Below are 41,142 nucleotides of genomic sequence, written 5' to 3'. Positions count from 1 at the left end.
TAGGTAATCGGAACGAATTAACTCCCAAAAATCTCTAGGGCAGGTCGATAACCTAGTAGGTGCTAACCGTATGATTTCGGGAGAGGGATAGAGTCAGAAGCCAACGCCGATCCGTAATGGATTGGATCTGCTGACAGACTCACGGTAACTTCAAAGAAATTGATTAAGTAGCAATGAATAAGGCTAAAGCACAGGAAAACCTGATGATGGAATGGAAGGACGTAAATTGGCGCAAAGCTGAGATACGAGTCTTTAAGTTGCATGCATAGAATATTTCGAGCGAGTAAACGTGGTGATGTTAAAGCAGTACGCAAGCTTCAAAAAACGTTGATTAGGTCATGGTCAGCAAGATTACTTGCGGTAAGGAAGGTTACTCAGGATAACCAAGGGAAAAAGACGGCAGGAGTGGATGGTGTCAAATCATTGTCCCCAAAAGCCCGTATGAACCTAGCAAACAACTTGAGAATTACTGGGAAAGTACGCCCGACACGGAGGGTAATGATTCCAAAACCAAACAGTGACGAGAAAAGACCCCTAGGAATACCGACAATTTATGACCGTGCCTTGCAGACGCTAGTAAAACAAGCGTTAGAACCAGAATGGGAGGCCAAATTCGAGCCAAACAGTTATGGTTTTAGACCAGGACGCTCATGCCACGATGGTATCGGAGCCATATTTAATAGTATCCGGTACAAAGCCAAATATGTGCTTGACGCGGATATATCAAAATGTTTCGACCGTATCAACCACCAAGCTCTGCTTAAGAAGGTCAATACATACCCCATCCTTAACCGGATTCTAAAACAATGGTTAAAAGCAGGATACATTGACCAGGGAGATAATTTCTTCCCTACTAATAAGGGTACACCACAGGGAGGAACAATTTCACCTCTATTGGCAAACATTGCCTTACATGGTATGGAAGAACGGATTAAGGAATTTGCAAGAACCCTTAAAGGTGGCAAAAAAGCAAACCAGGATAAAATGAACCTAATCCGTTACGCCGATGACTTTGTGATAATTCATGAGGACTTAGGTGTGATTAAATCCTGCCAACAAATAATTGAAGAGTGGCTAAGTGACATGGGATTGGAATTAAAACCGGAAAAAACAAGATTAACCCATACTCTCAGAACACACGAGAAGGAAACTGGGTTTGAGTTTCTAGGATTCCACATACAACAGTACAAAGTAGGAAACTACAGAAGTGCAAAGAATCCGCACAAAGAAATTCTAGGTTTTAATACACTAATCACCCCCTCCAAAAAGTGCATCAAGGCTCATCTAAATAAAATCGGGGAAGTAATAGACACCCATAAGACTGCCCCACAAGCTGCCCTCATAAGCAAGCTGAACCCAATTTACGCGGGTGGTCAAACTATTACTCGACCGTAGTTAGCAAGGAAACATTTTCAAGATTAGATTACCTTGTGTATCAAAAACTAAGAGCGTGGGCAAAAGGTCGGGGAAAAGGTAGCATCAATAAGGACAAATACTGGAGAACGGCAGGAGACCAAAATTGGTGTTTCAGCACCGAAGATGGTCTAACTCTAAGAACACATTCAGAAACTCCCATTATTAGACATATCAAAGTCAAGGGAGAAGTTAGTCCGTACAATGGTGACTGGAAATATTGGTGCAAGCGTAAAGGGGAATATCCTGAAACACCCACAAGGGTAGCCAAATTAATGAAACGGCAAAAGGGAAAATGTCCCCACTGTGGTCTGTATTTCACAGATACAGACATTGTAGAAGTTGACCATATAGTGCCTAAAAATCTAGGTGGAAAAGACACCTACGATAACTTACAACTTTTACACAAACACTGCCATGACACTAAGACTGCATCAGATGGCTCCCTCCACAAGAGCCGAAATGAAAAGGTCTGAACGTAACCATAACAAGGATGGAGTTATTGAGGAGCCGTGTGAGGTGAAAGTCTCACGCACGGTTCTGAAGGAGAGGTAGGAGTGGAAACGCTCCTATCGACTCTAACAAATTCCTCAATTCTCCTAATCATTCGTCACTGTGCAACGCCAAAAATCGGATTATTATCAACACAGGGGGAGGACATCACCTCTGTCAAAACAGCGGTCAGGGTTTCCCAGGCTGAAGAATCCCGCGTCGTCCCGTAAGGGCAACGTCGGGAGTATGTCAATAAACAAAGGCAGCTCTGCTGAGGGCAAAGGACAGAAGGAACAATTGGATGGGGTGTTATACCCTTGTTCCCTTCGGTCACGGGCAGATATCAGGAGTCAGAATTCCCTTCTGTCTAAGGGCCTTCTGTCCTCTGCCTTTCCTGATAAAAAAACTCCCACCATATATCAGGTAGGGATCAAGGACAGTTAAACGCTATTCTATGTATTATCTCAGAAATCAACTATTATTGATTGTTATATCTGTGACAATTTCTTAAACTTTCATCTTGACTTCTCCCCGACGTTGCGTATGGCGCGACAACGCGGGATTCCTAAACCTCGCGGACTAGGATTTTCTGCTTCTAACGCACCTGCCTCGAAGGCCGAACTTCTTTCTGGTCTTACGGTCGCTCTACAGACTGACACTGCTAGCCCAGCAGCCTTGTTTAATACTAACACACTAATTGGCAAAACCACAAAATTGATTGGTTTTCCCATACAACGCTTCCCCTCGGGAGAGCGTGGGTCTTCAACCAACGTTGAGATAAAAATAAAGCCATTCCCATACGACTCCTGACTCGGTCCTCCTGACTCGGTCCTCCTGACTCCAAAGAAATACCCTAGCTATTTGTAGCAAACATTTATCAATTTGGTATAAGGTCTTTCGAGTTTAATTGGTTATGCTATAATTTAAGTCTATAAAGTAAAATTCCTAGCCCTAAACTTGCTTCAGAAATAATTAGTAAAATTACGAAAGACTGCCAAGTTTTAAAGCCACAAAATTGAGTATCAAGTCTGACCAATATTCCCGCAGATATTAACACTAAAGCATCAACAGAAATAGTAATCCACCTAATGAAAACTACAAATAAGAAAGCACAAAAAATCACAGAAATAAAGGTCGTAATATCAGATTGAAACCAGGGTTCAATTATTCGTTTAAAATTAGGTAGAGGAACAGTTAAAATAATATCTAATAAAAAAATAGCAGCTATAACAGTTAGATATAATAACTGAGAAGCTTGGGTATTAGCTAATCTCCAGCCTAAGATACTGTAACTAATTAAAAGTAGGATTAAAGAAAGTAAAGGTATTAGTTTCACATTAAATTTATAAGTTAGTAGAGATGGCTTGCACTGGACAGGTAGGAATACATTGTTCGCATACGATACAACGAGACCTAATAAAATTGAGACGAAAGGTATCAGGTTGTAAAGTCAAAGCTTCTGTAGGGCAAACACCAGTACATAAACCACAGTCTATACAGCTATCTTCATCAATTAAAATTTCCCTACTAGCCAAACATACATCTATATTTTTTAGTCTCATCCATTCGATAGCAGCATCTAATTCATCAATATCTCCCGATAATTCCAGCACTAATTTACCAACTTGATTTGGTGCTACTTGAGCACGAATAATATTAGCAGCAACATTAAAATCTTTTGCCAACCTATAGGTAATTGGCATATGAATTGAACGTTGTGGAAATGTTAGAGTTACTCGTTTTTTCATGGTTCTTTCTCCTAATTAGGGTTTGCGCTCAAAAGTCTTTTTGTGGAGGTAGGGAGTAGGAACCCACTCCTCGCCCCTCCCCCTCCCTGGAGGGGAAAAAGGGAGTAGGGAGTAGTTAGGAGTTAAGAGAGATAGGATTTACAGAGGAGTTGGCCACAAAAAGAGTAAAAGTGATTTTTCTATCATCATAGAGCCAAAAATGCTCAATTTTTGAACCTCAGTAGCCTAAAAGTTAGCACATGCCTGATACCTCAAAACCCTAAAACCAATATCATTCAATGCTTCTATATTTAATCAGCAAGCCCTAATTAAAATAGTTATACCAATTTAAAAAAAGAATGCTACGAAAAGGTAGATATCGATCAGATCTGCTTAAAAATAGCTGCTCCAGTTCATTTTAGATAGTTATTTCTATCATTGTTCCCTTTTTTTCAATATTTACCCCTTCTTCCTTCTTCCCTTTTCCTTCTTTCGTAGGGAAGTTGCATGCAACCTCCCTACCATTTGTAACAAACATTTATCACCCTTGGTATTAGACTGTTTGTAAAAGTCAAAATCACAGCGTTTTTCATTTAAGTAAACTACAAAATTCTTTTTGCTTAGGGAGTAGGGAGTAGGCAGTAGAAAAATGCTTGAATTGCTGTAGTCTATCTATCTATGTGAAAACCGCTATAAATCTTTTTTTCTTGGTAATTTTTGATGCTTTTATTTCTGATTCACTATAGACCTCTTGCAAAAGTTTTAATTAAATCAATTCAATATATGAAATATTTTATTTCATCTGCCTTGTTTTCATCCCCCCGGTTCAAACAGCTATACCTTATAAGGAACTTCTGAAACCCTGTAGATGGGGGGGTGGGGAGATGGGGAGAAAAAAGCCTCTAATTAGGGTTTGCGCTCAAAAGTCTTTTAGTAAGGGTAGGAGACAGGAGACAGGAGACAGGAGACAGGAGAAATGGGAATATAGAGGAGGTAGAAGTAAGAATTGTCCCTTGATTTTTCTACCATAGTCAGCCCAAAATACTAGCATGCATGAGCTTTTTGCACCGAAAAGCTGGCACTTTTTTAAACCCCAAAAAGGCTAATACCTTTATTTATCAATACTTTGAGAATTAATCAGCAAGCCCTAATTAAATACGTTTACTCTCGCGAAATACCCATTGAATTGCTAGCACATAACTTCTATCTTTTGTCAAGTTTTATGTTAAGAAAGATCTTTATAAAGCATAGGTTCAAACACGGGGGCCTTCAACGTGGCTTTTCGGTCAAATAAAATACATCAGATTAAAATCCGACGAGTCGCCTTTGATCCATTGCTTAAAAGACTATGGCTTTCATGCTCCCGTGTTATTTAGGTAATAATTCTTTAATTTTTTGACAATGAGCGTAAACCCATCTGACCCTACAAATACTTCCCCTTTTACAACGCGCCTGAGAAATTTCATTGTTGCGTTGGTAGCGATCGCTTTATCGGTCACCATTTTTATAGGATTACGAACGGAGACTGCTTCGGTTTCTTTAAGTGAAATGGCTGAAGCTGCAACACCTCTGAATGTGGCCTTGACAAATGGTAAGCCAAGTCTAGTTGAATTTTATGCTAATTGGTGTACTACTTGTCAAGCTATGGCTCCTGAATTGGAGGAAATTAAACAACAGTATACTGAAAATGCCAACTTTGTGATGTTGAATGTGGATAATAGCAAGTGGTTACCAGAGTTGGTTAAATATCGAGTAGATGGTATTCCCCACTTTGTATATTTGGATCGAGAGGGTTCTGAAGTTGGCCAGACTATCGGAGAAATACCAAAATCTGTGATGACAGCAAATATAGAAGCTTTAATTGCTGGGAATTTCTTACCATACGATGGTACTGTTGGTCAAGGGTCTAAATTTGAAACATCAGTAGCACCAATTAAAGCAAGTCAAGCTGATCCGAGAGTTCACGGTAGTCAAGTGCAATAGTTGTCGATTAAGCTTGTAGATATATAGAATTACTTGCTTTTTTAGTTACTTAGCAATTAACTGTATAGCAATTCTATTCTAATGCTGGTGAGGTACAAAGTTTAGGTAACAGCAAATAAACCATTTCACGGAAGTCAATTCAGTTAGCCTGTTGAGATAGGAACTGTGTTATAAGTACTTCTTGGAATAGGGAGGCAAGAAGTGGATAATTTTCTTTTTTTATCCCCTTAAAAGTAAGATTGTACAGGCTGAAGACTTTTACTAACAATAATTTCAAACAATTATTTCTATATTTCATATATTGAGGTATGAAACTGTTTGTAAAATATTTAAAATGAAATGGTATCACGAGAAAAATTGTACCTCACTCAGCTGAAAAATACCATAGTTTATTTCTTAGGAGGTAAGCATTCAGCTATTAGCAGTCAGCCATCAGCAACAAGACTCTCTCCTTAAAGGAGGTGTTTAAATTAACAACTGACTTTAAGGGCAAGGGAGGCAACTTTTGTAGTAAGACAGTTAAATATTGCTTTTCTCCTAAACTAAAAGCAATAGCTGATAGCTGATAGCTGATAGCTGATGGCTGAATGCTTACCTTAGGAGATATAATTTAGTCAATTAGTCAATTTTTTTAACTCCCCCGGCGGGGAGCGTCGTATGGGAAAGCCGGGAACCGATGTGTGTAGCTAGTCTTGATTTTTGATATAATAGCCAATGTAGAATAAAGGTCGATACTACAATGCTACTGAAATACAAGTACAAGTTAAAACCACATAAAAGACAAGGGGTGATTATATCTAACTGGTTAGAAATGGCTAGGAAGCAGTACAATTACCGTTTAGCCGAACGGTTGAATTGGTTTGAATCAACGCGCACACCAGTAAATGCCTGTGATCTAAATGTTTCAGTAGTACCAGTAGACCGAATTTATCATGCATATCCCCGAATTTAGAATACAAACACGTATGGGGCAGAAAGAAAGATAGTGATGGCAATCCAGTAACGAAAAAAGGTGATAAGCATCCTAATATCATAAATGGTTATGTAGCTGGGGAAACAGTACAGTTAGCAGACCTGGCACAAACAAAAAAACTATTCCCTGAGTATCAGTCTATCCACTCCCAGGTTTTGCAGGATGTTATTCAGCGTGTACAAACTACTATAGATAACTTGTGCCTTACCTGACAAAAACGGTAAAACCAGTGGGAGGCCGAAATTCAAAGGAAAGCATTACTATAATTCATTCAGTTACCCTCAGTTATCAAATACCAACCCATACCAAAAATGCCAACGGTCGTTTTTGTATAAATTTACCAAAGATTGGTTTAGTCCCCTTTGTTGACAATCGCCCAATACCAGTAGGGTTCAAGGTCAAGACAGGTACAGTAATTCGTGAGGCAGACGGATTGTACATTAGCTTCACCATAGAAGATAAGACTGTGCCTTATGAGGTTGCAGAAATTCAACCCACCGAAGATAACTCATGCATGTATTGATTTAGGGTTGTTGCACTATGCTGTGACTAGCGACGGTGAGTTTATAGAAGTCCCTAAGTTTTTTAGGCTCTGTGAACATAGATTATCTAAACTTCAGGTGAGATTGGCTAAGAAACAGAAACATTCAAAATCTTGGAAAATTCTCAAACGTAAAATAGCAAAACTGCACCAACTTATAGCTAGACAACGACTGGACTGGCAATTCAAACTGGCTTACCATCTGTTTTCAGATATTAGTGTGATTTTCGCGCGAAGATTTGCAGCTCTCAAATTTACTTCGACGTTGCAAAGCGAAATTAGCTGACAATGGTCAGTTCTTACCAAACGGCCAATCTGCAAAGTCACGACTGAATAAGTCTTTACAAGATGTAGCTTTTGGTCAATTCATCCAAGTTTTAGAGTATGTGGCTTGGAAACTGGGTAAACGAGTTATCATGCGTAGACCCAAAAGGTACGTCTCAATATTGTTGGGAGTGCTTGAGAAAAGTTTCTAAAAGCTTATCTGAGCGCTGGCATTCTTGTAGTAATTGTGGTCAAGAATTAGACCGTGATTATAACTCACCCACCCCTCTAGCTCCCCTCCCGGGAGGGGATGGAGGTGGGTTGGATTGCTATCAACACAGAAGGAGGGCATCACTTCTGTTAAAACTGCGGTCAGGGCCTCTCTGACTGAAGAATCCCGCGCTCTCCCGTAGGGGAGCGTCGGGAGTATGTCAATAAGCTGTCTTTTTTTTATACAAGTAACAGAGGTATGATGTTAATTTTTATCTGATAATTTACTCATCAATACTGTTAATATTAACCGCAAACAATGCAAGTTAAATCAGTTACAGCAGATTGCAAATAAATTGAGGTTAATTCCTTAATTAGCTAAATTAACTGAAACCCCTTGTAGATTAGCATTGTAGTTACTTTTAAGTCAGTTTTCCAGGGCCTGTGCTATAGGTTAATTAAGCGATATAGCTGCCGCTAGGCTCCGCCAACGCAAGACTTTTGGAAGAGGAGCGAATAACTCAGCCCTAACCTAAACTCACCAAAAAAGACAAATAATCCAAATCAATTATTAGACACCCAAAGCGTATATTAATCTTGGGTTCTGAGTTTCAAGTTTTCCTTCCTTCTGAGTAAATTATTTGAAGACCCTACAATTTAGTCTAAACTCCAGTTAAAACCAACGAATATGAGTACCTAACGCTTCTTGGGAATTGCTATATGATAAAACTCACCTAATTTGTAAAATAAATCACTTATGAATAAATCATCTATCAATTCTAAAGAATTACAAAAACTTTTAATATTTTATTCTGCAGCAGGAATATTTGCTATTAGTGTTCTGGTTGCAATAGTCAGTATATTTCCTCTTTATAAGCAGCTTAAAAGAAACGAAGAAAGCAATTTACAATCAGCTTTAAGAACTCGAACTTTAGCAGTAGAAGAATTTCTTTCAAAAGCCAAAGGTATTGCAAAACAAATTGCTAGTCGTACCCAAGCAAGACTAGAATTAGAAGCTTATAACCGCAATCCAAATAATCGTGCTTCTGGTGTTTCTAGAATTACACCCTATCTGAGGGATGCTTTAAATCAGAGCGAAGATGTAGTAGGTATTAGTCGCTTCGATAAAAATAATCAATTGATAGTTCAACTTGGTTTACCTATCCCTCAAAAATTTTGGAATTTTTCCACTCATAACTCTCAAAATTCTCACATTAGCAATCCAATTCGCCTCAATAATCAATCTTATATAATTGTTAGTCAAGCAATTTTTAACTCTAATCAACAACAACAGGGAACAGATTTAATTTTATTTAAAACGGAGGATTTAGAAAAAATAATCACAGATTATACAGGACTAGGTCAAACAGGAGAAATTTTTTTAGGAACCTTTCAAAGCCAACAAGTAAAATTATTTTTATCGTCCAGAAATAAAACTAAAACTTTATCAGAACCAATTTTGAGAGCGCTGGAAAAAACAGTAGTTCTTCAAGAATCAGGACTTAAATTTATCAAACCTAAATTTTGGACTTATGGACAAATAATTGCCTTTGAACCCCTCTCAAAGGTGGATTGGGGACTTATTATTAACATCGATCGTCAGGAATTGTATGCTTCTGTTCATCGTCAGCTTATTACCATTGCAATTCTAATTATTATTTTAAGTTTTCTAGGAGCAGGTGGTATGGTTTTACTATTGCGTCCATTAGCGGGTCAAGTAATTATTCAAACCGACGAACTTGAAGAACAACTTCACAAAAAAAATCGCACTTTACACGAGTTAAATAATACTCAAGAAAAACTACTTTTAGAAATTAAAGAACGTAAACAAGCGGAAAACTTACTACAAGAATCAGAAGCTAGATTAAGAGAACAAAAACAAGAACTTCAGCTAACATTAAAAGAACTTCAGCTAACTCAAGCTCAGATGATTCAAAGTGAAAAAATGTCTAGTTTGGGTCAAATGCTTGCCGGAGTTGCCCATGAAATTAATAATCCGGTTAACTTTATTCATGGAAATATTGTTTATGCAAAAGATTATATTCAAGATTTGCTAAATTTAGTTCAACTCTATCAAGATTATTATCCTCATCCCAATCAAGAAATTGAAGCAGAAATTGAAAGGATCGAATTAAATTTTCTTCAAGAAGACCTCAAAAAAATCCTTAAGTCTATGGAAGTGGGAACAGAGCGCATTCAGGAAATTGTCAAATCATTGCGTATCTTTTCTCGCTGTGATGAAGCCGAAATTAAAAAAGTTGATGTACATGAAGGAATTGAGAGTACTTTAATGATTTTACAGAGTCACTTCAAAGCTAAATCTAAATCTGAATATTCAGAGATTAAAATCATTAAAGAATATGGTCAACTACCTTTGATAGACTGTTATCCTGGACAACTTAATCAAGTATTTATGAATATTCTTAGTAATGCAATTTATGCGATTAAAGATGATCAAAATTCTCGAAAAATTGAATTTAATTCTGGCTGTATTTGGATTAAAACTCAAAGAGTATCGGACAATTTAGTACAAGTTTGTATTACTGATAATGGAGGAGGAATTAGTGAAGAAGTTCTCTCTCATTTATTCGATCCTTTTTTTACAACAAAACCAGTTGGTAAAGGGACTGGGTTAGGACTTTCAATTAGTTATCAAATTATTGTTGAAAAACACAAAGGAAAACTAGAATGTCATTCTCAAAAGGAAAAATATACAGAATTTATCATTACTATCCCGATAAATTTGAGTTAAAAAATTTCCCTCCATTCCCGATTTGAAAAAAGAATGTTACGAATAGTAGGAGCGATAAAACCTACATTCCGCACGATAAAACGTAGCATAAAAATATAAGTCATGCATTAAGAAGTAAGAAGTAAGAAGTAAGAAGTAAGAAGTAAGAAGTCATGCATTAAGAAGTAAGAAGTAAGAAGTAAGAAGTAAATTATAGTGGTTAATCCCACATTTTGCACTTCAATTTGTAATACAAAAAGTAGCATAAAGATCCCGGCCTTACTAAGTATTTATACTGTATAGTACCAATCTTAAAAAAGAATGCTACAAAAATGTAGATATTGATCGGATATGCTTAAAAATAGCTGCTCCAGTTCATTTGAGATAGTTATCTCTATCTTTTTTCCCTTTTTTTTCAATATTTACCCCTTCTTCCTTCTTCCCTCTTCCTTCTTTCCTAGGGACGTTGCATGCAACGTCCCTACCATTTGTAACAAACATTTATCATGCTTGGTATAAATTATCTTTAATTAGGGTTTGCTGATTAAATATCAAATGATTACCAGATAAAGGTTTTAGCCTTTTTAGGTATTGAAAAAGTACATGGTTTTCAGCTCTTCATGCTCATGCATGGAGCGCATTAAAGAGCGCATAGTTGGGCAAAAAAATTCTCCCCTACTCCCCTACTCCCCTCGTGCCGGAGGCAAATTTAAACATTAAAGGGCTAGCAAAGACTCGTTTGAGTAAATCAATTAATGATGCTGGCTGGGGACAATTTCTAACTATTTTAACTGTCAAAGCCGTTAGCGCAGCTCCTCCGCAGGAGGCAAATGCTGGAGGTGAAAACTATAGCAGTGAACCCCAAAAATACCAGCCAAAATTGCTCAAACTGTGGAAAAAAAGTTCCCAAAAAATTAAACATACGAACTCATTCTTGTCCGCATTGCGGTATTGCGATTGATCGTGATGTGAATGCAGCAATAAATATCAAAAATAGGGCGGTAGGGCATTCCGTCCTTAAAGCACGCGCTTGTCCGACGGGGTACCGGGACTGCGAAACGAGAAGCCCACACTATACCGCAAGGTTAGTGTGGGAGTATGTCACTTATCCTAATTAATAATATAGTCAAAAATGCCTAATAAATTTTGACCTTTAACTTTATAACTTTATTTAAACTTTTGACTTTTGACTTTTGACTTTTGACTTTATTTAAACTTTTGACTTAAACCCATGCTTCCCCTCCTAAAAAAAATCGGAGAAATTATCGCTAACTGGTGGTCTGAGTTTACCCTCCAGACCAAACTCATGGCAGTTGTCACCCTCATGGTGTCTTTGCTAATGAGTAGTTTTTCTTTCTGGGCGGTAAATACTATTCAACAGGATGCTCGTCTCAATGATACTCGCTATGGCCGAGACCTGGGACTATTATTGGCTGCAAATGTCGCTCCCCTAGTGGCAGAAGGCAAACGCAACGAAGTAGCGCGTTTTTCTCGACTTTTCTACAGCAGCACCTCTAGTGTACGTTATATGCTCTACGCTGATGAGGAAGGAAAAATTTTCCTTGGTCTGCCTTTCTCAGAATCAGAGGTAAAAACGTCCCTGACTCTACGCCGTCGCATTCAACTACCAGAAGATTTTATGGCCAATGTAGAGCCAGGAAATTTGTCTGTCCTACCGATGGTGCGACAACATTTAACTCCGAATGGAGAATTAACAGATGTTTTTGTGCCTTTAATTCAAGATGGTAAATATTTAGGAGTTTTGGCAATAGGAATTAATCCTAATCCTACTGCTGTTATTTCTTCAAATCTTACTAGAGATGTTACTTTGGCAGTGTTTGTTTCGATTTGGGCAATGGTAATTTTAGGGGCAGTATTTAATGCTTTGATTATTACTAAACCAATTAAGGAATTATCAGAAGGTGTGAGAAATATTGCTCAGGGAAATTTTAAGCAAAGGATAGATTTACCATTTGGAGGTGAGTTAGGGGAACTGATTTTTAGCTTTAATGAAATGGCAGAGCAGTTAGAAAATTATAAGAAGCAAAATATTGAAGAATTAAGAGCAGAAAAAGCTAAGTTAGAGACTTTGGTTTCGACTATTGCTGATGGTGCTTTATTGTTGGATGCTAATCTACAACTTATGTTAGTTAATTCTACTGCTAGGCGAATTTTTAGTTGGGAAGGAAAAGATGTTGTGGGTGAAAATGTTATTGATTATTTGCCTGCAGCTGTACAAATGGAAATTAGTAGACCGCTTTATCAAATAGCTGGAGGAGAGATAGAAGGTGGGGAATATTGCTGCACTTTGGATGAACCAAATAAACGTATAATTAGAGTTTTATTAACAACGGTTTTGTTACATAGGGCACCAGGCAAAGAGTCTCTTTGTCAAAGTTGTATTTATGACGTAGATGAGACTTGTAATTCTACTGAACGTCCTGAAGTTATTGAATGTACTCTTTATGAGCATCAATTAGAAAAAGGTTTAAATTCTCAGTACCGAGATAGTCTGAAAGGAATTGCGATGACTGTGCAGGATATTACTCGCGAAGTAGAGTTAAATGAGGCAAAAAGTCAGTTTATTAGTAATGTATCTCACGAGTTAAGAACTCCTCTATTTAATATTAAATCTTTCATCGAAACTTTGCACGAATATGGGGAAGATTTAAGTGAAATAGAAAGAAGGGAATTTCTGGAAACTGCTAATCATGAAACAGATCGTTTGACTCGTTTGGTTAATGATGTTTTAGACCTGAGTCGTCTAGAATCTTGTCATATTTATCATCTAGATGCTGTTGATATTTCTCAACCTATAGAACAAACTTTAAGAACTTATCAACTTAATGCTAAAGATAAGGAAATAGAGTTAAATTATGAGATAGAACCTAACTTGCCTTCTGTAGTTGGTCATTACGATTTATTGTTACAAGTATTTGCTAATTTAGTCGGCAATGCTATGAAATTTACTGAAGCAGGGGGGAAAATAATTATTCGAGCATATATATTAGAATCTGACTCAGAAGCTTGCAATATTGAAGCTCAACAAATTGAAGAGGGGGGATGGATAGTTTCTCCTCCTCCTCCTCGGCCAATAGATTTACATTTACCCTCGGAACCAAGTTGTCAAAAGTTTGTTAGAGTTGAAATTTCAGATACAGGAAGTGGCATTGAACCTGAAGACCAAGAGGCTATTTTTGAGAGGTTTTTCCGAGTAGAAAATCGAGTTCATACTTTGGAAGGAACTGGTTTGGGTTTGTCTATCGTGAGGAATATTATGGATAAGCATCATAGTAAGGTTCAGTTAGTTAGTGAGTTAGGTGTGGGTACAACTTTCTGGTTTGATTTACCAGTATTTGAGCAAAGTATAGTATCAGAAGAAAGTCATTTATTAGATGTAACTCAACTTTAGAAGAAGGAAGAATTCAAAAGTCAAAAGTCAAAAGTTAAAAGTTAAAGGAAGAATTCAAAAGTTAAAAGTTAAAATATTACGTTGTCTGAGTTTTAAACTTTGGATATTTTCGGATATTTTCCAACCTTGATTTTCACTGCTATACCAGTTTTTGACCCAGATATAGTATCAGAAAAAAATTAATTATTTAGATGTAACTCAACTCCAGAGTTAGGTAACAGGAATCAGGGTTGAAATATTTTTATCTATTGAGTAATACCAAGCGTGATAAATGTTTGCTACAAATAATTTTCTAGGTGTTAGGTGGTAGGTGGTAGGTGGTAGGTTTTAGGTACGAGGTGCTAGGTTTTAGGTTTTAGGTGGATTATTAGTTATTTACTAGCCAGTTTATTTGTAACATTCTTTTTTCAATTTGGTATAATAACTAAAAAATTATTCAAGATTACTATATATATTGGGTACAATTTTCTAGTTTGATTTACCGAATAATTAAGGTTTAAAGCCTCTCCTTTAAAGGAGAAACAAGAAAAAATTTTCATGATTAGTCAATCCTCTTCTTTTCAAGAAGAGGTCTTTATTAATTATTAATTATTAATTATTGAACAGTTTTTGAGCTAAATATATAGTTATTTCACTTGAGATTGAGACAAGGATTTCTGGCTTTGAAAGAGTTTCACCTAAAAAAGTGTTTCATTCTTATTTTAAATGACTATAGTATCAGAAAAAAGTTAATTATTTAGATGTAACTCAACTCCAGAGTTAGGTAACAGGAATCAGGGTTGAAATATTTTTATCTATTGAGTAATAACTGAAAAATTATTCAAGATTACTATATATATTGGGTACAATTTTCTAGTTTGATTTACCGAATAATTAAGGTTTAAAGCCTCTTCTTTAAAGGAGAAACAAGAAAAAAAATTCATGATTAGTCAATCCTCTTCTTTTCAAGGAGAGGCCATTATTAATTATTAATTATTAATTATTAATTCTTGAACAGTTTTTGAGCCAGATATATTATCAGAATAAAATTAATTATAAAGAAATTATCAAACTGATAAGAACTAAGCTTAACAATAACCACCAGATAGTATTTCTTTGAAGCCAAAATTTGACAATTCCAAACCAACTAATATGATTAAAATTAGTAGGAGGTACAAGGGGTTCAGATTGGTCATGATAAAGAGTACAATTTTTAGCATAGGGACGTTTAGGAAAATTACAGGTATCATCAAAATGGTAGATACAGCTATTACACAAATATTCTTCTGTTTGAGTGTGATAAATAGGAATTCCTGGATGACCAAAAGCTTTAAGAGAAACTCCACAATACGGACAAGCGATCGCCTGACTATCAATTTTTTGATGACAACGAGGACAATTTGACATTTTGATTATGCTAGATATATTGAATTCAACAACTTTTTTCATCTACAGTTTAAATTTGTAGCTTAATTCTAAGTTAGTTGCTTCTTGATACCTAAAAATATGGAAATAGGAAAAAAATATGAATAATACTGAAAATCTACTTAAACAACTTTTAATGATCGGCATTGGTACAACTTCCCTAGTGGCCGAAAAAATACAGGAAGTCACTAACCAATGGGTTAAAGATGGTACTATCAACCCAGACCAAGCTAAAACTTTTGTTGATGATATAATGCAGCAACTTAGGTCAGAGCAAGGAAGCTGGGAAACTCAGATGCAGCGACAAATGCGGAATGTCATGCAGGATATAGGTGTTCCTCGTCAATCGGAATTGGACGAACTCCGGGGTCGTTTGGACCGTTTGGAGCGTCAGATCCGAGATTTAGAAAATCGTAATTGGCGTTAGATGAATTTAGAATTTAGAATTGAGAATTGAGAATTGAGAATTCAGAATTTAGATTTGCAGCAGTGATTAAGTTTGAGAGGGGTGAGTTAGAATTGAGAATTGAGAATTGAGAATTGAGAATTGAGAATTGAGAATTCAGAATTTAGATTTGCAGCAGTGATTAAATTTGATAGGTGTGAGAATGTGCTAACTTCCCTGACGACTGCTATGTCATTTAACAATATCTGGAATCTTAGTTAAAGTTAAACTTTCATATTAATTTTTGGTTTTTGACTTAATTATATGGAAGATTGATTTTAGTATCAAATATTATAGTTATTAACTTTTCAGTTGTTACGTTCTGTTTTTTCTGTTTGATTTTTTTTTCAAAAATACAAATTAGAGAAAATGGGAGGTTGTTTAGAGTGTTTATAAAGTCAGTTACGAGATTGGAAAAATTACAACTGACGTTAGTGTAGCTGCAAAATATAGTGGTTATAATTTAAACTTCAACTGAGAATTTTTGACTTTTAACTTAAATTAGGAGGATTAATTTTGCGAGGAATTATTATTAGTCTGGCAGTAGTAATATTCTGTGGTTTAGTTTTGATTGTTGCTCAAATCACAGGTTCGGAAAAAGGGGCAGTTGCTTCTCAAAATACACAAAGTACTATAAATTCTACTGAAGTTCAAGAACAAGTGGCAGAAAATATTATGACTGAAAATAACGAAGAAACTATTACTACTGAATCTGGTCTTCAGTATGTGGTCTTGAAAGAAGGAGATGGCGCTACTCCTCAAAAAGGTCAAACAGTTGTGGTTCACTATACTGGAACTTTAACGGATGGTTCTAAGTTTGATAGTTCTCGCGATCGCAATCAACCTTTCCAATTTCCAGTTGGTGTAGGTCGAGTTATTAAAGGTTGGGATGAAGGGGTCGCTAGTATGAAAGTTGGTGAACGTCGTAAGTTTATTATTCCACCAGAATTAGGGTATGGCGCTAGTGGTGCTGGTGGGGTTATACCTCCTAATGCTACTCTGATTTTTGATGTGGAATTATTGAGAATTGCTGGATAAATTCAGCATTCAGCTATCAGCAATTATAATTTTTAGTAGGGAATAGAGACTTTTTCTCTGTTCCCTTTTATATGTTATTTAATTCCTTAAAACTATATGTCAAATCTTACAGTTAAAGACTTAGAAATATTGCAAGGTACTCTTGATAAATTAGATTTAGATTATCAATTAGAATTAGACGAAGGAAAAATATTAGTCATGGGTCCGTCGGATATTATTTCTAGTGAAATTGGCATTCGTTTAGCAGCTTCTCTTTATGCTTGGGTTAATCCACGTCGTCTCGGACGTTTGTTTGATTCTAGTGGTGCTTTTATTCTTCCGGATACTAATTTAAAGGTTCCTGATGTTTCTTTTGTTCGTGCCCAACGTTTGAAAAAAAGTGTTCGTTATTTTGGGGAGTTGGTGCCAGATTTAGTAGTAGAAATTAAGTCTCAAAGTGACAGAATTAAACCTTTAAAAAAGAAAATAAAGAAGTATTTAGAATTGGGAGCGGAAGTAGGAATATTGATAGATCCTGACAAGGAAATAGTTATAGTTTATCGTCCTAATGGTGAAGAAATTGAGTTAAAAAATGGAGATATTTTGACTATTCCTGAATTATTTGGTGAGTGGGAATTACCTATTATTGAACTTTGGCCTCCTGTGTTTGATTAGTAAGCATTTCCTGCGGACTGCTGCGCAAACAGCTATCAGCTATCAGCTCTCAGCTTTTTTTTAGTAATTATAATCTAGTTGATAACACAGTTCCGATCTAGAAGGCAAGCTAAAAACTAAGAGTTGAATACTAATACTTATATTATATTAAATTCAGATAATTACTACACTCAAGTCATTGCGACTGGAACGGAGTGGAAGGAAGCAATCTCAGGGGTGGGTGGAGATTGCTTCCTATCGTCGCAATGACGACTGTTCAACCTGGTTTTATATTAGGCATTTTGCTACAAATTTTCTACAATGATAATTTTTAAATCTATTATCAAAATAATTGGGTATAAAACCTTGTATTTTAATCAGTTATTAGTTAAATATTTTTTCTGGTTTTATCAAAATAACAAAGTAAGAATTTAATTTATGAATTCTAACTTCTGACTTCTAACTTTAACTTGATATGCCTAAATCTAATTTATCTTACACTCAACTTTTTCGACACAAATTTAACCGACTGGTTTCGATTAGTTTGTTTCTACTAACTTTAACTATTGTATTGTCTTGGAGTTGGATATTACCTAGTTATACTCAAACACCTACACCTAATATTAAAAGTCGGGAAGTTATCATTCAAAAAATTAAAGAATCTGCTAAACGTCATGTTGAAAATGAGCAGAAAATGGATAGTCAATTAATAATTGAAATTTATGGTGAAAATTCTGTTGGTTTAACTAAACTAGAAATTACTGAAATTTACGAGGTAGAATACGAAAAAGTCAAGGATGAAATAGATAGTAATTTCTGGAAAAAAATAAAAGATGATTTCTTTTATGGGTTGCCTTGGTTTGCTGCTATAGCATTTTTTATTCTGTTCCTTTTTAAGGAAGCTATACAAGGTTGGGGAACTGATTTTATTAAGACTATTGGCAACTGGTTATACAATCAAATTTCTGGTATTGAATTGTTTTGGAATTTCTCTCTAAAGCGCTATAAAAAAGGTCTAATTAATAAACACGAACAACTAAAAATTCCTTTTCGTCCGAATCGTCCTTTAAGTCTGCAAGAAATTTATGTGGATTTGCAATTCTTGGAAAAAGCTAATAATGAACCAATTAATTTTTCTGAGATTAAAAAATATAATCGCTTGGCTATTAAAGGGCAACCTGGAGCTGGAAAAACTCTTTTATTAAAATATCTTGTTCTCTCTTGGGCGAGGGAAAAATTAAAAACTTCCTCTAATGAATATGTGCCGATTTTATTAGAGTTATATCGCCTCAATGAAGTGGAAATTTCTGCCCTAAACATGGAAGTCTTAAAACAGAAATTAGTAGAAGCTTTAGATAGGGATGATTTTCCTAAAGCTAATTCTTTTGTCGAACAAAGTCTGGAAAAAGGAAAATTATTTCTATTATTTGATGGATTAGATGAAGTGAAAAGTTTGATTCGCTCTCAAGTTGTACAAGCTATTAATGATTTATTAGATAAGTACGATAAATGTCGAGCAATTATTACTTGTCGGGCAGCAGTTTATCGCAATGATTTTGCTGAGTCGGTGGAGAAAACTTTAGATATTAAAGAATTTAGCGACAGACAAATGCGACTTTTTTTAGAAGCATGGAAATCTGAAATGCCACCGGAAAAATCTATCGATCAACTCATACAAACTTTGAGGGATAGACCGTTAATTATGGAGTTAGCTAGAAATCCTTTAATGTTGACTATTGTTGCTCATCTTTATACTCAACCTGCTTTTGTTTTACCTCAGTCTCGGTCAGATTTTTATCAAGAATCTACTCATATTTTATTGAATCAATGGCAGAATAATTTTAATCAATATAAAGAGAGCGCTCATAAGCGGAGAGTGTTACAACATTTAGCTTTATTTGCTCAGGATAATGCTAGTAAACAACAAAAGAATGATTTGAGTTTGGATTATCAAATTGTCTTGGAACAAATTCAAAAAGTTTTACCCGATCTGAATCTCAATCCTGAAACAGATACTCAACCAATATTAAAAGAAATTGTCGAGCGTAGTGGATTATTATTGGAAGTTGAAAGGGGAGATAAATATCAGTTTGCTCATTTAACTTTGCAAGAATATTTTGCAGCAACAGCTTTGAGAGATAAAGAAAATGAGTTAATAGAAAGGTTTAAAAATGACCCGGAACGTTGGCGAGAAACAATTAAACTTTGGTGTGGTTTTGCTGGGAATAGTACAAATTTAATAGAGGTTATTTATCAGGAAGATTCTCTGACAGCTTTTGAATGTTTAGCAGATGCTCAAGAAGTTTCTCCTATTTTGGCAGAGGGAATTATTGAAGAGTTTAAGCAAAAATTGGTAGAAGCAAATTCTGATGAAAATTTAGCTAGAGCTTTTGGAGCAGTTGCTTCTGATGTTCGCGAAAGAGGTAGAGGAAAAGTTGTTTTTGAGTTTCTAGAAAATGCTTTGAATTATTCTGAATCTCTGGAAGTTCGTCAGGCGTCTGTTAAGGCTTTATCTAAAACAAATTTGCCACAAGCGGCGGATATTTTATTTATGTATTATGAGGATATTAATTTGGTGGATGCTCGTCTAGCACTTATTAATATGGGAGATATTGCAGTTTCTTTATTGAAGGGTTTAGCTGAGAAAGGTTCGGAAATGGCAATGAGAGATTTAGTGAAAATTGGTACTCCTTATTCGAGAGAAACTTTAAATGATTTACTCTATCATTCTGATGAAAATATTCAGAGGTTAGCTGCTTTAAATATTGCAGAATTTACGAGTCTAAATAATTAGGTTTTCTAGGAGTTGGAAATATGCCAGAAGTTGATAAGGAATTTAATTTAAAAGATTGGGAATGGATAGCAGTTCATTTTCCGAAATCAGAAAGAGAAGCTATGGCAAAAGTAGCTTGGTTAATTTCTGATAAATGTACTCCTGAAGAAATTTCTCAACGTAAGATAGATCCAAGAATAGTAATTCCTTTGTGTGCTATAGAATTGTTTGATAAAAAAGATTTTTTACAGTTAAAAAAGCTTCTCAAAGAAAAAGAATTCGGTAGTGATCTAAAAATAGCAGAAGTATTTGCATCAGAATTAGAACAAGAACTAGAACTAAAACTAGAACTAAAACTGCTAGAACTATCGCAACTATCAGAAACATCAAAACTAAAACAGAAATATGTTAATGAGATAAAACAAGCATTTATTGAAATTAATCTTAGTCAAAAATGGCAATCTTTATTTGAAACTTTGGATATAGAGTTACAATGTTCCTTGCTTTATCATCTCATAAAATACCGCACTCCAACTCGGGATGACTGGCGTAATATTTTTCTAAATGTTAAATATAATCATACTGAAAATTTGTATTTAAAATTTCGGAGAGAAATTATATGGATGTTAATTTTATTGGAAACATTTGGGACAGTTATTCACTTTGGTTTTTTTATTGAATCTGTTGATAATACCAATTTAGTTGTCTTTTTTTTAAAATTGTGTATAAGGTTTTTCTTTTTCTTATTTTTATTCATAATTTTGATGCTTTTTTCACCTACATTAATAAAATTTTATTTCTCAAAATTAGACAGAAATATAGCAGGATATATAGTAATAACTATATCTTTTTGTATTAGTTTTATATATGCAAAAAAACTTTTCTATTCTATGAATGACTATGACATTTATTCTCCAGTCAATATTGTTTTAATTAGTGGAATGTACACTTTTATAGGAATTTTGGTAGTATTCTTTATTTCTATGTTTTTGTATCCTAAAGTTAATTTAAGAATATGCAAATTTATTGTAATTATATTGTTACTTTATTGGCAATTAGTATATTATTTTTATTTCTCTTGGAAAATTTCCTTGTTAATTTGGGCAGTAATATCAACTATTTCCTTAATTCTATGGATTTATTCAAGGATTTATGCAAAAAACATAGAGCGTAAAATTACTAATCCTTTCAAGAATTTTAAACTCTAAGGAGCCATACATAAAAATCGGGAAGCCACAATTATTTCTATGAATATATTGTTTTATTTAGCTGATTTTCTACTTTTCTACTATCTGGAAAAAGCGATCGCTCTCTAATATTTCATCCTTAAAATATCAACAATTTAACTTGAAAGCTGATAACTGAAAAAGCGATCGCCCTCAAAACTATACTATCTCTAGTTGAATAAAAAGTCATGTGCATAGGCGAAAGATACCTTATAGTACTTACTATATCATAAAAATTGCGAGGATAGAACTGAAAATCTTTTGGCGCGGCGATTTTTTTCATGAGCTTCAGAGAATGAAAAGATTTGTGGTTTTCAACGTAGGAGGGATGAATCGAAAGATTTAATCAGAGAGAAACAACTATTTATAGAAGCTTCACAAGATGAAAATATTTCTTATATTGCTCTTAGAAAAAATATACTTAAAACGAGTAATTGTATCCATCTCGTCTATGGACAGGTTGGATATGATTTCGAGATACAGACAAAATTTTATCCCCGTCTCGGATATCAAAATTGCCTTTGGTTCTCACCGTTTTAATCCTGACTCCTTTTAACCCAGCATTTTTGCCTTTGACGACATTGATAATATCCCCTGTTTTCCAACCTGGTACAGGTTTTTTTGCTTTGTAACCTTTTCGTGGAAAACCGTATTTATCCATTTGAACCATTTGTCGGCAACCATGTCCCATTGCTGTGGCGACTAGGGGTTGATTCGTAAGTATTGTTAACTTTTCAACTTCACCAATACAAGCAGCATCTATCCAGTGTTCCTTTGGCAAATTCAATTGACGACGGTTGTATTTAGTACCAGCACCACTACCAGTAATCATAGGTAAACCTTTTGCTTTTAAAGTTTCAAAAATAGATGTGCGAGTTGAGTTCACCGCAGCAGCATCTTTTAACGGCGTTTTGGCAACCTTTAGAACCCGAGTTAGTACAGACGGTTTATTTTCGAGAAATTCCCGAATATCCATAGCGCCCTTATTTTGGTTGCATTGATGACAAGCTATGGCTAAATTAGATACCCTATTACTACCACCCTTTGATCGTGGAACGATATGTTCAATTTCTAAAGGAGTATCTGTTGCCCCGCAATAAGCACATGAGCGACCCCACTTTTCTAGTAGATATTCCCGGACATCATAACCAAACAGTTCCCCTTTTTGATACTCAACCCCTGAAATTTCTGGGTTCTGTATTTTCTGGGTGTCAAACTTGACCAATTCAATAGCCAAACTACTTACCGGACTTAGTTTAGACAGTCTATTAACCCAGGTTTCTACAGTCAAAACCCGATGCCTTAAACTTGGTGGCAGCCATCCTTTTTTTCGTTTGCGATTGAAAAATCTACACTTACGGTAGCGAGTTTTTCGGTAACGACGACCTCGGCGAAGAGTTCGTCGTCGCTCCAAAGCATTTTTGATTTGCTGGCCACGATGGATTAAAACCATTGCAAAGATAACTTCTTCACTTTGTGTTACCAAGGCAAAGCCTGTTTGTTTGGAACCAGGGTCAATTTTTAATTGCAAACCTTGATTTTCTTCGTCTACTAATTTATTCAGAATTATTGTGAATGGATAGCGCTTGAAAACTTTGGCTTTGCCAGCTTTTAACAATGACCTTGCCATGGCTGGTTTGCATGGTGTTAGGGGTTTTTTACTTCCATCAAGTACGAATACATAATTGCTTGAATTGGACATTGTTGCGTCCCTCCTACAAAAAGTGTAAAGTTGGCCTCGCCCGGTTATTTCAGCTTTTTACGTTCGGCACACTAGCTTTTCAAATCTCTTTGCCTGTTTAATGCCGAACAATAGAGGTCGGAACTGGCCGCGCATCCCGACGTATTGTGACCAAAATAACGTTTACTTGAAGAAAGTGGGCTGGACTAACCATTTAAACACAAAATTTGCGTTTTGATTAGATTTGTGGTTAGTCCTGGGAATAATTCCTCAATATTCGATTGTCTCTGACCATGGAAATTTAGTTGAATAAAAAGTCATGCGTATATACGAACAGCCCCTTATATCATTTATAATATCACAAAAATTGTGGGTATGGAACCGAAAATCCTTTGGCGTGGCGATTTTTTATGAGCTTCAGGAAATGAAAAAATTGGTGCTTTTCCACTGAGAAGTGATGGATGGAAACATTTAATCAGGGAACAACAACCTTTGTGAGAGCTTCACAAGATGAAAATATTTCTGGTATTGCTCCTCAGAAAATTCCTGAGACTGATAACTGGTAACTGAAGAAGCGATCGCTTTCTAATCTTTCATTCTTTTACTGTACTCTAACTTTCCTCATAACTGATAATGATTTATCTGTTCCCTGTTCCCTGTTCCCTGTTCCCTCTTATTGCCAAATTTCTAAACTTAGTAAACTGGGGGTCAAACAATAACTTAACCGTACCAGTAGGCCCATTCCGATGCTTAGTAATAATCACCTCAGCAATACCCTGATCTGGAGTATCTGGGGAATAATACTCATCCCGATAAAGCATAATAACTAAATCCGCATCTTGTTCAATAGAGTTATGAACAACAATCTCATTCGCCACAAAATTATGTAAACCAGGCACAGTTAAGTCAAAAACCTCTGCCTCACCATCTGGTCTTATTTCTACAATTTCATCCCAGTTAACATCAATTTGAGTAGGTTTTTCCCACTCCCGACACTTAACTACAGACCCTAAATTTCCACCATTTTTTGGCCCAAAATCTACTTGAGACAAGAGTTGGCCACAATACAATATTGAATATTTAAGCATTTTTTGGTTCAAAATAGCAAGAGAATCCCCAATATTCAGAGTATTTAACTGTTTCCAACCCCCCATAGAAAAGAAAGGATGATTAGCCGTAGCCCTAATCAATTTTCCCGAAGAAGTTTGCAGAAGAAGTATAGGTTTAACCCCAGTAGAAAATACTCGACTAACCATAGCCGACTCAAATTTTCCAGTATTTTCATTCAACGCCAAAACAGAAAAATTAGACTTACCAACCAGGCAAGAAATAGGAATTTGTTTACCATCAGCTAAACAAATTAAAGTATCCCCAGTCAAACAACCAGACTCTCTTAAGTCAGACATCATTGGTCTTTTATTAGTTCGAGACTCCACACTTCTGCTAAGTTGAGACAAAGCAATAATCGGCACCGAAAGTTCTCGTGCCAAACCCTTCAAACTCCTAGTAATTCTTGCCAACTCCAACACTCGATTATCAGTATTACTACCCTCCATTAACTGTAAATAATCTAATAAAATTAATCCTAAAGCTCCACCTTGTTCGCTCTGTAATTGTCTGACTTTTGAACGAATTTCATTAACAGTAATATTAGGAGTATCATCAATAAAAATTGGCATTTCAGCAAGAGTACCAATAGCGGAAGTTAAAGGTTCCCATTCATTCTGACTAATTCGCCCGGACCGCAATCTATTACTTTCAATTCTTGCCTCACTTGCTAATAGTCTTAATACTAATTGTTCCTTAGACATTTCTAGACTAAAAATTGCTACTGGTAATTTGAGATTAGCTGCAATACTATGACCAATATTTACAGCAAAGCTAGTATTGTGAAGGCAAATATCATTAGCTACAAAATTATGAGTTTCTGGTATGGTCAAATCGTATACTTGTTTTTCTCCTACTGGTTCTATTGAAACAATTTCATCCCAGAAAATATCGCTATTTTCTAAATGCTTTGTGCAGGAATTCTGTGGTCTGACTAAATTTAATCTGTCGGAGTGGAAATCCAGATTTTCTGATGGAAGGTTTCTCGTATCTATCAGAATATTTTTCTTATGGAGAGCATCAGTAGTAGTTAAACTATCGGCATTTTTATCTGACTTTCTTTTAACACTTCTACTTTTGAGCGACTGATTTTTAGATTCGGCAAATTTTTCTATCAGATTAACCAATTTATTCCAGAAAATATCCCTACTTTCTAATTGCTCGCTCCAGGAATTCTGTGGTCTGACTAAATTTAATCTGTCTGAGTAAAAATCTTGATTTTCTGATGGAAAATTTCTTATATCTGCCAGAATATTTCTTCCACAGATAGTATCAGTAGTCGTTAAATTCTCAGAATTTTTAGGAGATCTTCTTTTGACACTTCTACTCTGGAGCGACTGATTTTTAGATTCGGCAAACTTTTCCACCAGACTCACCAATTCACTCCAGAAAATATCACTACTTTCTAATTGCTCTGTGCAGGAATTCTGTGGTTTGACTAAGTTTAATCTGTCACAGTATAAATCTAGATTTTCTGATGGAAGGTTTCTCATATCTATCAGAATATTTTTTCTATAGAGAGTGTCAGTAGTAGTTAAATTTTCAGAGTTTTTATCCGACTTTCCTTTGACATTCCTACTCTGGAGCGACTGATTTTTAGATTCGGCAAAATTTTCTATCAGATAGACCAATTTATTCCAGAAAATATCCCTAATTTCTAAATGCTCTGTGCAGGAATTCTGTGGTTTGACTAAGTTTAATCTGTCACAGTATAAATCTAGATTTTCTGATGGAAGGTTTCTCATATCTATCAGAATATTTTTTCTATAGAGAGTGTCAGTAGTAGTTAAATTTTCAGAGTTTTTATCCGACTTTCCTTTGACAGTTCTACTCTGGAGTGACTGATTTTTAGATTCGGCAAAATTTTCTATCAGACTCACCAATTTATTCCAGAAAATTGCTGTATTCTCTAATTGTTGGCTCCAGGAATTCTCTGGTTCCGCTAAATCAAATCTGTCGGAGTCGAAATCCAAATCTTCTAATAGAGAACTGCCAATATTTGCCACACCACTTTTCATAGATAAAGTCTCAGAAGTCGTTAAATTTCTGAAATTTTTATCAGTCTGTCTTGTGCCGTTTCTGCTCTGTGGTGAAAACCATCTATATGCGACAAATTTTTCCGTTACAGAAGTAATTTCATTCCCGAAAATCTCAGTATTTTTTAGTTGCTTAACCCAGAAACTATCCGGTATGACTAAATTTAATATGCTAGAGGGGAAATCCAGATTTATAGATGGAAAATTTCTCATATCTGCCCCTAAATTTTTCCCACCGAAAGTCTCAGAAGTAGTTAAATGACCAAAAATTTTATCCGTCTGTCTTATGCTATTTTTCCTATGTGGTGAAAACCATCTAGATTCAGCAAACTTTTCCATCACACATACAATTTCATTCACGAAAATTTCCCAATCTTTGAGATTTTCAACCAAGGAATTTTTCTTTGTGAGTAAATCCCAATTTTCTGATGGAGAACTACTAATATTTGTCACATAACTTTTCACAGATAAAGTCTCAGAAGTAGTTAAATGACCAAAAATTTTATCCGTCTGTCTTATGCTATTTTTCCTATGTGGTGAAAACCATCTAGATTCAGCAAACTTTTCCATCACACATACAATTTCATTCACGAAAATTTCCCAATCTTTGAGATTTTTAACCAAGGAATTTTTCTTTGTGAGTAAATTCCAATTTTCTGATTTAGATTCAGTAAATTTTTCCATTACAACAAGAACTTTATTCCAGAAAACCTCTGTATTTTCTAATTTCTCAACCCAGAAATTATCCGGTTTATCTAAATCAAATCTATCGGAGTCAAAATCAAGAATTTCTGACGGAAGACTTCCCATATCTACCAGAAAATTTTTCCCAGAGACAGTATCAGCAGTAGTTAAATTCTCAGAATTTTTAGGAGAGTTTCCTTTGAAACTCCTATTATTTACTGACCTACTTTTAGATTCGGTAAAATTTTCCATCAGACTCACCAATTCATCCCAGAAATTATTTTTTGTAGTTAAATTTAACCAGCTAGGGTCAAAGTCGAATTTTTTAGAATCAAAGCCACCAATATCTACAATAAAATTTTTCTGAGACAAAGCATCAGTAATTGTCAAATGCCATAAATCCCTATTACAAAAACAACTTCTGAATTCTGAATTCTGAATTCTGAATTCTTTAAAAACCTTTTCAATAACACCAATAATTCCAAATCTGAGCAAAAGATGTTGTACTTGTCTAACTAACTTTTCACTCTCCACAGAATAGCCTAAACATACTGCCCCAGTTTCACATATTTTTATCCATCCATCCTGGGAAAATAAATATCTAATGAATAAAGCTAACTGTGATTTTTCTAATTTAAAGACAATAGGAAAAAGACAGAAATTATCCGAATCAATCAGAGAAGCAAACTGATTTTCTGGAATACTTTCATCGCCAAAAACATCTAACAGACGGGGTACAGCTATTTTTTCTCCTACCTGTAATTTTGCCAAAGGTTTCCAACCATCAACCGTTAGAAAAGGATGAGTAATTGTCGTCTCTACAAATCTTCCTGATTTTGTCGTTACTCTAAAAACTGGCTTAATTCCATCATCAATAAAAGCAGAAGGTTTAGTAATCTGAAACTTCCAATTTTTGCCTAAAGTTAATAACTCTATTTCCTGCCTTTGATAAACTTCTGCCAAAGTAATTAAACTGCCATCTTTTTGCAAAACTAAAGTATCATAAGCAGCACATTTTCCCATTGATGGACGACCAGCTACAATAATTAAATCCGAACGTTGAAAACCTCCAGTCATTGCATCTAGATCGTAAAAACCACAAGCAAGACCAGGTAAAGCAATTCCCTCATTTCTATCTTCAATCTCCTGAAAAGTATTAATTAAAGTCTCAGAAATAGGAACTAAATCTTGTTGTGGTTTATCCTGAGTCAGAGCAAATATTTTTTGTTCAGCTTGGTCAAGAATAGTTTTTAATTCAGTAGCTGTTTGAAACCCTAAATCAAAAATTTCATTTCCTGCTTGAATTAATTTTCTGCGGATATATTTATCAATAACTAAAACAGCATATTGGTCAATATTAACCGCCGAAACAGTTCGTTCTAATAGTTGAACTATTTTTACTTGTCCGCCAATTTTTTCTAATTTATTATTATCAGTAAGCCAACTGGTAACAGTCATTAAATCCGTAGGTTTGCCCTGATTATAAAGTTGCCACATTGCTTTATAAAGAATTTGATGAGCTTCAATGGCAAAAAACTCTGGGCGTAATAACTCTGTTACTCGACTAACAGCTTCTGGATCGAGGAGAATACCACCTAAAATAGCTTCTTCCGCTTCAATATTTTGGGGAGGTAGGCGATCGCTAGACATCTTTTAATAATTAATAATTAATAATTAATAATTAACAATTACCTCTCTTTGAAAATAAGAGGATTGACTCAATGGAAATTTTTTTCTTGTTTCTCCTTTAAAGGAGAGGTTTCCCACCTTAATTATTCGGTGATTTACCTACAATTATTCAACATTTATTTGAAAAAGGAATAGGGATTAAAGTTTAAATTACTCTGGTATAAAAATCTTTCAACAATTAATAATTAATAATGAATAATTAATAATTACCTCTCCTTGAAAATAAGAGGATTGACTAATTATGAAAATTTTTTCTTCTATTAGTCGATTTGATATGGCGCAGGTTTCCTCGCCATCCCTCCACCGCTTGTTTCTTCTTTAAAGGAGAGGAATTTAACTTTAATTATTCGGTAATTAATCAAATTGCTGAATATTAAAGTTGATCTAAAAGTAAGCATTTCCTTTAGAATGCTGTGCAAACAGCTGTCAGTTATCAGCAAAATAAGGAGATTTTAATTAATATAGATTTAAAAGCCAGCTTTTATAGTAAATAAATTCTGATTCAATTAGTAAAGCTTTTATCTCAAACTAGAAGCAATAGCTAATGGCTAAATACTGACAGCTACAGTCAAAAGTCAAAGACTGTCGATCAAAAGATACTTACGCATTTTTGAGTCATAAAATCTAGATTTAGTGTGGCACTAGAGTATTTTTTTGCATAACTTATAATTTCTTTTTCACTTTTAACTTTTGACTTTTGACTTTTGACTTTAATTAACTACCTACTACTTGAATCTCTACTTCAGCAGTTACCTCGGGATGAAGTTTAATTTGAGCTTTGTAGAATCCAACTTTGCTAATTTCTGGCAAAGTAACGCCACGTCTATCAATTTCTTGACCAGTATTTTCCTTAATTAAATCCACTAATTCTCTATCAGTAACGGTACCAAAAATCGCATCATTTTCACCAACTTGTTTGGCAATTTTAAAGCGACCAACTGTTTCCAAAGCTATCTTTTGAGCTTCTGCTGCTTGCTTCAATTCTATTTGTCTTTGTCGTTCTTGTTCTCTACGGCGTTCTACTTGTTTAAGAACACCTGGAGTAGTACGAAAAGCAATTTTCTGAGGAATCAAATAGTTACGAGCATAACCAGGGGCTACTTCTACCACATCTCCCGATACTCCTAATTTTTTGACATCTTGATTCAAGACTACCTGCAATTTTTTGGCCATGATTTTAATTGGAAAATTTTTACTGCAAACTTTAATTATAGCGTGTAGCGCTAGGGAATAGGGAATAGGGAATAGGGAATAGGGAATAGGGAATAGGGAATAGGGAATAGGGAATGTAGTGCTATATATGCAGTTCTCATAAGTTGTGAGGTACACAATTCCTTTTCTTTCGGGAATGGGGAACTAGAAAAGAAAAAATATAGGTGTACCTCCAAAACTTGAGAAACCCTAGATCGTAATTTCAAAAAAAAACAATAGAAAGCCAGAAGAGATAATTTACAAAATGAATGGATTAATTTAAGCTAAGGTCTTAGCTGATAGTAACTAGGAAAAATAACTATAATTAACAATTAAGTCCTAGTTATTCTTACTTAAGCATAAAATTTTCAGTCTGAATCAAGCTAAAAATTATCATATTTATTTAGGTCAAAATGAAACCAAAATTCCTCAAAATTATTTTAGGGACAATCCTTACCAGCTTGTTAATAGTTTTTACTTCCTGTCAACAAGTTCCTACTGCTCAAATTATTACTATTAGGAGTGCTTACAATACTGGTTGGGTAGAAGAGTTATTTCAAACTTCTGTAGTTAATATAGGTCTAGAAAAACTTGGTTATCAAGTAGAAAAACCAAAAGAAATTGATTATCCGGCACTTTATATTTCCATAGCTAATGGAGACTTAGACTATAGTGTTGTTTACTATCAACCAGGGCACAAGAAATTCTTTGAAAATGCTGGTGGTGAAGAAAAATTAGAGGGAGTGGGAATTTTAACTCCTAATGGCATCCAAGGGTATCAAATTGATAAAAAAACCGCCGATAAATATAACATTACTAACATTGAACAATTAAAAGATCCAGAAATAGCCAAGCTTTTTGATTCAGATAAAGATGGTAAAGCAAATTTAGTTGGTTGTAATCCTGGTTGGTTTTGTGAGTTGATCATAGACCATCACCTTAAAGTCTATGGACTGCAGGATACTGTAGAACATAATCGAGGCCAATATACAGTGCTTCTGGCAGATGCTGTTACTCGTTATCAAAAAGGCGAACCTATTATTTATTATGCCTATAATCCTCACTGGATATCTGCAGTTTTAAAACCAGGAGAAGATGTAGTTTGGTTAGAAGTTTCTTTTACTTCTTTACCAGAACCTATGGAAAATCTGAGTGAAAAAGGTACATCAGTAGATGGTAAAAATCTTGGTCTTCCTAAAAGCGATCAGCGTATTGTTGCTAATAAAAAATTCCTAGAAAATAATCCAGTTGCTAAAAAATGGTTTGAATTAGTTGAAATTTCAGTTGCTGATATGAATGCTGAAAGTTTACGTATAAAAGAGGGTGAAGACAAACCGGAAGATATTCTGCGTCATGCTCAAGAATGGGTAAATAATAATCAGCAAAAATATGATAATTGGTTAGAAACAGCAAGACAAAGTACAAATTAATTTTCTAGTTTTTTAAGTAATAAAGGAAATAAAGAAAAAGACATAAATAATAATTTGTCGCTGTAACTTTAGGATTAGATGATACTGTATCAAGCTATCAAATTTCAATCCTTTAAAGTATTCCCAACGTAAGCATTCAGCTATTAGTTGTCAGTTAGCCTCCTGGATCGGAACTGCGGACTTCAGCAACAAGAGTCTCTCTTATGGGACAGTTTTTAAATTAAAAAAGACTTTAAGGGCAAGGAAGGCAACTTTTGTAGTAAGACAATTAAATATTGCTTTTATCCTAAACTAAAAGGTAAGCATTCAGCTATTAGCTGTCAGCTATCAGCAACAAGAGTCTCTCCTTAAAGGACGGTGTTTAAATTAACAACTAACTTTAAGGGCAAGGGAGGCAACTTTTGTAGTAAGACAGTTAAATATTGCTTTTATCCTAAACTAAAAGCAATAGCTGATAGCTGACGGCTGAATGCTTACAGTAATTTTTAGATATCGCGGTTATCATATTAATGAATATAGTATTTTTCTCTTTATTTTTATTCTCATATCCGGTGTTTTCTAAAAATACAAAATTTTTGTATCTCAACCAAGAGGGAAAATTGCTATAAATGAATTATTAATGTAAGCATTTCCTGCGGAATGCTGCGCAAACAGCTATTAGCTGTCAGCTAGCCTCCTGCGGAGGAACTTCGTTAACAGCAACAAGACTCTCTTGTTAAGGAATGTGGGTTTAAATTAACAACTGACTTTAAGGACAAGGAAGGAAAATTTTGTAGTAAGACAATTAAATATTGCTTTTATCCTAAACTAAAAGTAATAGCTGATAGCTGACGGCTGAATGCTTACTTATTAATATTTGAATCAAAATATAGTGCCTCTTACCTATTCTCAAATTGGGTGCATCTCATATTGGCAAAAATACTTTTTTCCTATATATTTCCTGTTCCCTGTTCCCTGTTCCCTGTTCCCTAAAAGCAATAACTTTTTGGCTTTATTCACGCATTGAGATGCACCCCTCAAATTTATATAAATCTTTAGTGCTGAGAGTAGTAAAATACTATTAATTTAATGAAAAAATTTTTAATCAAACCACAATGAAACAAAAATATCTCAAAACTATTTTAGGAACAATCCTCACCAGCTTATTAATAATTTTTACTTCCTGTCAACAAGTTCCTGATTCTGAAACAGTTACTATTCGGAGTGCTAATAGTACCTTTGTACAAGAATTATTTCAAACTGAAGTAGTGAATATAGGTTTAGAAAAACTAGGCTATAAAGTCGAAAGACCAAAACAAATTGAATATCCAGCAATTTATATTTCTCTTGCTAGCGGAGACTTGGACTATAGCGCTGTTAACTATGAACCACAACACAATGAATTCTTTGAAAATGCTGGTGGAGAAGAAAAGTTAGAGAAAGTTGGAACTTTAACTCCTAATGGAATACAAAGATATGAAATAGACAAAAAAACAGCCGATAAATATAACATTACTAATATTAAACAATTAAAAGATCCAGAAATAGCCAAACTTTTTGATTCCGATGGAGATGGCAAAGCAAATTTAGTTGGTTGTAATCCTGGTTGGTCTTGTGAATTAGTTATCAATCATCATCTTAAAGCTTATGAATTAGAAGATACAGTAGAACATAATCAAGGACAATATGAAATTCTCTTGGCAGATGCAATGACTCGTTATCAGGAAGGAAAACCAATTCTTTATTATGCTTACGAACCTCATTGGATATCGACAGTTTTAAAACCAAATGAAGATGTAGTTTCACTGGAAGTTCCTTTCACTTCCTTACCGCCATCTATAGAAAATTTAAGTGAAAAAGATACATCAATAGATGGAAAAAATCTTGGCTTTCCCTTGCTTCAACAGCGTATAGTTGCTAATAAAAAATTCTTAGAATCAAATCCAGTTGCCAAAAGATGGTTTGAGTTAGTTGAAATTCCAATTGTCGATATGAATGCTGAAAGTTTGCGCATCAAAGAGGGTGAAGATACACCAGAAGATATTTTGCGTCATGGCCAGGAGTGGATAAAAAATAATCAAGAAAAATATGATAGTTGGTTAGAAACAGCAAAGCAAACTGCTAATTAAAGTGGGTATAAACAATTTTTAATAATCAATCAGGAGATATTTTATCACTACAAAATATTAAATAAAAGGATTTTTAAATAGTTTTCATCAATCTAGAATACAACTATTTATACAATTTTCACCTCCTTGGTGCATATCTATAATTTTTACTGTAGTCTCTCCTCATGAAAACTGCTATAAAAGTAAAAAAAGCTGAGACTAAATTTAAAATATTGAAGTCTCAGCTATTAAATTAGTTTTAATTTTATCTCAATTATATGCAGTTAAAATTTCCAATTTTCTTGCTATAGTGCTACAGGTTAATATGAGAAATTTTCTCTATTCTCTGTTACCTATTATCTGGAAATAAAAAATTATTGCCCTCATCAAAAAAAACTAATGATCTACTTCATTTATGTGAGCATTCAGCCGTCAGCATTCAGCCGTCAGCATTCAGCCGTCAGCATTCAGCTATTGCTTTTAGTTAGTGATAAAAGCAATATTTAATTGAGAAGTGAAAAATCTTACTACAAAAGTCAGCTCTAAAGTCTATATTCATTTAAACCCTGTCCTTAAATACAGGATATTATTGCTGACAACTAATAATTAATAGCTGAATGCTTACTCATTTATTCAGCCCAAAACTTTCATCAAACTAAGTGTCCGTGCAAAATTAATTTAACATTTTTTAGTAGGGAATAAAATATATTTGTCTGTTGGAGCAGTCGTTCTAAAAATAATTTTTCTTACCTATTTAAGCTGACTATCAAGTAAACAATTAATTTTGTTTGACTACTTAAAAGATTAAATATGGTGTTTTTTGCAGCGATTTACAAATAATATCAAATCCGCTTAATTGCACATCAATACGTAAGCATTCAGCTATTAGCTGTCAGCTAGCCTCCTCCGGAGGAACTGCGGACTTCAGCAACAAGACTCTCTCCTTAAAGGACGGTGTTTAAATTAACAACTTACTTTAAGGGTAAGGGAGGCAACTTTTGTAGTAAGACAGTTAAATATTGCTTTTATCCTAAACTAAAAGCAATAGCTGATAGCTGAAGTCCGCAGTTCCGACCATAGGAGGCTGGCTGACGGCTGAATGCTTACATCAATACAATAACCTCACCATCGGGATTTTAAGCTATTGATTGTCAGGTTATTTAACCGAATTTGATATAACTTGTATGATTAAAAATTGAATCAAAAAAAACGTATATATTTTTTTAAAATTCTCAATAACATGAAACAAAAACTACTAAAAATTCTCTTAGGAATAATCCTCACAAGCGTATTAATAATTTTTACTTCCTGTCAACAAACTCCCAATTCCCAAACAGTCAGTATTCGTAGTGCCCATAGTAACTGGATAGAAGAATCATTCCAAACTAATATTGTCAATATAGGTCTAGAAAAACTAGGCTATAAAGTAGAAAAACCAAAGGAAATTGATTCCCCAGCACTTTATATTTCTGTAGGTAATGGAGACTTAGACTATAGCGTTATTTATTACTTACCAGGACACGAAAAATTCTTTGAAAATGCTGGTGGAGAAGAAAAATTAGAAGGAGTTGGAAATTTAACACCTAATGGAAGGAGTGGATATCAAATTGATAAAAAAACAGCCGATAAATATAACATTACTAACATTAAACAATTAAAAGATCCAGAAATAGCCAAACTTTTTGACTCAGATGGAGATGGTAAAGCCAACTTAGTAGGTTGCAATCCTGGTTGGGCTTGTGAATTAATTATAGACAATCAAATTGAAGCTTATGGACTACAAGATACAGTAGAACATAATCGAGGCCAATATACAATTCTTCTAGCAGATGCTATTACTCGCTATAAACAAGGAAAATCTATTATTTATTATGGCTTTAATCCCCACTGGATATATACAATTTTAAAGCCAGGGGAAGATGCAATTTGGTTAGAAGTTCCTTTTACATCCTTACCAAAATCTATGGGAAATTTGACTGAAAAAGATACATCAATAGATGGAAAAAATCTAGGTTTTCCCTTACTACAACAATATATTGTGGCTAATAAAAAATTCTTAGAAGCAAACCCAGTTGCGAGAAAATGGTTTGAATTAGTACAAATTCCAGTGGCAGATATGAATGTTGAAAGTTTAAGTATTAAAGAGGGAGAAGATAAGCCAGAAGATATTCTGCGCCATGCTCAAGAGTGGATAAAAAATAATCAGCAAAAATATGATAGTTGGCTAGAAATAGCGAGAAAAGCTGCTAATTAATAATTAATAATTAATAATTAATAATTAATAATTAATAATTAATAATTAATAATTAGGGCTTGCTGATTCAATATCAAAGCATTTATAGATAAAGGTTTTAGCCTTTTTAGCTTTGAAATACCTTGGTTTTCAGCTCTAATAGCTCAAAAAGGAGCGCATTTTGGGGAAGAAAATCAAGGGACAATTCGTTCTGACTACCTCTTCTATAATTCCCATTCCTCCTGACTTCTGAATTCTGGATTCTGAATTCTGAATTCTGGCTTCTACCCTCACCCATAATACTTTTTCAGCAAACCCTAATTAATAATTCGGTAAGCTACCAGATATTAAATATCTTTCAATCAATTAAACTAAAATGAAACAAAAATATATCAAAATTATTTGAGGAAGCATCTTAACAAGCTTATTAATTGTTTTCACTTCCTGTCAAAAAACTCCTCCTGGAATAGTTACTATTCGGAATGCTAATAGTACCTGGACAGAAGAATTATTTCAAACCGAAGTAGTGAATATAGGTTTAGAAAAACTTGATTATAAAGTTGAAAAACCAAAACAAATTGAATATCCAGCAATTTATATTTCTGTTGCCAATGGAGATTTAGAATATAGCACTGTTTACTATGAACCACAACACTAATGAATTCTTTGAAAATGTTGGTGGTGAAGAAAAGTTAGAGGGAGTAGAAATTTTAACTCCTCATGGCATCCAAGGATATCAAATTGATAAAAAAACAGCCGATAAATATAAAATTACTAACATTCAACAATTAAAAGATCCAAAAATAGCCAAGCTTTTTGATTCCGATGGAGATGGCAAAGCAAATTTAGTTGCTTGTAACCCTGGTTGGCATTGTAAGCTGACTATAGACCATCATCTTCAAGCTTATGAATTAGAAGATACTGTAGAACATAATAGAGGTCAATATACAGTGCTTTTGGCAGATGCTATTACTCGTTATCAAAAAGGGGAACCTATTCTTTATTCTGCCTATAATCCTCGCTGGATATCTGTAGTTTTAAAACCAGGAGAAGATGTAGTTTGGTTAGAAGTTCCTTTCACCTCCTTACCAAAATCTATGGGAAATTTGAGTGAAAAAGATACATCTCTAGATGGAAAAAATTTTGGCTTTCAGATATCTCAACAGGGTATTGTTGCTAATCAAAAATTCCTAGAAGTAAACCAAATTGCTAGAAAGTGGCTTGAATTAGTACAAATTCCAGTTGCCGATATGAGTGAGGAAAGTTTACGTATTAAAGAGGGTGAAGACAAACCAGAAGATATTCTCCGTCATGGCCAGGAGTGGATAAAAAATAATCAAGAAAAATATGATAATTGGTTAGAACAAGCAAGACAAGAGACTGATTCATTAGACATCTCCAATAATAAAAAATAAAATTAATTAACCGACAGAAATTATTGATTCTTTCTGCCTACTCCCTACTTCCTCTTTTCTGAAGATGTTTATTGTAAATAGAATTTAAGCAAAACACTATCCGTAATATAATTAATATACAATTAATATAATGGTATATAGTGGTCAAAAATTATAACGTTCTATAATATATGTAGTAGCGTTTAAACCTCAAAAATCCCTAAATGATGATTCATTGAACTTGAGTAGAGCTTTCCTCTTTTCCTGTGCAAATATAAAAAAAACCCAAGAATAAACAGCCAATGTCTAGGCCAGAATCTAATCCTTCCTCAGAACAACCAGAAAAAATCCATTTACCTCGCACCAGCGAGTCAGAAACCCTCAAAAAAATTCGTCATACCACATCTCATGTCATGGCTATGGCAGTACAAAAGCTGTTTCCCAAGGCACAAGTAACAATTGGTCCTTGGATCGAAAATGGCTTTTACTATGACTTTGATACCCCAGAACCATTTACAGAAGCTGACCTAAAAACCATCAAAAAAGAGATGGTCAAAATCATTAAACGGGATTTACCCGTAATTAGAGAAGAAGTCAGCCGAGAAGAAGCTAAAAGTCGAATTGAAGCAATTAAAGAACCTTACAAATTAGAAATTCTTGAAGATTTAGAAGACCCAATTACTATCTATCATCTCGGTGAAGAATGGTGGGATTTATGTGCTGGCCCTCATATTGAAAGTACAAAACAAATTAATCCCAAAGCAATTGATTTAGAAACTGTTGCTGGTGCTTATTGGCGTGGAGATGAAACCAAAGCCCAATTACAACGTATCTATGGTACTGCTTGGGAAACTCCAGAACAACTAGCCGAATATAAAAGACGTAAAGAAGAAGCTTTCAAAAGAAACCATCGTAAACTAGGTAAAGAATTAGGACTATTTATTTTTTCCGACCTGGTTGGGCCTGGATTACCTCTCTGGACTCCCAAAGGTACAATGTTAAAGAATTCATTGAAAGAATTTCTCCAACAAGAACAACAGAAACGGGGTTATTTACCTGTAGATACTCCCCATATTGCCAGAGTCGATTTATTCAAAACTTCCGGACATTGGCAAAAGTATAAAGAGGATATGTTCCCGATGATGGCTGAGGATGAACAAGCAGAAGCTATGGAACAGGGTTTTGTTGTAAAACCAATGAACTGTCCTTTTCATATCCAAATCTATAAAAATGAATTACGTTCTTATCGAGAGTTGCCAATACGACTTGCTGAGTTTGGCACTGTTTACCGCCATGAAAAGTCTGGGGAATTAGGTGGTTTAACTCGAGTCCGGGGTTTCACTCAAGATGATTCTCATTTGTTTGTAACACCCGAACAACTTGATGACGAGTTTCTCAGTGTGGTGGACTTAACTCTATTTGTCTTTAAAAATCTACAACTAAAGAATTTTAAGGCTAGATTAAGTTTCCGAGATCCTAATTTAGATAAGTATATTGGCTCTGATGAGGCTTGGGAAAAAGCTGAAGGTGCTATTCGTCGGGCTGTAGAAAGTTTGGGTATGGAGCATTTTGAGGGTATTGGTGAAGCGGCGTTCTATGGTCCAAAGTTAGATTTTATTTTCCAGGATGCTTTGGAGCGAGAATGGCAGTTGGGTACTGTACAGGTAGATTATAATTTGCCCGAACGGTTTGATTTAGAATATGTGGCAGAAGATGGGACAAGAAAACGTCCAGTGATGATTCATCGGGCACCTTTTGGTTCCTTGGAAAGGTTGATTGGGATTTTGATTGAGGAATATGCAGGAGATTTTCCTTTGTGGTTAGCTCCTATCCAAGCTAAACTTCTACCAGTTAATTCTGAATTTTTGCCTTTTGCTCAAGAGGTTGCTGCTCAAATGCGTCAAATAGGTATTCGTGCTGAGGTGGATATTAGTAATGAACGTTTGGGTAAGTTGATTAGAAATGCTGAGAAGGCAAAAATTCCTCTAATGGCTGTAGTTGGAGCTAAGGAAGTTGAGTCAAATAGTCTGAGTATTCGGACTCGTGCTGCTGGGGAATTAGGTTCTATACCTGTGCCAGAGGTAATTGAGAAGATGACTGGGGCGATCGCTAATTATGAAAAATTTTGAAATAGATCGAGCCGTTATAATCGTGCTGATTTAACGGTGAGAAGGGGCGTATAAACTGCGCGGGAAACCCACGCAGACAGCCTAGAGATGAATTTCAAAGTAGTAAGTTAATTGAGGGCTTGCAAATTAATCCAGCATCAGTTATAGTAATTAACAGCCGTGGGGCAAACGGTTAGATAAAAAGCTTGTGGAGATGGTCTGACGGGGGTACAACTCAACTTGTTTGATTTGTTACCTAGTTAAGAATCTGAGAAACAAGAATCTCCCTTTATAATCTTTGATTTAACGGTGAGAGTGTCAAGAAAATTTCTAGACTTTATAGCAATGAGCGCTGGCATATTTACAAATTGCAGGAGGTGTCAAATAACTAAAAGTCTTATCTTATAAGCTTTTTATTCTCCCTGTTGCCTGCGCGCAGCACTATAATCTGGAAGTAATTCAAAATTAAAAATATACTTTAATTAATCTCTACATGAGTATCTAAACCCGCTTTCTGATAAATTGAGAGCGGGTTTATTTATTTGACTTGTTCTTTGATAAGCTCTTGATAGTATTTAAAAGTTTTGAATTTAAAAATTGCTGAATGGCCATAAATTAATAATCAATAATTCCAATTTCCACCATTAAACTATGCCAAGTTGAATTTAATCGTCTATCTGTAGAGAGTAAAACTTTTCTTTGAGGACGACTAACAAGTCTAGACCAAGTTATACTTTGCAGGGATCATAAATATACATAGATATAGATGATTGACCAATAAGTTCTTAGCTATAAGTAATTAAGATAGCTCAAGGCGATAGTATTCTCTTTCAAAAGTTAAATCAGATTGTTATATTATTGATAGGTATCATACTGCCAGTAAGGGGTTAATTGATGCTGATGTGAACGGTTCTAAATATAATGAGAAAAGCAGTCCCAAATGTCTTTGACCATGGGATGAAGGAGCCAGTACGTTGGACAGGTCCCCTTAAAGCAACTGGCGTGGTGTTGTAGTTCACCCAGTCGGAGTAACATCTGCGATCTGAAAGAATATGTCTTATGTGACTATATTTTTATGAACTATATTACCTTCCTTATATCTAGAGCTAAGGTCGGCGATAATCTGACATATTTTGTTTGCGAAAGGCGCTAGAACATGAAAGCATCTAATTTCAAGGAACTATATGAGACCAAAAGGTTTCACAATAATATAATTTAGAGATAAAAATGATTAATATCTTAAAGGTTCCTCTAAGAGGGGATGTGTTTTTCGCTTTTTTATGCTTGGAAAGTGCGAAAACGCAAACCGCCAGATGTCGCTGTCCAATGGCTCATGTACAGCTAGGAACAGTGACTTAATAATATGAACTTTATGAATACCGCTAAGAAAAAAGTAGAATCTCTATTAAGTAAATTGCCAGATAATTGCTCCCTTGAAGATGTTCAATATCATTTATATGTAATTGAAAAAGTTCTTCATGGTTTAGAAGTAGCTAATAAAGAAAGAAAAATTACACAAGAAGAAGCTGAAGGGCTTTTGAGTAAATGGGTTATAAAGTAGTTTGGTCTTCTAAGGCTATAGATGATGTGGACGCGATCGCCTCCTATATAGCGCGTGACTCTGTTTCTTATGCTGCAGCAGTAGTCCATAGGGTAATTAATGTCACCAAAAATTTGCTTCATAATCCTTTACAAGGAGAAGTAGTAAAAGAATTTGGGGATGAAAGTTACCGACAAGATTATGCTTACAGTTACCGAGTCCTTTATCAAGTTAAAGGGGATATAGTAATTGTGGCCGCAGTTATTCATGGAAAAAGGTTATTAGATTTATAGTTGAAGTGCGATCGTGTCCAATTAAATATTGGCTCAGAACCGAGTTTCATTAGAAGCTCGGTTTTTTAAGTCAAAAGTCAAAAGTCAAAAGTCAAAAGTTAGAAGTTAGAAGTCAAAAGTTAGGGGTTAAAAGTCAAAAGTTAAAAGTTATATTAGGAGGAGAGAAAGGTTGTATCTCACTCAAGCCGAATTTGCTGTATCTCCTAATAATAAAAAATCAAATTAATTATCGTACTAAATACATTAATTATTTCTGCCTACTCACTATTTTTATACCTTATAAAATTACCAATCTTCCCATTTTGCTCTACTTTCTGTATCCCAATCATTAGAATTCAAAAGTCAAAAGTTAGAAGTCAAAAGTTAGAAGTTAGAAGTTAGAAGTCAAAAGTTAGAAGTCAAAA

The 41,142-nt window shown here is 34.8% G+C and carries 32 protein-coding genes; 25 read left to right on the top strand and 7 right to left on the bottom strand.

What is annotated here, in order from left to right; translation table 11 throughout:
• The first annotated feature begins 261 nt into the window (after positions 1-261).
• Both F6K54_RS42520 and F6K54_RS42515 read left to right on the top strand, forming a co-directional pair.
• Positions 262-1,395, top strand: a complete 1,134-nt coding sequence (locus tag F6K54_RS42520; RefSeq protein ID WP_366557997.1) for a reverse transcriptase domain-containing protein — start codon at positions 262-264, stop codon at positions 1,393-1,395.
• A gap of 35 nt (positions 1,396-1,430) precedes the next feature.
• On the top strand, positions 1,431-1,889 hold the full coding sequence (locus tag F6K54_RS42515; RefSeq protein WP_366557996.1) for an HNH endonuclease: 459 nt from the start codon (positions 1,431-1,433) through the stop codon (positions 1,887-1,889).
• 531 nt (positions 1,890-2,420) lie between these two features.
• On the opposite strand, the gene F6K54_RS00230 is transcribed toward F6K54_RS42515, so the two are convergent.
• The 3 genes from F6K54_RS00230 to F6K54_RS00220 form a co-directional block, all read right to left on the bottom strand.
• Positions 2,421-2,636: a hypothetical protein gene (locus F6K54_RS00230; protein WP_293072848.1), complete on the bottom strand. Its 216-nt coding sequence runs from the start codon at positions 2,634-2,636 to the stop codon at positions 2,421-2,423.
• A 185-nt stretch (positions 2,637-2,821) separates the two neighbouring features.
• A complete protein-coding gene (locus F6K54_RS00225; protein ID WP_293072845.1) occupies positions 2,822-3,241 on the bottom strand; it encodes a hypothetical protein in 420 nt (139 codons plus the stop codon).
• A 7-nt stretch (positions 3,242-3,248) separates the two neighbouring features.
• Positions 3,249-3,653, bottom strand: a complete 405-nt coding sequence (locus F6K54_RS00220) for an NIL domain-containing protein (protein ID WP_293072842.1) — start codon at positions 3,651-3,653, stop codon at positions 3,249-3,251.
• Positions 3,654-5,033: 1,380 nt separating this feature from the next.
• Between F6K54_RS00220 and F6K54_RS00215 the strand changes: the two genes are divergently transcribed.
• The 10 genes from F6K54_RS00215 to F6K54_RS00185 all read left to right on the top strand — a co-directional run bounded on the left by F6K54_RS00215 (position 5,034) and on the right by F6K54_RS00185 (position 13,746).
• Positions 5,034-5,615, top strand: a complete 582-nt coding sequence (locus F6K54_RS00215; RefSeq protein WP_293072839.1) for a thioredoxin family protein — start codon at positions 5,034-5,036, stop codon at positions 5,613-5,615.
• 739 nt (positions 5,616-6,354) lie between these two features.
• Positions 6,355-6,567, top strand: a complete 213-nt coding sequence (locus tag F6K54_RS00210) for a helix-turn-helix domain-containing protein (protein ID WP_293072836.1) — start codon at positions 6,355-6,357, stop codon at positions 6,565-6,567.
• A gap of 220 nt (positions 6,568-6,787) precedes the next feature.
• The gene (locus F6K54_RS00205; RefSeq protein ID WP_293072834.1) at positions 6,788-7,111 is read left to right on the top strand and encodes a hypothetical protein; all 324 of its coding nucleotides are present in this window, start codon (positions 6,788-6,790) and stop codon (positions 7,109-7,111) included.
• Entirely contained in the window at positions 7,062-7,415 is a 354-nt protein-coding gene (locus F6K54_RS42510) for a transposase (protein ID WP_366557995.1), read from the top strand. The genes F6K54_RS00205 and F6K54_RS42510 overlap by 50 nt, the downstream gene beginning before the upstream one ends.
• Positions 7,369-7,605 carry a hypothetical protein gene (locus F6K54_RS00200; RefSeq protein ID WP_293072831.1) on the top strand — a complete coding sequence of 79 codons (237 nt, stop codon included), beginning with the start codon at positions 7,369-7,371 and terminating at the stop codon, positions 7,603-7,605. The genes F6K54_RS42510 and F6K54_RS00200 overlap by 47 nt, the downstream gene beginning before the upstream one ends.
• A complete protein-coding gene (locus F6K54_RS42505) occupies positions 7,514-7,780 on the top strand; it encodes a zinc ribbon domain-containing protein (RefSeq protein ID WP_366557994.1) in 267 nt (88 codons plus the stop codon). The genes F6K54_RS00200 and F6K54_RS42505 overlap by 92 nt, the downstream gene beginning before the upstream one ends.
• A gap of 580 nt (positions 7,781-8,360) precedes the next feature.
• Positions 8,361-10,355, top strand: a complete 1,995-nt coding sequence (locus F6K54_RS00195) for a sensor histidine kinase (protein ID WP_293072828.1) — start codon at positions 8,361-8,363, stop codon at positions 10,353-10,355.
• A gap of 634 nt (positions 10,356-10,989) precedes the next feature.
• Complete coding sequence (locus F6K54_RS43675) at positions 10,990-11,295, top strand: hypothetical protein (protein ID WP_375341943.1); 306 nt, start codon at positions 10,990-10,992, stop codon at positions 11,293-11,295.
• Positions 11,189-11,452 (top strand): zinc ribbon domain-containing protein, encoded by a 264-nt coding sequence (locus tag F6K54_RS43670; protein ID WP_375341942.1) that lies wholly within the window; start codon positions 11,189-11,191, stop codon positions 11,450-11,452. The genes F6K54_RS43675 and F6K54_RS43670 overlap by 107 nt, the downstream gene beginning before the upstream one ends.
• A gap of 113 nt (positions 11,453-11,565) precedes the next feature.
• On the top strand, positions 11,566-13,746 hold the full coding sequence (locus tag F6K54_RS00185) for an ATP-binding protein (protein WP_293072824.1): 2,181 nt from the start codon (positions 11,566-11,568) through the stop codon (positions 13,744-13,746).
• Between the two features lie 1,032 nt (positions 13,747-14,778).
• Here the strand turns inward: F6K54_RS00185 and F6K54_RS00180 are convergent.
• On the bottom strand, positions 14,779-15,132 hold the full coding sequence (locus F6K54_RS00180; RefSeq protein ID WP_293072821.1) for a zinc ribbon domain-containing protein: 354 nt from the start codon (positions 15,130-15,132) through the stop codon (positions 14,779-14,781).
• Positions 15,133-15,250: 118 nt separating this feature from the next.
• Between F6K54_RS00180 and F6K54_RS00175 the strand changes: the two genes are divergently transcribed.
• The 5 genes from F6K54_RS00175 to F6K54_RS00155 all read left to right on the top strand — a co-directional run bounded on the left by F6K54_RS00175 (position 15,251) and on the right by F6K54_RS00155 (position 21,247).
• Complete coding sequence (locus tag F6K54_RS00175) at positions 15,251-15,577, top strand: phasin family protein (RefSeq protein WP_293072818.1); 327 nt, start codon at positions 15,251-15,253, stop codon at positions 15,575-15,577.
• Positions 15,578-16,111: 534 nt separating this feature from the next.
• On the top strand, positions 16,112-16,633 hold the full coding sequence (locus F6K54_RS00170) for an FKBP-type peptidyl-prolyl cis-trans isomerase (protein WP_293072815.1): 522 nt from the start codon (positions 16,112-16,114) through the stop codon (positions 16,631-16,633).
• A 96-nt stretch (positions 16,634-16,729) separates the two neighbouring features.
• Complete coding sequence (locus tag F6K54_RS00165; protein WP_293072813.1) at positions 16,730-17,287, top strand: Uma2 family endonuclease; 558 nt, start codon at positions 16,730-16,732, stop codon at positions 17,285-17,287.
• 454 nt (positions 17,288-17,741) lie between these two features.
• On the top strand, positions 17,742-20,060 hold the full coding sequence (locus tag F6K54_RS00160) for an NACHT domain-containing NTPase (RefSeq protein ID WP_293072810.1): 2,319 nt from the start codon (positions 17,742-17,744) through the stop codon (positions 20,058-20,060).
• Between the two features lie 20 nt (positions 20,061-20,080).
• A complete protein-coding gene (locus F6K54_RS00155) occupies positions 20,081-21,247 on the top strand; it encodes a hypothetical protein (protein ID WP_293072807.1) in 1,167 nt (388 codons plus the stop codon).
• 439 nt (positions 21,248-21,686) lie between these two features.
• On the opposite strand, the gene iscB is transcribed toward F6K54_RS00155, so the two are convergent.
• The 3 genes from iscB to rplI form a co-directional block, all read right to left on the bottom strand.
• Positions 21,687-22,967 (bottom strand): RNA-guided endonuclease IscB, encoded by a 1,281-nt coding sequence (gene iscB / locus F6K54_RS00150; protein WP_293072804.1) that lies wholly within the window; start codon positions 22,965-22,967, stop codon positions 21,687-21,689.
• Positions 22,968-23,584: 617 nt separating this feature from the next.
• A complete protein-coding gene (gene dnaB / locus F6K54_RS00145; RefSeq protein ID WP_293072802.1) occupies positions 23,585-28,423 on the bottom strand; it encodes a replicative DNA helicase in 4,839 nt (1,612 codons plus the stop codon).
• Between the two features lie 753 nt (positions 28,424-29,176).
• Positions 29,177-29,635 (bottom strand): 50S ribosomal protein L9, encoded by a 459-nt coding sequence (gene rplI / locus F6K54_RS00140; protein WP_293072799.1) that lies wholly within the window; start codon positions 29,633-29,635, stop codon positions 29,177-29,179.
• A 431-nt stretch (positions 29,636-30,066) separates the two neighbouring features.
• Between rplI and proX (F6K54_RS00135) the strand changes: the two genes are divergently transcribed.
• The 8 genes from proX (F6K54_RS00135) to F6K54_RS00100 all read left to right on the top strand — a co-directional run bounded on the left by proX (F6K54_RS00135) (position 30,067) and on the right by F6K54_RS00100 (position 40,738).
• The gene (gene proX / locus F6K54_RS00135) at positions 30,067-31,083 is read left to right on the top strand and encodes a glycine betaine/L-proline ABC transporter substrate-binding protein ProX (protein ID WP_293072796.1); all 1,017 of its coding nucleotides are present in this window, start codon (positions 30,067-30,069) and stop codon (positions 31,081-31,083) included.
• Between the two features lie 1,094 nt (positions 31,084-32,177).
• A complete protein-coding gene (gene proX, locus F6K54_RS00130; RefSeq protein ID WP_293072793.1) occupies positions 32,178-33,191 on the top strand; it encodes a glycine betaine/L-proline ABC transporter substrate-binding protein ProX in 1,014 nt (337 codons plus the stop codon).
• Between the two features lie 1,219 nt (positions 33,192-34,410).
• Complete coding sequence (gene proX, locus F6K54_RS00125) at positions 34,411-35,424, top strand: glycine betaine/L-proline ABC transporter substrate-binding protein ProX (RefSeq protein WP_293072790.1); 1,014 nt, start codon at positions 34,411-34,413, stop codon at positions 35,422-35,424.
• Positions 35,425-35,929: 505 nt separating this feature from the next.
• Complete coding sequence (locus F6K54_RS00120; RefSeq protein WP_293072787.1) at positions 35,930-36,061, top strand: hypothetical protein; 132 nt, start codon at positions 35,930-35,932, stop codon at positions 36,059-36,061.
• Positions 36,045-36,818, top strand: coding sequence for a glycine betaine/L-proline ABC transporter substrate-binding protein ProX (proX, locus tag F6K54_RS00115; protein ID WP_293072784.1), 774 nt, complete (start codon positions 36,045-36,047; stop codon positions 36,816-36,818). The genes F6K54_RS00120 and proX (F6K54_RS00115) overlap by 17 nt, the downstream gene beginning before the upstream one ends.
• Positions 36,819-37,099: 281 nt before the next feature.
• Positions 37,100-38,926, top strand: a complete 1,827-nt coding sequence (gene thrS / locus F6K54_RS00110) for a threonine--tRNA ligase (protein WP_293072782.1) — start codon at positions 37,100-37,102, stop codon at positions 38,924-38,926.
• 1,351 nt (positions 38,927-40,277) lie between these two features.
• The gene (locus F6K54_RS00105; protein WP_202223026.1) at positions 40,278-40,466 is read left to right on the top strand and encodes a hypothetical protein; all 189 of its coding nucleotides are present in this window, start codon (positions 40,278-40,280) and stop codon (positions 40,464-40,466) included.
• The gene (locus F6K54_RS00100) at positions 40,451-40,738 is read left to right on the top strand and encodes a type II toxin-antitoxin system RelE/ParE family toxin (RefSeq protein WP_293072779.1); all 288 of its coding nucleotides are present in this window, start codon (positions 40,451-40,453) and stop codon (positions 40,736-40,738) included. Before F6K54_RS00105 ends, F6K54_RS00100 begins: the two co-directional genes overlap by 16 nt.
• Positions 40,739-41,142: the final 404 nt, after the last annotated feature.

Origin of the sequence: Okeania sp. SIO3B5 (assembly GCF_010692555.1) — a bacterium.
Taxonomy (GTDB): Bacteria; Cyanobacteriota; Cyanobacteriia; order Cyanobacteriales; family Microcoleaceae; genus Okeania.
Note: the sequence above shows the minus strand (reverse complement) of the source record. Positions and strands in the feature narration are given on the sequence as shown.

Coding starts and splice junctions, on each gene's coding strand:
- F6K54_RS42520 (WP_366557997.1), top strand. CDS start 262: ATGCATAGAATATTTCGAGCGAGTAAACGTGGTGATGTTAAAGCAGTA.
- F6K54_RS00230 (WP_293072848.1), bottom strand. CDS start 2,636: ATGGGAAAACCAATCAATTTTGTGGTTTTGCCAATTAGTGTGTTAGTA.
- F6K54_RS00220 (WP_293072842.1), bottom strand. CDS start 3,653: ATGAAAAAACGAGTAACTCTAACATTTCCACAACGTTCAATTCATATG.
- F6K54_RS00215 (WP_293072839.1), top strand. CDS start 5,034: ATGAGCGTAAACCCATCTGACCCTACAAATACTTCCCCTTTTACAACG.
- F6K54_RS00210 (WP_293072836.1), top strand. CDS start 6,355: ATGCTACTGAAATACAAGTACAAGTTAAAACCACATAAAAGACAAGGG.
- F6K54_RS42510 (WP_366557995.1), top strand. CDS start 7,062: ATGAGGTTGCAGAAATTCAACCCACCGAAGATAACTCATGCATGTATT.
- F6K54_RS42505 (WP_366557994.1), top strand. CDS start 7,514: ATGTGGCTTGGAAACTGGGTAAACGAGTTATCATGCGTAGACCCAAAA.
- F6K54_RS00195 (WP_293072828.1), top strand. CDS start 8,361: ATGAATAAATCATCTATCAATTCTAAAGAATTACAAAAACTTTTAATA.
- F6K54_RS00185 (WP_293072824.1), top strand. CDS start 11,566: ATGCTTCCCCTCCTAAAAAAAATCGGAGAAATTATCGCTAACTGGTGG.
- F6K54_RS00180 (WP_293072821.1), bottom strand. CDS start 15,132: ATGTCAAATTGTCCTCGTTGTCATCAAAAAATTGATAGTCAGGCGATC.
- F6K54_RS00175 (WP_293072818.1), top strand. CDS start 15,251: ATGAATAATACTGAAAATCTACTTAAACAACTTTTAATGATCGGCATT.
- F6K54_RS00165 (WP_293072813.1), top strand. CDS start 16,730: ATGTCAAATCTTACAGTTAAAGACTTAGAAATATTGCAAGGTACTCTT.
- F6K54_RS00160 (WP_293072810.1), top strand. CDS start 17,742: ATGCCTAAATCTAATTTATCTTACACTCAACTTTTTCGACACAAATTT.
- F6K54_RS00155 (WP_293072807.1), top strand. CDS start 20,081: ATGCCAGAAGTTGATAAGGAATTTAATTTAAAAGATTGGGAATGGATA.
- iscB (WP_293072804.1), bottom strand. CDS start 22,967: ATGTCCAATTCAAGCAATTATGTATTCGTACTTGATGGAAGTAAAAAA.
- dnaB (WP_293072802.1), bottom strand. CDS start 28,423: ATGTCTAGCGATCGCCTACCTCCCCAAAATATTGAAGCGGAAGAAGCT.
- rplI (WP_293072799.1), bottom strand. CDS start 29,635: ATGGCCAAAAAATTGCAGGTAGTCTTGAATCAAGATGTCAAAAAATTA.
- proX (WP_293072796.1), top strand. CDS start 30,067: ATGAAACCAAAATTCCTCAAAATTATTTTAGGGACAATCCTTACCAGC.
- proX (WP_293072793.1), top strand. CDS start 32,178: ATGAAACAAAAATATCTCAAAACTATTTTAGGAACAATCCTCACCAGC.
- proX (WP_293072790.1), top strand. CDS start 34,411: ATGAAACAAAAACTACTAAAAATTCTCTTAGGAATAATCCTCACAAGC.
- proX (WP_293072784.1), top strand. CDS start 36,045: ATGAACCACAACACTAATGAATTCTTTGAAAATGTTGGTGGTGAAGAA.
- thrS (WP_293072782.1), top strand. CDS start 37,100: ATGTCTAGGCCAGAATCTAATCCTTCCTCAGAACAACCAGAAAAAATC.
- F6K54_RS00105 (WP_202223026.1), top strand. CDS start 40,278: ATGAATACCGCTAAGAAAAAAGTAGAATCTCTATTAAGTAAATTGCCA.
- F6K54_RS00100 (WP_293072779.1), top strand. CDS start 40,451: ATGGGTTATAAAGTAGTTTGGTCTTCTAAGGCTATAGATGATGTGGAC.